The following is a 55,425-nucleotide window of genomic DNA, read 5'->3' as shown; positions in this document are numbered from 1 at the left end:
AAACGCCCGGTTACATTCCGAACCCGGAAGCTAAGCCTTTCAGCGCCGATGGTACTGCAGGGGGGACCCTGTGGGAGAGTAGGACGCCGCCGAACTCCCGCCCTTTTAGCTCAGTCGGTAGAGCGTCTCCATGGTAAGGAGAAGGTCAACGGTTCGATTCCGTTAAAGGGCTCCAGTGAAACAGAAGAAGGCCCCCGCCTCATGGCGGGGGCCTTCTTCGTTTCCGTCCCAGTGACGGAACATGGTCGGCTTCGGGATCCGAGAAGGGTAGCGTCACTTCTGCCCAGGTCCCGACATGCCCCGAACTACGCCACGTATGGGCAGAGTTGCGAAGGAGCCGACCATGGATGACGAGATCCAGCTGATCAGGGACGGCGACGGTCTGACGGTGATCGGAGATCAAGCGACGGTCGAGCGCTTCCTCGTCTCCGAAGGGCTGGTGTCGAAGGATCCCGGTTCGCGACGGCTCCGATCCGCCTTCGGTAACGCGGCCGGCGTCGCGCAGGCGGGTTCCGACCTCGCCGTCGGCTCAGGTCGCTGGGTGAAGCTGACCAGGGAGTCCGCTCGGCGCATCGACAAGTACGGGCTGAGGGAGAGCTCCACGACGGGTCTCAGCACAGGAGTGCTGAAGGGCGACAAAGGCCGGATCAAGGGGTTCGTCGAGTTCGCGAAGGGGGCGGGCCCGCTTCGGGGCAACCCGGCGGCTCTGGCCAATGTCGCGGCGGTCATGGCACAGCTGGCCATGCAACAGGCCATGGACGAGATCACCGACTATCTGGCCACGATCGACGCCAAGGTCGACGATGTGCTCCGTGCCCAGAAGGACGCCGCCCTGGCGAACATGATCGGGGTGGAGCTCGTCGTCGAGGAGGCCATGGCCATCCGGGAACAGGTGGGCCGGGTCTCCGAGATCACGTGGTCGAAGGTGCAGGACGCACCGGGGACGATCGCGGCGACCCAGGGGTACGCGTTGCGCCAACTCGACGCGTTTGCGGAGAAGATGGAGCGCAAGGCCAGGATCGGTGATCTCGCTGTGGCGGCCAAGGAGGCCGAGTCCAAGGCTCAGGAGTGGCTGGCCGTCCTGGCCCGTTGCTTCCAGTTGCAGGACGCGATCGCCGTGCTCGAACTCGACCGGGTGCTGGACACGGCTCCGGACGAGCTGGACCGGCACCGCCTCGGGATTCGGATCGCCCGGCAGAACCGCATGGACCTCATCTCGCGGAGCACCGAGCGTCTGGTGGACCGGATGAGCGCGGCTGCCGGAGAGGCCAACGCGAAGGTGCTGTTGCACCCGAGCAGGTCCCCGGCCGTGGTGGAGTCGAGCAACCATGTCGTGACCGGCGTCCATGACTTCCACGGGCGGCTCGGGATCGAGTCCGGTCGCCGGCCGTCGGAGACGAGGCGATGGGCGGCCGCGGCGGCCGAGGTGCGGGACAAGGCCCTGGAGACAGGGGCGAAGGGTGTCGGTGCCGCCAGGAGTCTTGGCACCGAGACCCTCGACCGGGCCAGTTCGGTGAAGGACAGGCTCGCCGGCGGGATCGCCGAACGGGCGCTCCGCAGGCGCGGGGACGCCGAGGAGGGCTGAGGGCACGGCGCGAGTCCGGCCGGAGCCGTCTTCGTCAGTCGGTGTTGATGGGCTCCGGGAGGCGCATCGCCAGGATCGCCATGTCGTCGGAGGCGGGCTCCTGAGCGAAGCGTTCGACCGCGCGCAGGATGCGGGCGGCGACCGCGCCGGCCGTCAGGCCCGTACAGGTCTTGAGGACCTCGATCAGGCCGTCGTCGCCGAGCATCCTCGTGCCCTCGCGGCGTTCGGTGACGCCGTCGGTGACACAGAGGAGGACGTCACCCGGTTCGAGGGTGATGGTCTGTTCGTACAGCTCCAGTTCGTCGAGGACGCCGAGGAGCGGCTGGGGGTCGGCGGCCGGGACGACCGTGCCGTCCTGGCGCAGGCGCAGCGGCAGCGGGTGGCCGGCGCAGACGACCTTCAGGATGGCGGAGCCGTCCTCCTGGGGCCACATCTCGCCGTACAGCAGCGTCAGGAAGCGGCTGCGGGCGCCCTCGTCGAGGATGGCCGCGTTCAGGCGTTCCAGGACGGCGGGGCCGCCGAAGCCCTCGCGGGCCAGCAGGCGCAGGGCGTGTCGGGCGAGACCCGTGACGGCCGCCGCTTCCGGGCCCGTACCGCAGACGTCGCCGATGGCGAAGCCGTACGCGTTGTCGCGGATGGGGAAGAGGTCGTAGAAGTCGCCGCCGACCTCGTTGCCCTCGCCGGCGGCCCGGTAGATGACCTCGACCTCGACGCCGGGGATCTGGGGAAGGCCGGGCGGCAGCAGGCTGCGCTGGAGGGACTGGCTGATCGCCATGCGCTCCGAGTAGAGGCGGGCGTTGTCCAGCGCGAGGGCGGCTCGGCGTGAGAGATCCTCGGCGAGCTCCAGGATCTCCTGGCGGAAGTGGTCGTCGGAGGGCTTTCCGAGCGTCAGCATGCCGATGACGCGGTTGCGGGCGACCAGCGGCAGGACCACCGTCTCGCCGCCGACCGCGGCGGCGGTGGCGAGCGTGGTGTCGATGCCGGAGGACAACGAGCCGCTGCCGTGGCCGAGTTCGCGCATGGAGGTGGAGAGCGCGGCCCGGTGGGCGGCCTCGGCCGGCGCGGACCAGACGCGGGCGCCGAGCGTGGGCACCGGGTCCGGCGGGGCGATCGAGGACAGCAGGGCCTTCAGGCCGTCGATGCGGTCCTCGTCCTCGTGCAGGACGTAGGAGAGGTACGGGTCCGAGGCCTGGTCGGCGATCGTGTAGACGGCGCACCAGGTGGCGAGTGTCGGCACGGTCATCTGGGCCATGAGGGCCAGGGTCTGGTCGCGGTCGAGGGTGCCGGCCAGCAGGTCGGAGGCCTCGACGAGGAAGCTGAGGGAGCCGCGGCGGAGTCGTTCGAGCTCGCCGAGGCGGGCCGACTCGACGGCGAGCGCGATGCGGTCGGCCGCGAACTGGAGGCGCAGGGCCTCCTCGTTTGAGTAGCGGTTGGGGCTTTCGGCGGCGACGCCGAGGGAGCCGGTGAGCCGGCCCTCCACCTTGAGCGGCACGGTGACGACGGAGCGCATGCCGGTGCCTTCCAGGAGGGGGACGGCGCCGGGGACGGCGGCCAGGTCCTCGTGGACGGCCGGCATCCGGGCGGAGCCGTAGCGGCTGGCGCCGGTCTCGACGGGGACGCGGGCGAACCGCTGGCGGGCCGAAGGGAGGCCGGTGGTCGCCCGTACCTCCAGTTCGGTCTCGTCATCGGTGGCGAGCAGGAGGAAGGCGGCGTCTCCGTCGAGCATGTCGCGGGCGCGCTCGACGGTCCGCTGGAGGAGGCCGTCGAGGTCGTCGGGGGCCGGGGAGCCGATGAAGACCTCGAAGGGGTCCGTGGACCGGTTCTCGGCGCCCGGGTCGGAGACCGCGGGGCGCTGGGGGGTCTGGAGGATGGCCCGCTCGTACTCCCGTACCAGCAGACAGACCGTGGAGGGCTCGCCCGCCGTGTCGCGGACGCGCAGGTGGGAGGCGTAGACGGGGATGACGCGGCCGTCGGCGCAGCGGATGCCGTAGCTGCCCTCCCAGCGGGAGAGACGCAGGGCCTCGGCGAGGCCGGTGCTGATGCCCGGGGTGTGGGGCCAGGCGGCGAGGTCGCCGAGCGGCTTGCCGGTGACCTGTTCGGCGGCGTAGCCGAAGAGCTCCTCGGCGTCCTCGTTCCAGGCGGTGATGGCGCCGCCGCGGTCGATCTGGGCGACGGCGACGCGGACGCGGCTGTCGGCGGTGGGGAGCAGGGCGTCGGGGAGGACCGGTCCGGCGGAGCGGGTACCGATCGTGCGTTCGGGGAGGTCGAGTTGGAACCAGACACGTTTGAGCGTGGGGGTGTACTCGACTCCCCAGCGGGTGGCGAGGGCGGCGCACAGGAGGAGGCCCCGGCCGTTCTCGCGGTCCGGGTGGGCGACGGTGCGGCCGCCCTGGAGGGGGATCTCGCGCTCGGGGTAGCGGTCGGCGACCTCGACACGGATCCCGTCCTCGCTCCGCAGACAGAGGACGTCGGCCGCCGTGCCGGCATGGATGACGGCGTTGGTGACGAGTTCGCTGGTGAGGACGACGGCGTCGTCGACGACCTCGGCGTATCCCCAGCCCTGGAGGGTGTCCCGGACGAAGGCTCGGGCGGTCGCTACGGACCGCCCGACGGGGTCGAAGGTGGCAGCCGCCCGCGCGGTGATCACAGAACTCCTCGTACGCGTCTCGACGCCCGGCTCCGCCATGGTCGGTCCTGCCCTCCCGCTGCCCGGTGGTCGTTTCGCGCCACCCGGCCCCTGCCGGGCGGACGGGGGCGGTTGGACAGCCGGATGCCAGGTTACTTACCTTCGCTGTCCGAGCGGATGCCGGTCGCCGCTGTTTCCGTCCCCCGAGGGTGGGGACGCTATGCGAAGCTGCCGAACTGTTATCGCCAGGTTCGCCAGCGGTGAAACACTGGGCAGGCTTGTGGTGACAGCCCGGGCGGAACGGTCAACCCCTTCGGGAGGGACACGGTGGAGTCTGGCACGGCGGCGCGGCGCGGCGGTGGCACTACGCGCGCGAAGGGCGGACGGCCACGGAGCGGTGGGACGGTTCAGGTGGACGCGGCGGCCATGGATCGGCTGCTCGCGGCCCTGGTCTCGATGCGGGACGGGAACTTCCGTAAGCGGTTGACCGTGTCCGGCGACGGGGTGATGGCGGAGATCTGTGCCGTCTTCAACGAGGTCGCCGACCGGCAGATGCATCTGACCGGTGAGTTGTCGCGGGTCCGGCGCATGGTGGGGCGCGAGGGCAAGCTGTCGGAGCGGCTGGAGGCGGGGCCGAGCGAGGGCGCCTGGCTGGCGGCCATCGAGCATGCGAACGCGCTGGTCGACGACATGACGCGGCCGGTTTCCGAGGTGGGGCGGGTCCTGTCGGCGGTGGCCGAGGGTGACCTCGGTCAGCGGATGGACCTGCGGTCGGACGGGCCTGACGGACGTCCGCTGCGCGGGGAGTTCCTGAAGGTCGCCCGTACGGTGAACAACCTGGTCGACCAGCTGTCCGCGTTCACGGACGAAGTGACGCGTGTCGCACTGGAGGTCGGTACGGAGGGCATCCTGGGCGGCCAGGCCCAGGTGCGCGGTATGTCCGGTTCGTGGAAGGATCTCACGGATTCGGTCAACACCATGGCGTACCGGCTGACGGCTCAGGTGCGTGACATTGCTCTCGTGACGACGGCCGTGGCCCGGGGTGACCTGTCCAACAAGGTCACGGTCCATGTGGCCGGGGAGATGCTGGAGCTGAAGAACACCGTCAACACGATGGTGGATCAGCTGTCCTCGTTCTCCTCCGAGGTGACCCGGGTCGCGCGCGAGGTGGGCACCGAGGGCGAGCTGGGAGGTCAGGCCGAGGTCGCCGGGGTCGGCGGTGTGTGGAAGGACCTCACCGACTCCGTCAACACGATGGCGGGAAACCTCACCAATCAGGTGAGGGGTATCGCCGAGGTGACCACCGCGGTCGCCAACGGCGACCTGTCGCAGAAGGTCACGGTCAGCGCGCGCGGCGAGGTCGCGCAGCTCGCGGACACGATCAACCAGATGACCGAGACGCTGCGGACGTTCGCCGACGAGGTGACCCGCGTGGCGAGCGAGGTCGGCGCGGAGGGTCTGCTCGGCGGGCAGGCGCAGGTGCCGGGCGCGGCCGGTACCTGGAAGGACCTGACCGACTCCGTCAACACCGTCTTCCGGAACATCACCACGCAGGTGCGGGACATCGCGCAGGTGACGACGGCGGTGGCCAACGGTGATCTCTCGCAGAAGGTCACCGTCGACGTGGCCGGCGAGATGCTGGAGCTGAAGAACACCGTCAACACGATGGTCGACCAGCTGTCCGCCTTCGGCTCCGAGGTGACCCGCGTCGCGCGGGAGGTCGGTGTCGAGGGCCTGCTCGGCGGGCAGGCGCACGTCCCGGGCGCGGCGGGCACGTGGAAGGACCTCACCGATTCGGTGAACACGGCGTTCCGGAACCTGACGGGTCAGGTGCGGGACATCGCGCAGGTGACGACGGCGGTGGCCAACGGTGACCTCTCGCAGAAGGTCACCGTCGATGTCGCGGGCGAGATGCTGGAGCTGAAGAACACCGTCAACACGATGGTGTCCCAGCTCTCGAACTTCGCCGACCAGGTGACGCGCATGGCGCGTGACGTGGGCACGGAGGGCCGCCTCGGCGGTCAGGCGCGGGTCGACGGCGTCTCCGGTACGTGGAAGGAGCTCACCGACTCCGTCAACTTCATGGCCGGCAACCTGACGTCCCAGGTGCGGCAGATCGCCCAGGTGACGACGGCGGTGGCGCGCGGTGACCTGTCGCAGAAGATCGACGTGGACGCGCGCGGCGAGATCCTTGAGCTGAAGAACACCATCAACACGATGGTCGACCAGCTCTCCGCCTTCGCGGAGCAGGTGACGCGGGTGGCCCGTGAGGTGGGTACGGACGGCCGACTCGGGGGGCAGGCGCAGGTGCCCGGCGTCGCCGGTGTGTGGCGCGATCTGACCGATTCGGTGAACGGCATGGCCGGGAACCTCACGGCCCAGGTCCGCAACATCGCGGGTGTCGCCACGGCGGTGGCGCGCGGTGACCTGTCGCAGAAGATCGACGTGGACGCGCGCGGCGAGATCCTGGAGCTGAAGAACACCCTCAACACGATGGTCGACCAGCTCTCCAGCTTCGCGGAGCAGGTGACGCGGGTGGCCCGTGAGGTGGGTACGGAGGGCATCCTGGGCGGCCAGGCCGAGGTGCAGGGGGTCTCGGGCACCTGGAAGGACCTCACCCAGTCGGTGAACTTCATGGCGAACAACCTGACCAGTCAGGTGCGCAACATCGCCGAGGTCACGACCGCGGTCGCCAAGGGCGACCTGTCGAAGAAGATCACCGTCGATGCCAAGGGCGAGATCCTGGAGCTGGTGACGACCGTCAACACGATGGTCGACCAGCTGTCCAACTTCGCCGACGAGGTGACGCGGGTCGCCCGCGAGGTCGGTACGGAGGGCATCCTCGGCGGTCAGGCGAGGGTGCGCGGCGTCACCGGAACCTGGAAGGACCTCAGCGACAACGTCAATCTGATGGCCAACAACCTGACGAGTCAGGTGCGGAACATCTCCCGGGTCTCGGCGGCCGTCGCCAACGGCGATCTGACGAAGAAGGTGACGGTCGAGGCGCGTGGCGAGGTCGCCGAGCTCGCCGACACCGTCAACACGATGGTGACGACCCTGTCGTCCTTCGCGGACGAGGTGACGCGAGTCGCCCGGGAGGTGGGCACGGAAGGTGAACTGGGCGGCCAGGCGCGGGTTCCGGGTGTCTCCGGCACCTGGAAGGACCTGACCGAGTCGGTGAACTCGATGGCGTCGAACCTGACGGGTCAGGTGCGCCAGATCGCCACGGTCACCACCGCCATCGCCAAGGGCGATCTCACCAAGAAGATCGACATCGACGCGCGCGGTGAGATCCAGGAGCTGAAGAACACCATCAACACGATGGTCGACCAGCTGTCCAACTTCGCCGAGGAGGTCACACGCGTGGCCCGCGAGGTGGGCACGGACGGACAGCTCGGCGGCCAGGCCCGTGTCCGAGACGTCGACGGCACCTGGCGCGACCTGACCGAGTCCGTGAACGAGATGGCCGGAAACCTGACCCGGCAGGTGCGCGCGATCGCGGCCGTGGCCACCGCGGTGACCCGCGGCGACCTGAACCTGAAGATCGACGGCGTGGACGCGGCGGGCGAGATCCAGGCCCTCCAGGACAACATCAACACCATGATCGCCAACCTGCGCGACACCACCCTCGCCAACGAGGAGCAGGACTGGCTCAAGGGCAACCTGGCCCGGATCTCCGGTCTGATGCAGGGCCGGCGCGACCTGGACGACGTCGCCTCGCTCATCATGAGCGAGCTGACCCCGGTGGTCTCCGCCCAGCACGGCGCCTTCTTCGTGGCCGTGCCGAGCGGCTCGTCGACGGTCAGCCCCGAGCTGGGCGGCCAGCGGGAGGGCTCGTACGAGCTGCGGATGCGCGGCAGTTACGGATACTCCGCCGGCTCCATGCCCACCTCGTTCCGCCCCGGCGAGACGCTCATCGGGACGGCGGCCGAGGAGAAGCGCACGATTCAGGTCAATGTTCCGCCGGGCTATCTGAAGATCTCCTCCGGGCTCGGCGAGGCCGCCCCGGCGCATGTGATCGTGCTCCCCGTCCTCTTCGAGGGGAAGGTGCTCGGCGTGATCGAGCTGGCCTCCTTCCAGCCGTTCACCCAGATCCAGCGGGACTTCCTCAACCAGCTCGCCGAGCTGATCGCGACCACCGTCAACACCATCAGCGTCAACACCAAGACCGAGGTGCTGCTGAAGCAGTCGCAGGAGCTGACCGAGCAGCTCCGCGAGCGCTCGGCGGAGCTGGAGCACCGGCAGAAGGAGCTTCAGGGCTCCAACGCCGAGCTGGAGGAGAAGGCCGAACTGCTCGCCCGGCAGAACCGGGACATCGAGGTGAAGAACACCGAGATCGAGGAGGCCCGGCAGGTCCTGGAGGAGCGGGCCGAACAGCTCGCCGTCTCCATGCGGTACAAGTCCGAGTTCCTGGCGAACATGTCGCACGAGCTGCGCACCCCGCTCAACTCGCTGCTGATTCTGGCCAAGTTGCTCGCCGACAACGCGGACCACAACCTCTCGCCCAAGCAGGTCGAGTTCGCCGAGACCATCCACGGCGCAGGCTCCGACCTGCTCCAGCTGATCAACGACATCCTCGACCTGTCCAAGGTCGAGGCGGGCAAGATGGACGTCTCGCCCACCCGTATCGCGCTCGTCCAGCTCGTCGACTACGTGGAGGCGACGTTCCGGCCGCTGACGGCGGAGAAGGGGCTCGACTTCTCGGTCCGCGTCTCGCCCGAGTTGCCCGCCACGCTCCACACCGACGAGCAGCGCCTGCTCCAGGTGCTGCGCAACCTGCTCTCCAACGCGGTGAAGTTCACCGACTCGGGCGCGGTGGAGCTGGTCATCCGGCCCGCAGGGACGGATGTGCCGCAGTCGATCCGGGAGCAGCTCCTGGAGTCCGGTGCGCTGCGCGACCCGGAGGCCGAACTGATCGCCTTCTCGGTGACGGACACCGGCATCGGGATCGCCGCGGGCAAGATGCGGGTGATCTTCGAGGCGTTCAAGCAGGCGGACGGGACGACCAGCCGCAAGTACGGCGGTACGGGCCTGGGTCTCTCGATCAGCCGGGAGATCGCGCGGCTGCTCGGCGGCGAGATCTACGCGGCGAGCGAGCCGGGCCGCGGCTCGACGTTCACGCTCTACCTGCCGCTGAGCCCCGTCGAGCCGACGTCGCACGGCTACGGGGCGGGGGAGCCGGACCCCATGGACCCGGGCCTTGACGACGGCTCGGTCGACGAGTCCGGGGCGGGCTTCGCTCCCATGCCCATGGCGGCCGACCGGCGCTCCGGTGCCGGAGCGCTGTTCCGGCACCGTCGCAAGGTGGCGCAGGCCGGGGTCGAGGAGCGGCCGGCGCTGCCTGGGCAGCCCGGACGGGGCGCACAGGGCGAGCAGGCGGCCGAGGACGACCATGTGGAGGTTGAGCCGCGCCGCACGTTCACCTTCGGCGGCGAGAAGGTGCTGATCGTGGACGACGACATCCGTAACGTCTTCGCGCTCACCAGCGTCCTGGAGCAGCACGGCCTCGCGGTGCTGTACGCCGAGAACGGCCGTGAGGGCATCGAGGTGCTGGAGCAGCACGACGATGTGACGGTCGTTCTGATGGACATCATGATGCCGGAGATGGACGGATACGCGACGACGACGGCGATCCGCCGGATGCCGCAGTTCGCCGGACTGCCGATCATCGCGCTCACCGCCAAGGCGATGAAGGGCGACCGGGAGAAGGCGATCGAGTCGGGTGCCTCCGACTACGTCACCAAGCCGGTCGACCCCGATCACCTGCTCTCCGTGATGGAGGAGTGGATGCGCGGAAACGGAACGGGGGGTTGTTGACGGACTGTCGCCGCGGGCGTGTGAGAAGGCCGGATCCGGGGAACCTTCTGGTCTCTCGCCACGTTTCTGCTATGTGCACAGTGACATCGTGGTGACAGGGTGTGGCGACAGGCGGGGTGCGGCTACCATGACCGGCACAAGGACGGACGGCGCATGGGAGTCGTCTTCTGGGGCGGCGCCCGGTGCTTCCCCCGGCTCGGCGAGTCGGGGAGAGCCGATGCCGGGGCGAGGAGGACGGGGCATGGTGCAGAAGGCCAAGATCCTCCTGGTCGATGACCGGCCGGAGAATCTGCTGGCGCTGGAGGCCATTCTCTCCGCGCTCGATCAGACGCTGGTACGGGCATCGTCCGGGGAGGAAGCGCTCAAGGCGCTGCTGACCGATGACTTCGCGGTCATTCTGCTGGATGTCCAGATGCCGGGAATGGACGGATTCGAGACCGCCGCGCACATCAAGCGGCGGGAGCGGACCCGTGACATCCCGATCATCTTCCTGACCGCGATCAACCACGGTCCGCACCACACCTTCCGGGGGTACGCGGCGGGAGCGGTCGACTACATCTCCAAGCCGTTCGACCCGTGGGTGCTCCGCGCCAAGGTCTCGGTCTTCGTCGAGCTGTACATGAAGAACTGCCAGCTCCGTGAGCAGGCAGCGCTCCTCCGGCTCCAGCTGGAGGGCGGCCACGGAGGCCATGCCAAGGAGTCCGCCGGACTGCTCGCCGAGCTCTCCGCCCGTCTCGCGGCGGTCGAGGAGCAGGCGGAGGCGCTGTCCAAGCAGCTCGACGACGACTCGGCCGACGCCGCCGCGGTCGCCACGGCCGCGCACCTGGAGCGCAAGCTCACCGGGCTGCGGCGGGCCCTGGACGCCTTGGAGCCCGGTGCGGGCGGCCCGTCCGTTCTCCCCTCGCAGAGCTGACGCGCCGTCAAGCCGCGACCGCCCGCAGTGAGCGGGCGTCAGTTTCGTGCCCCTGTACGTTCGACACGAACGGGTGAGCCCGGACGGGCACGTGTCCGACACGGCTCACACCGGTAACCTCAGCACCATGGCCTCACGTACGTCCGGCAAGGGTTCCCAGGGCACGGCGGGCACCGCGAAGCCGCGCGCCGGCCGTACGAGCGGTGCCGCGAAGAAGGCGGCCCCCGCGAAGTCGCCCGCCAAGCCCCCCGCGAAGAAGACCGCGGCGAAGAGAGCCGCGCCCGCGAAGCGCGCACCCGCGAAGAAGGCGGCGCCCAAGCCCGCGCCGTCTCCGACCGGAGGCGTGTACCGGCTGGCGCGCGGGCTCTGGCTCGGCCTCGCTCACGGCGTGGGCGCGATGTTCCGGGGCATAGGGCGCGGAGCCAAGGGCCTCGACCCCGCCCACCGCAAGGACGGCCTGGCGCTGCTGCTGCTCGGCGTCGCGCTGATCGTCGCCGCCGGGACCTGGTCCAATCTGCGCGGCCCCGTCGGCGACCTCGTCGAGATGCTGGTCACCGGAGCGTTCGGCCGGCTCGACCTGCTCGTACCGCTGCTGGTCGGTGCCATGGGCGTCCGGCTGATCCTCTACCCGGAGAAGCCGGAGGCCAACGGCCGCATCGTCATCGGTCTCTCCGCCCTGGTCATCGGAGTGCTCGGACAGGTCCACATCGCCTGCGGCTCCCCGGGGCGCGGTGAGGGGACCAAGGCCATGCAGGACGCCGGCGGCCTCATCGGCTGGGCCGCGTCCAAGCCGCTGATCTTCATGATGGGTGAGGTCCTCGCCGTACCGCTCCTGGTGCTGCTCACGATCTTCGGTCTGCTCGTCGTCACCGCCACACCCGTCAACGCCATCCCGCAGCGGCTGCGCCAGCTCGGTGCCAGGCTCGGTCTGGTCGAGCCGGCGTACGACCCCGAGGCCGAGGGGGAGGCGTACGACGAGGACTGGCGCGAGGCCGGGCCGCAGCCCGCGGCGCGCGCCCGGCGCACCACCCCGGGACCGGACCGGGTGTACGACGTCGACCAGGCGGAGGAGGAGGCGCTCACCCGGCGCAGGCGCCCGCGCCGCCCCTCGGCCCAGCCCGCCTTCGACCGGCCCATGGACGCCGTGGACGTCGCCGCGGCGGCCGCGGCCGCGCTCGACGGTGCTGTGCTCAACGGCATGCCCCCCTCCCCGCTGGTCGCGGGTCTGACCCGGGACGTCACCGCCGAGCGTGCCGCCGCCGTCGCCGCCACGGCGGCCGCGGCCCAGGCCGCCGAGGCCGCCGGTGCCTCGGACTCCGCGCCGGTGCCGTCCGCCCGCGGCGCGAAGGCCGGCCGCCTCCCCGGGGGCGTACCGGATCTCACCAAGCCCGCGCCCGAGCACAGCGAGCTGCCGCCCCGCGCGGAGCAGCTCCAGCTCTCTGGGGACATCACGTACGCGCTGCCCTCCATGGACCTGCTGGAGCGCGGCGGTCCGGGCAAGACCCGCAGCGCGGCGAACGACGCGGTCGTGGACGCGCTCTCCAACGTCTTCACCGAGTTCAAGGTCGACGCGGCCGTCACCGGCTTCACGCGGGGGCCGACGGTCACGCGGTACGAGGTCGAGCTCGGCCCGGCCGTGAAGGTCGAGAAGATCACGGCCCTGACGAAGAACATCGCGTACGCCGTGGCCTCCCCGGACGTGCGGATCATCTCGCCGATCCCGGGGAAGTCGGCGGTCGGTATCGAGATCCCGAACTCGGACCGGGAGATGGTCAACCTCGGTGACGTGCTGCGGCTCGCGGACGCGGCGGGCGACGATCATCCGATGCTGGTGGCGCTCGGCAAGGACGTCGAGGGCGGCTACGTGATGGCCAACCTGGCGAAGATGCCGCACATCCTGGTCGCCGGCGCCACGGGCTCCGGGAAGTCCTCGTGCATCAACTGCCTGATCACCTCCGTGATGATAAGGGCGACTCCCGAGGACGTCCGGATGGTGCTGGTCGACCCCAAGCGGGTCGAGCTCACCGCGTACGAGGGCATCCCGCACCTGATCACGCCGATCATCACCAACCCCAAGCGGGCCGCCGAGGCACTGCAGTGGGTGGTGCGCGAGATGGACCTGCGCTACGACGACCTGGCGGCCTTCGGCTTCCGGCACATCGACGACTTCAACGAGGCCATCCGCAACGGCAAGGTCAAGCTGCCCGAGGGCAGCGAGCGCGAGCTGAAGACCTACCCGTACCTGCTGGTGATCGTGGACGAGCTGGCCGACCTGATGATGGTCGCCCCGCGGGACGTCGAGGACGCCATCGTCCGTATCACCCAGTTGGCGCGCGCCGCCGGCATCCATCTGGTGCTCGCCACCCAGCGTCCGTCGGTGGACGTCGTCACCGGTCTGATCAAGGCGAACGTGCCCTCGCGGCTCGCCTTCGCGACCTCGTCGCTGGCCGACAGCCGGGTCATCCTCGACCAGCCGGGAGCCGAGAAGCTCATCGGAAAGGGTGACGGACTGTTCCTGCCGATGGGTGCGAACAAGCCCGTCCGTATGCAGGGCGCCTTCGTCACCGAGGCCGAGGTCGCGACCGTCGTCCAGCACTGCAAGGACCAGATGGCCCCGGTCTTCCGGGACGACGTCACCGTCGGCACCAAGCAGAAGAAGGAGATCGACGAGGAGATCGGTGACGACCTCGACCTGCTGTGCCAGGCCGCCGAGCTGGTCGTCTCCACCCAGTTCGGCTCCACCTCGATGCTCCAGCGCAAGCTGCGCGTCGGCTTCGCCAAGGCCGGCCGGCTGATGGACCTGATGGAGTCGCGGAACATCGTCGGGCCGAGCGAGGGGTCCAAGGCGAGGGACGTGCTCGTCAAGCCGGACGAGCTGGACGGGGTGCTGGCCGTGATCCGCGGGGAGTCCGACGCCTGACCGGGGGTACACGTGACGGGCGCGGGGAGTCCGCCGACCGGGGCCCTGGTCCGGCGTGCGCCGGAACGAGACCGGGTCGAGACTCACTCGTAAGGGAACTTGGGCAACCGTTTCCCTTGGTCGTACGTCAAGTTGGAGGGAGGGACAGAAGGATGTCCCAGCCTCATGGCGTACAAACTGCGTCCGCCCGGTTGCCCCACCCTTTCGTACCACCCATAGACTGAACGTCCAGCAGGTGGTTACACGCTCGAAAGGCGCTCTCGTGTCCATCGGCAACTCCCCCGAATCCCCCGAAGACGACCGGAACTTCCCGGCAGACGACCGGGATTCGATCGGTCGTGCACTCCAGCAGGCCCGAATCGCCGCCGGTCTCACCGTCGACGAGGTCAGTGCCTCCACGCGGGTCCGCATCCCGATCGTGCACGCGATCGAGGAGGACGACTTCTCACGCTGCGGTGGCGATGTCTACGCCCGCGGGCACATCCGCACGCTCGCCCGCGCCGTCGGGATCGAACCCGCGCCACTGATCGAGCAGTACGACTCCGAGCACGGCGGCCGGCCCGCGCCGACCCCCGCGGCGCCGCTCTTCGAGGCGGAACGCATCCGTCCCGAGCCGCGCCGCCCCAACTGGACCGCGGCGATGGTGGCCGCGATCGTCGCCGTCGTCGGTTTCGTCGGCTTCACCATGTTCAGCGGAAACGACACCCAGGGCGGCGCGGGCGCCGTCGCCGAGGGCCCGGCCCCCGAGAAGAAGACCACCAGCCCCACGGCGCAGCCCACCAAGACCATCGGGACCAAGCCGGCGCCCAGTGCCATCGCGGCCGTCCCGAAGGACAAGGTCACGGTCAAGCTGACCGCGATCGACGACAAGAGCTGGATCTCCGCCAAGGCCAGCGACGGCAAGCTCCTCTTCGACGGGCTCCTCCTCGAGGGCGAGTCCAAGACCTTCCAGGACGACGAGCGCGTCGACCTGATCCTCGGCAACGCCGGCCCGATCGAGCTCTTCGTGAACGGCAAGAAGATCGAGGAGAAGTTCGAGTCGGGTGCCGTCGAGCGGCTCTCCTACACCAAGGGTGCCCCCGAGTCCGGGTGACCTTCCGCGCAGCCGTCGCGCAGGTGAACCCTGCGCGGCGGGGGTACGGCCGGGACGAAGTAGTCTTGAGTCCATGCCCGAACGCCGTACCGTCGCCCTTGTCACTCTTGGCTGCGCCCGTAACGAGGTGGACTCGGAGGAGCTCGCAGGCCGCTTGGCAGCGGACGGCTGGGAGCTCGTCGAGAACGCCGAGGACGCCGATGTCGCCGTCGTCAACACCTGTGGATTCGTCGAGGCCGCCAAGAAGGACTCCGTCGACGCCCTCCTCGAAGCCAATGATCTGAAGGATCACGGCAAGACCCAGGCCGTCGTCGCCGTCGGCTGCATGGCCGAGCGGTACGGCAAGGAGCTCGCCGAGGCCCTGCCCGAGGCCGACGGAGTGCTCGGCTTCGACGACTACTCCGACATCTCCAACCGCCTCCAGACCATCCTCAGCGGTGGCAGTGTCGAGGCCCACACCCCGCGCGACCGCCGCAAGCTGCTCCCGCTCTCCCCGGTGGAGCGCCAGCAGGCCGCCGCCGAGGTTGCCCTCCCCGGCCACGGAGCCGTCGCCGTCGAGCCGCCGGAGAACGTACCGGCCGACCTCCCCGAGGGCCTCGCCCCGGCCTCCGGGCCGCGCGCCCCGCTCCGGCGACGCCTGGACACCAGCCCGGTCGCCTCGGTGAAGCTCGCCTCCGGCTGCGACCGCCGCTGCTCCTTCTGCGCCATCCCGTCCTTCCGCGGCTCCTTCGTCTCGCGTCGTCCTTCCGACGTCCTCAACGAGACGCGGTGGCTCGCCGAGCAGGGTGTGAAGGAGATCATGCTGGTCTCCGAGAACAACACCTCGTACGGCAAGGACCTCGGCGACATCCGACTCCTGGAGAGCCTGCTGCCCGACCTCGCGGCCGTCGACGGCATCGAGCGGGTCCGCGTCAGCTACCTCCAGCCCGCCGAGATGCGGCCCGGCCTGATCGACGTGCTCACCTCGACCGAGAAGGTCGTCCCGTACTTCGACCTGTCCTTCCAGCACAGCGCGCCGGCCGTCCTGCGCGCCATGCGCCGCTTCGGCGACACCGACCGCTTCCTGGAGCTCCTGGAGACGATCCGCGGCAAGGCCCCGCTGGCCGGTGCCCGGTCCAACTTCATCGTCGGCTTCCCCGGCGAGACCGAGGCGGACTTCGCGGAGCTGGAACGCTTCATCACGCACGCGCGGCTGGACGCCATCGGCGTCTTCGGCTACTCCGACGAGGACGGCACCGAAGCCGCCACGTACGAGCAGAAGCTGGACCAGGACGTCGTGGACGAGAGGCTCGCCCACCTCTCCCGGCTCGCCGAGGACCTCACCGCCCAGCGTGCGGAGGAGCGGATCGGAGAGACCCTGGAAGTACTGGTCGAATCGATCGACGAGGAGGACGGCGTCGTCGGCCGCGCGGCCCACCAGGCGCCCGAGACGGACGGCCAGGTCGTCCTCACCGCGGACTCCGCCGTGCGCCGGGACCTCGCTCCCGGCCGTATGGTCGTGGCGAAGGTCGTGGGAACGGAAGGCGTCGACCTGGTGGCCGAGTGTCTTTTCGAGGAGGCGGGCAGATGACGGGAGCCCCGGCATCCGCGACGGGCGGGACCGGTAGGCCCGCGCCCGGCGGCAAGCTGGGCTCGGCGGCCGTCAACCAGGCCAGCCTGTGGAACATCGCCAACATCCTCACCATGATCCGCCTGGTGCTGGTGCCGGGCTTCGTGCTGCTCCTCCTCCAGGACGGCGGGCACGACCCGGTCTGGCGTGCCTGGGCCTGGGCGGCGTTCGCCGTCGCCATGATCACGGACATCTTCGACGGCCATCTGGCGCGGACGTACAACCTGGTCACGGACTTCGGGAAGATCGCCGACCCGATCGCCGACAAGGCGATCATGGCGGCCGGACTGATCTGTCTGTCGTCGCTGGGCGACCTGCCCTGGTGGGTGACGGTCGTGATCCTCTCGCGAGAGCTCGGGATCACGCTGATGCGGTTCTGGGTGATCCGCCACGGGGTGATTCCGGCCAGCCGCGGCGGCAAGATGAAGACATTGGCGCAGGGCACGGCGGTCGGCATGTACGTGCTGGTGCTGACCGGTCCACTTGCCACGCTGCGCTTCTGGGTGATGGCGGTGGCCGTCGTGCTGACGGTCGTCACCGGTCTGGATTATGTGCGACAGGCCATCGTCCTCCGGCGCCGCGGACTGGCGGAGGAGCGTGCCGCGGGGGCTCCGGAGGTGGGTGCCCCCGGCTCGATGCCGGGGCCCGCGGGGGCGCCCGTGGACGAGGCGTCCGGTGTACCGGGCGAGGCGTCCGGTGTACCCGAGGCCTCTGACGCGTCCGCGAAGGGGCCGGCAGCGGGGCCGGCGCGATGAACACCGCCGCCCGGGTGCTGGAACTGCTTGCGGAGCGTGGTCAGACCCTCGCCGCCGCGGAGTCCCTCACGGGCGGTCTGGTGGCCGCGGAGCTCACTTCCGTGCCAGGAGCATCGGTATCGTTCCGCGGGTCCGTCACGGCGTACGCCACGGCCCTCAAGCGGGACCTCCTGCAGGTCGACGAGATCCTCCTGGCGGAGCGCGGGGCGGTCGATCCCGAGGTCGCGCTGCAGATGGCGGTGGGTGCCCGCCTCCGGCTCGGCGCCGACTGGGGCGTCGCGACGACCGGCGTGGCCGGGCCCGAGTCGCAGGACGGACAGCCCGTCGGCACCGTCTACGTGGCCGTGGCGGGGCCGGTCGGGGCCGGGAAAGTCGCCGCATTGCGGTTGAACGGCGATCGTGCGGAAATCCGTAGAGAGAGCGTACGGAGCGTGCTGGAGCTGCTCGGCGACGAACTCTCGGGAAATGGGCGGGCACAGGATACGGAACAGAACGGGGGGAATTGATGTTTGCAGCCCTGAGTGAACACGACATCGCTCCCCGCACGGCCGCAGCGCGAGGCGGTACGGTGGGGCGTGAAGGATGCGGCTACGCGGTCCGAGGAGGGAGCCACCGATGATTCTGCTCCGTCGCCTGTTGGGTGACGTGCTGCGTCGGCAGCGCCAGCGCCAGGGCCGTACTCTGCGCGAAGTCTCCTCGTCCGCCCGAGTTTCGCTCGGCTATCTCTCCGAGGTGGAGCGGGGGCAGAAGGAGGCTTCCTCCGAGCTGCTCTCCGCGATCTGCGACGCGCTGGACGTACGGATGTCCGAGCTCATGCGTGAAGTGAGCGACGAGCTGTCGTTGGCCGAACTGGCCGAGTCGGCAGCGGCGAGCGAACCGGTGCCTGCGCCGGTACGCCCGATGCTCAATTCGGTGTCGGTGACGTCGGTGGCAGGTGTGCCCACCGAGCGGGTGACCATCAAGGCGCCCGCGGAAGCGGTGGACGTCGTCGCTGCCTGACGCCAAGTGGGCTAAGGCCCCGGAGGGTGTCCCGTACGGGGCATCCACCGGGGCTTTAGTGCTGTCTGAGGGGTTTGGCGGAGTTCGTACGGGCGAGTTTGAGATGCCCGATTTCGGTCAGGCGTGCCATGGTGAGGAAACCGTACGACTGGTGGGAGAACGCGCATGTCCGTCGTGAAGAGTTCGCTGTCCGAGGCCGACCGGAAGACGGTCGGCGATGCCCTTCAGGGGGCGCTGGTCGATCTGGTCGATCTCAGTCTCGTCGCCAAGCAGGTTCACTGGAACGTGGTCGGACCGCGCTTCCGCTCGGTCCATCTGCAGCTCGACGAAGTCGTCGTCACCGCACGTCAGCACTCTGACGTGGTGGCCGAACGTGCGTCCGCGGTCGGTGTCAACCCGGACGGCAGGGCCGCCTCGGTGGCCTCCGGAAGCGCCATCGGCGACGTCCCGACCGGCTGGATCAAGGACACCGAGGCCGTGAAGATCCTGGTCGACGCCCTGGTCGCGGTGATCGCCCGCATGCGCGAGCGGATCGAAGCCACGGACGAGCCGGATCCGGTGACCCAGGACATCCTTATCGGGCTCACCGCCGACCTCGAGAAGCACGCGTGGATGTTCCAGGCCGAGAGCGCCTAGCGTGGCGCCCGGTTCAGTGCTGAGCGGGCCTGTGGCGCCTGGTTCAGTGCTGAGCGGGCCTGTGGCGCCCGTGTTGTGCGCTTCGTGCGCCGGGTCTGCCTCCGGTGCGCCCTCCCGCCGGGTGATACCGCCGGTCTAGCGTCGACCGCAGGAGGCGGCCATGGTACGGCGACGGGTTCCGCTGGTGATGCTCGCGTGGGTGGCGGGCGGGCTGGTGGCCGGCGGGCTGTGGTGGTGGGCGGTGCTGCGACTGGTGCTGGTTCCCGATCAGGCGGGGCTGGTGGAAGGGGCGGTCGCGGCCGGCGGCTGGGGGCTGAGTCTGCTGCCGGTGCACGTGACGGCGTCCGCCGCCGCGGGTGGACGGGTGAGCGCCGGACGGGCGGTGGTCAGCGGTCCGCACGGTGTTCGGGGGGACGCCGGACGGGCCGCGGAGGACACAGGGGGTGCACAGGTCACCACGGCATCGCGACGCCGCCGTTGGGGCGGAGGATCTGACCCGTTGTGAAGGAGGCGGCGTCGGACGCGAGGTGGAGGACCGCGTGCGCGATGTCCTCCGGTTCGCCCACCCTGCCCAAGGGGGAGTGGCGGGCCATGGCCGCCTCCGCCTGCTCCTGAGCGGCCGGCTCGTGCCGGTCGGTCATGGGGGTACGGACCCATCCGGGGGCGACCGCGTTGACGCGGATGCCGTGCCGTCCGACCTCGGTGGCCAGCGTCTTGGTCAGCTGGACGACGGCGGCCTTGGTGACGCTGTAGCAGAGCAGCCCCGGGCTCGCGGTGTCCATGGCGCCCGAGGCCATGGTGACGATGGAGCCGCGGGTCCCGGTCGCGATCATCGAACGCGCCGCCTCCTGGCAGGCGTGGAGCACACCCTTGAAGTTGACCGCGAAGAGGCGGTCCAGGTCCTCGTCGCGGGTCTCCAGGACCATGCTCGTATGCATCATCCCGGCGACGGCGGCCATGGTGTGGAGCGTGCCGGCGCTCGCGACGGCGGTGGCGAGGGCGGCGCGGTCGGTGACGTCGAGGACGTGGGTGTGCGCGGTGCCGCCCTGCTCGGTGACGAGTTTCGCGGTCTCACGGAGGCCGAGTTCGTCGCGGTCCGCGCAGTGGACGGTGGCGCCTGCCCGGGCGAGGAGGACGGCGGTCGCGCGACCGATTCCGCTCGCGGCGCCGGTGACGAAGGCGGTGCGGCCGGTGAGGTCGTACGCGGTGAGGGCCATGACGGGACCGTACGACCGAATCTGACGACCCGTCAATCAGCGGGTCGGGATTCCGTGGAGGGGCTGCGGGTCGGGCCCTTCTGGCAGCCGGGGCACCAGTACGTGACGCGGTCGCCGAGCTCGGCCCGGCGGACGGGGGCGCCGCAGCGCAGGCAGGGGCGGTGCTCTCGCCCGTACACATAGAGGTGGTGCGTGGGGTGGCGGGTCGTGGTCGTGCGCCGGTCCGGACGGTCCTTGTTCGCCTCCAGAAGGCGGTGGGCCGTGGCGACCAGCCGTTCGGGGACGTCGGGAGCGAGTTGGCCGACCGGCAGCCAGGGAGTGACGGCGGCGAGGAACGCCAGCTCCGACTTGTAGACGTTGCCGATGCCCGCGAGATTCCGCTGGTCGAGCAGGGCCTCGCCGAGGGAGCGGGTGGGGTCGGCGGTGAGCCGGCGGACGGCCTCCGCGGGATCCCAGTCCGGACCGAGAAGGTCGGGGCCCAGATGGCCGACGACGTGCTGCTCGTCGGCCGTGCGGATCAGCTCAAGCACGGGGAGGCGATAGCCGACCGCGGTGTGCTCGGAGTTGCCGAGGATCGCGCGGATCTGGTGTGCCGGGCCACCGCTCCAGCGCTCACCGGTGGCGAACACTCGCCAGGAGCCTTCCATCCGCAGATGCGAGTGGAGCGTCAACCCGTCCTCGAACCGCGTCAGGAGGTGCTTGCCGCGCGGCGTCACGTCCAGGACGGCCCGGCCGGTGAGATCGGCGGTGGCGAAGCGGGGCACACGCAGATCGCACCGGGTCAGGACACGGCCCGCCAGCGCGGTGTGCAGACGGTGGGCGGTCCGCCAGACGGTGTCTCCTTCGGGCATGGCTCCATGATGGATCTCCTACGGCCGCAGGCGCAGCCCTCGCGGGGTGGCATGGAACCCGGCCGCCTCCAGCGGGCGGGCGAGTGGGGAGGTGAGCGCGGAGGAACCGTTGACCCGCTCCACCGTGACCGTACCGAGCGACCCCGCCAGGGCTGCGGTGGCCAGGGACTCGGCCGCGGCTCTCAGCGTCGGGTCCTCGGGGTCGGAGGGCCAGCACAGCAGCGTCTTGCCCCCGCGCTCCATGTAGAGCGTGAGCTCCCCGTCGACCAGCACGACCATCGAGCCCGCCTTGCGGCCGGGCTTGTGCCCCGCTCCGCTGGGCGGCTCGGGCCAGGGCAGCGCCGCCCCGTACGCGTTCGCCGGGTCGGCGGCGGCCAGCACGACCGCGCGCGGGCCCGTCCCGGCCTCGGCCCCTCTGTCCCGGGCGGTCGCCGCGGCGCGGAGCCGGTCCACGGCCCCGTCCATCGCGAACTGCGCCGCGCCGAGACCCTCCACCACATAGCCGCGGCGCGCCTGCCCGCTGTCCTCGAAGGCGGACAGGATGCGGTACGTCGCCGAGAATCCGCCCTCGACGCCCTCGGCGGCCACGGCGCCCCGGGTGACCACGCCGTGTCGATCCAGGAGCGTGCGGGCGAGCGCGTGGGCGCGGTGCGTCGGCTCCGGCTCCACGGGCGGAAGGAGGGACCAGCGTCCGCTGACGGTCGGCGGGCCGGTGCGGGAGGCGGGCCGGGCGGCCGCGGTGAGCGTGCCGTACCGACCGCGTGGGATCGTGCGCTTGGCGCGATGGGCGGTGGATCCCGCCGTACGGCCCGAGCCCAGCAGGGAGCGCAGGGGAGCGAGGGTGTCGTTGGTGAGCCGGCCCGACCAGGCCAGGTCCCAGACCGCGTCGGCGAGTTGGGGATCGGTCGCGTCCGGGTGGGTGGTGGACCGCACCTGGTCGGCGATCTGGCGGAAGAACAGGCCGTAGCCGCCGGAGAGGGTGGTGAGCACCGATTCGTGGAGGGCTGTCAGCTCCAGCGGGTGCGGCGGCGGGATCAACAGCGGCGCCGCGTCGGCCAGATAGAGCGAGATCCAGCCGTCCTTGCCGGGGAGGGCTCCCGCCCCCGCCCAGACGACCTCGCCGGTGGTCGTCAGCTCGTCCAGAAGGGCGGGGGAGTAGTCCCGGACCCGGGACGGCAGGATGAGCTTCTCCAGGGCGGATGCCGGTACGGGCGCGCCCTGCAACTGCTCGATGGCACGGGCCAGTCCGTCGAGCCCGCGCAGGCTGTTGCTCCCCAGATGCTGCCACTGGGGGAGGAACGTGGCGAGCGCGGCCGGGGCCACGGGCTCCAGTTCGTGCCGGAGCGCCGCGAGCGAGCGGCGTCGCAGGCGGCGCAGCACGGCCGCGTCGCACCACTCCTGGCCGATCCCGGACGGGTGGAACTCGCCCTGGACGACGCGGCCGGCCGCGGCCAGCCGCTGGAGGGCCCCGTCGGTGACGGCGGCTCCGAGACCGAAGCGGGCGGCGGCCGCGGAGGAGGTGAACGGGCCGTGCGTGCGCGCGTGCCGGGCCAGGAGATCGCCCAGGGGGTCCTTCACCGGCTCCGTGAACGCCTCGGGCACCCCCACCGGCAGGGCTGTGCCGAGGGCGTCCCGCAGCCGGCCGGCATCCTCGACGGCAGCCCAGTGCTCCGTGCCCGCGATCCGGACCCGGATGGCCCGGCGGGCGGCTCCCAGCTCGTGGACCCAGGCCGGCTCTCCGCCGCGCTCGGCCAACTCGGCCTCCGTGAGCGGACCGAGGACCCGCAGAGCGTCGGCTACGCCCTCCCCGTCCTTGATCCGGCGATCGTCGCTGAGCCACTGGAGCTCCCGCTCCAGCTCCGTCAGCACCTCCGCGTCGAGCAGTTCGCGCAGCTCCGCCTGACCGAGCAGCTCGGCCAGCAGGCGCGAGTCCAGGGAGAGCGCGGCCGCCCTGCGCTCGGCGAGCGGGGAGTCTCCCTCGTACAGGAACTGGGCGACATAGCCGAAGAGCAGGGAGCGGGCGAACGGCGACGGCTCGGGGGTGGTCACCTCGACCAGGCGGACGCGGCGGGACTCGATGTCGCCCATCAGCTCTTCGAGCCCGGGAACGTCGAAGACGTCCTGGAGACATTCGCGGACCGCTTCCAGGACGATCGGGAAGGAGCCGAACTCACTCGCGACCTGGAGCAGTTGGGACGCGCGCTGACGCTGCTGCCAGAGCGGGGTGCGCTTGCCCGGATTGCGCTTCGGCAGCAGCAGCGCACGCGCCGCGCACTCGCGGAAGCGGGAGGCGAACAGGGCCGATCCGCCGACCTGGTCGGTGACGATCTGGCCGATCTCGCCCTTGTCGAAGAGCGCGTCCGCCGCGCCGATCGGGGCCTGGTCGGAGTCGAACGTCGTGTCCAGATGCCGCCCGGGGTCCACCGGCTCCTGATCCAGCAGGTCCAGGCCCATCAGATCGGCGTCCGGCAGGCGCAGCACGATCCCGTCGTCGGCGTGCATCACCTGGGCGTCCATGCCGTACCGCTCGGCGAGCCGGGCTCCCAGGGCCAGTGCCCACGGGGCGTGCACCTGGGCCCCGAACGGGGAGTGGACGACGACCCGCCAGTCGCCCAGCTCGTCCCGGAACCGCTCCACCAGGATCGTGCGGTCGTCCGGCACATGCCCACAGGCCTCGCGCTGCTCGGCCAGATAGGCGAGGACGTTGTCGGCGGCCCACGCGTCGAGGCCGGCGGCGACCAGCCGGAGCCGGGCGTCCTCCGGCTCCAGCGAGCCGACCTCGCGCAGGAACGCGCCCACCGCACGCCCCAGTTCCAGCGGGCGGCCGAGCTGGTCGCCCTTCCAGAACGGCAGTCGGCCCGGCACCCCCGGGGCCGGGGTGACCAGGACCCGGTCGCGGGTGATGTCCTCGATCCGCCAGGACGTGGTGCCCAGCGTGAAGACGTCGCCGACCCGGGACTCGTACACCATCTCCTCGTCCAGCTCCCCGACCCGGCCGCCGCCCTTCTTGGGGTCGGAACCGGCGAGGAAGACCCCGAAGAGGCCGCGGTCGGGGATCGTCCCGCCGGAGGTGACGGCGAGCCGCTGCGCTCCGGGGCGGCCCGTGACCGTGCCGGTCACCCGGTCCCAGACCACGCGGGGACGCAGCTCGGCGAACGCGTCGGAGGGATAGCGGCCGGCCAGCATGTCCAGAACGGCCGTGAACGCGGATTCGGGCAGCGAGGCGAAGGGCGCGGCGCGGCGGACCGTCGCCAGCAGGTCGTCCACCTGCCAGGAGTCCAGCGCCACCATCGCCACGAGCTGCTGGGCGAGGACGTCCAGCGGGTTGGCGGGGATACGCATCGACTCGATCGAGCCGCTGCGCATCCGTTCGGTGACCACGGCCGCCTGCACCAGGTCACCGCGGTACTTCGGGAACACCACGCCCGTGGAGACTGCGCCGACCTGGTGGCCGGCGCGCCCGACGCGCTGGAGACCCGAGGCGACCGACGGCGGCGACTCGACCTGCACGACCAGATCCACCGCGCCCATGTCGATACCCAGCTCCAGGCTGGACGTGGCCACCACGGCGGGCAGCCGGCCCGCCTTCAGGTCCTCCTCGACCTGGGCGCGCTGCTCCTTGGAGACCGAGCCGTGGTGGGCGCGGGCGAGGAGCGCGGGCGCGCCCTGGGCGGCGCCCGACTGCGCCATGATCTCGGCCGGCGGCGGCCCGTCCGGAAGGGCCTCGCCGGTGGCCCTCTCGTACGCGATCTCGTTGAGCCGGTTGCAGAGGCGCTCGGCGAGCCGACGCGAGTTCGCGAAGACGATCGTGGAGCGGTGGGCCTGGACGAGATCGGCGATGCGCTCCTCGACATGCGGCCAGATCGAGGGCTTGTCGCCGCCGTCCGTGCCCTCGGAGGCGGGGGAGCCTCCCAGCTCTCCCATGTCCTCGATCGGGACGACCACCGACAGGTCGAACTCCTTGCCGGACGGCGGCTGGACGATCTCCACCTTGCGCTGCGGCGAGAGATAGCGGGCCACCTCGTCCACCGGCCGGACCGTCGCCGACAGGCCGATCCGGCGCGCGGGGCGGGGCAGCAGCTCGTCGAGACGCTCCAGGGACACCGCGAGATGCGCGCCGCGCTTCGTCCCGGCCACGGCGTGGACCTCGTCCAGGATCACCGTCTCGATACCGGCGAGCGCGTCCCGCGTTGCGGACGTCAGCATCAGGAACAGCGACTCGGGGGTCGTGATCAGGATGTCCGGAGGCTTCGTGGCCAGCGCGCGCCGCTCGGCGGGCGGGGTGTCGCCCGAGCGGATCCCGACCCGGACGTCCGGCTCGGGCTGCCCGAGGCGGACCGACTCCTGACGGATACCGGTCAGCGGGGAGCGGAGATTGCGCTCGACGTCGACCGCCAGGGCCTTCAGCGGCGAGACGTACAGCACGCGGCAGCGCTTCTTGGGGTCGGCCGGCGGCGGGGTGGAGGCCAGCCGGTCCAGGGAGGCGAGGAAGGCGGCCAGGGTCTTACCGGACCCCGTCGGAGCCACCACGAGCACGTCCGAGCCCGCGCCGATGGCCTGCCAGGCGCCCTCCTGCGCGGCGGTGGGCGCGTGGAAGGCCCCGGTGAACCAACCACGGGTCGCGGGGGAGAACGATTCGAGCGCGGACCTGACCATGCCACCCATCGTGCACCCAGCCACTGACAACCGCCCGGACCTGGGGAAACTCGGTTGGTGGCGGCGCCGGCCCGTGGCGGAGAATGGAGGCATGGCGACTGGGGAACGGGCACGGTACTGGCGGTACTCCGAGCTGCCGGGGGTCGATCTGCTGCACGCCCACTACGTGCGCAAGGCCTTCGCCCGGCATACGCACGAGTCCTTCGTCTTCGCCGCCATCACCGACGGCGTCGAGGCGTTCCACTACCGCGACGACCTCGTGCACGCCGGGCCCGGCCAGATAGCCCTGGTCAACCCCGACACCCCGCACACAGGGCACGCGGGCGTGCCCGAGGGCTGGACGTACCGGACGATCTACCCCGACGCGGATCTGATCCGCTCCATCGCGGCCGACACCATCGCGCTGCGGGGCGACGTCGGGTTCACCGATCCCGTCGTGGACGACCCGTACGCCGCACAGCTCGTCATCGGCGTCCACCGCGCCGCCGAGGAGGGCAACGCGCTGGCCGCCGACAGCCTCCTGCGGCTGGTCACGGCCAGGATGCTGCGCAGTCACGGGGGCCGGATCGCACCGCTCGCCCCCCGCTCGGCCGGCGCCCGTGACGCGGCACGCGCGCGTGCGGTCCTGGAGGAGCGGATGATCGACCCGCCGACCCTGGAGCGGCTCGCCGCCGATCTCGGCACCAGTCCCTTCGCCCTGCTGCGGGCCTTCCGGGACGCGTACGGGATGCCGCCCCACACCTGGCTCACCGACGCGCGTGTGCGGCGCGCCCGCCACCTGCTCGACACCGGGACGGCACCGGCGGAGGCGGCCGTCGCCGTCGGCTTCACCGATCAGTCGCACCTCAACCGCCACTTCGTACGGAGCGTGGGCGTGCCGCCGGGGGCGTACCAGCGCTCGCGGGGTGGCGCGGGCTCGCACGGCGGCGGGGCGGGAACGCGGGGTGCAAGAACGTACAAGACCGCAGGCGGCAGCGGTACGTAACGTCGTCGGCGTGGCAGAACAGACAGCAACCCCAGTCATACGGGAGAGCGCCGGCAAGGCGGACTCGGCGGTGGTGCGCGACGCGCTCGGCGTCGGGATCGCCGTCGGCCTCTCCGGCTTCGCCTTCGGCGTGACCGCCGCGGGATCCGGACTCACCGCGCTCCAGACCTGCGCGCTCAGCCTGCTCGTCTTCACCGGCGCCTCGCAGTTCGCGCTGGTGGGAGCGCTCGCGGCGGGCGGGAACCCGTTCACCGCCGCGGCGGGCGCCTTCTTCCTGGGCACCCGTAACGCGTTCTACGGGCTGCGCCTGTCCCAGCTCCTCGCCCTGCCCCGCGCGATCAGGCCGTTCGCCGCGCAGTGGGTCATCGACGAGACGACCGCCGTGGCGCTCGCGCAGCCGACGCGGCGGGCCGCGCGGATCGGCTTCACCGTCACCGGACTCACGCTCTACGTGCTGTGGAACCTGACGACCCTCCTCGGCGCCCTCGGGGCCGAGGCCATCGGCGACACCGAGGCCTGGGGCCTGGACGCGGCCGGGCCCGCGGTCTTCCTCGCGCTGCTCGCGCCCATGCTGAAGACGGCGACGGAGCGGTACACGGCGGGGCTCGCCGTCGTGCTCGGCCTCGGCCTGCTGCCCGTGCTGCCGGCCGGTGTCCCCGTCCTGGCGGCGGCGCTCGCCGCACCCGCGGTGCTGTGGCTGCGGGGCCGGGGACCGGCCGGTGGGTCGGGTCTGGCGGGCGCGTCGCGCGCGTCGGGCGGGTCGGGGGGGTCGGGTCTGTCGGCGAGGGAGGAGGAGCGATGACCGTCTGGATCGCGATCGGCCTCACGGTCGTCGGCTGCTACCTGGTCAAGCTGCTCGGGCTCCTGGTGCCCGCGGGCACCCTCGAACGACCGCTCGTCCAGCGTCTGGCGGCCCTGGTGCCCGTGGCGCTGCTCGCGGCGCTCACCGCCCAGCAGACCTTCGGCGCGGGAACCGGCCTCGCCGTGGACGCCCGTGCGGCGGGCGTGGTGGCGGCGGCCGTGGCCCTGGTCCTGCGGGCGCCCTTCCTGGTCGTCGTGGCCGCGGCCGTCCTCGTCACGGCGGGGGTACGGGCGTTGGGCGGCTGACGACGCGCGCCTCGGCCCGACGGCGCGCCAGGCCCGCGGAGGGCTGACGACGCGCGGGCCTCGTCCCGACGGCGCGCCTCGCCCTGACGGTGCGCCAGGCCCGCGGCGCCTCGGCACCGGCCTTCAGGCGATCGGGCGGCCGTGGGCGCGCAGGGTGCGGAGGGCCTCGATCGTCACGATCGGGCGGGCCTCCAGGGCCGTGCCCGGCGCCCACTCGCGCCAGGTGATGGGCCAGCCGCCGTCCTCCTGCTGGCCGGCCGCCAGGTGGTCGAGGGAGCGTGCCATCTCCTCCTGCGTGAACCAGCGGCGGGCCAGCGAGTCCGGCACGCGCGCGTAGTCGTACGCGAAGTGGTGCTCGCCCGGTGCGTACCCCGGCGCGACGGGGAGGTCGTCGAGCCGTTCGGGATCCAGAGCCACGAGGCCCTGATCCCGCACCAGACGCCCCAGCCGGTCGGCCACCGCCTGCGCCCGTGACCGGTCGGGGACTCCGTCGAGGAAGGCGACGGCGGCCTCGATCTCGTACGGATGCGACGTCTCCAGCGACTCGACCACCGACCAGCAGAACTCGGTCGCGCGGAACAGCCAGGCGTGCCAGACCTGGTTCCGGTGGAGCAGCCCGACCACGGGGCCCGTGGACAGCAGCGCGCTCGGCGGGTTGTCGACGATCGGTACGAAGGGCGCGCTCGGATAACCGCGCTGCGACGGATGGACCGCGGGCAGAGCCCCGTCGAGCGTGGACACCTCGGTGAGGTAGCGGCAGATCCGCTCGACCCGAAGGCCGCCGCAGCGGCCGATGGAGTCCAGGACCCGCAGGGCGTGCCCGGTGTGCAGCGGCTGGCTGACCGGGCCGCGCAGATCCGGTTCGAGCGCGTGACCGTAACCGCCGTCCTCGTTGAGGTACGCCGTGAGCGCGACCTCGACGGGCTCCGCCCCGCCGCGGAGGAAGTGGTAGGCGAACCGGCGCTGTTCGAGCACTCGGGCCGTCAGCCAGACGAACTGTTCTGCGCGCGCGAGCGGCATGGGGTGCGGAGCCGCGAGAGGAGTTCCAGCCATGGTCCGACCGTAGGCCGCCGAGGACGTGTGACAAGGCATACCGGCCGGGCTGCACTCTTGGGGGCGGGATACTGGGGTCATGCGGTTGACGATTTTCTGGGAGCGGATGGCGGACCACTTCGGTGGGTCCTACGCCGAATCCTTCGCACGAGACCATGTGATGTCCGAACTCGGCGGACGTACGGTGCACGAGGCACTGGACGCCGGCTGGGAGGCGAAGGACGTGTGGCGGGCGGTCTGCGCGGCCATGGACGTGCCGGCGGAGAAGCGCTGAACCCGCCCGGGCGGGGGGGAATGTCCGCGCGGTGCGCGAGACTGGCCGGGTGGCTCCGACTGACGAAACCGACGAGACCGGCAAGACGACCGCCCACGGGACCCTCGGCCAGGCCGTGACCGGCCGTCCCCCCAAGGCGCGGTCGGCCGCGGACAGCGACCCTGCGGCGACGGCCGGCGCGGCGTGCCCGGACACCGAGCCGACGCCCGCGGCGGAGAGAGCGACCGGCGCGGGGACTGCCGGAGTCGAGACGAGGTCCGTGCCCGTACCTGAGAATCACGAGCCCGTGGCCGCCCCCGTACCCGAGACGCACGAGCCCGTGCCAGCCCCCGTGCCCGCGACCACGGCCGGTGGCGGGTCCGGCTCCGGTCAGGAGGGCTCCGCCAGGCCCGCGCCCTCCGCCCGGATGCCCCGCTGGCTGCCCCGCGCCCTGGTGCTCGCCCTCGCGCTCTACGCCTGCTTCCAGCTCGGCAGCTGGGCCTTCTACCAGCTCGTCGGGCTCCTCATCAACGTCCTGGTCGCCTTCTTCCTGGCCCTCGCCATCGAACCCGCCGTCGGGCGGATGGCCGCCCGGGGCATGCGGCGAGGACTCGCCACGTTCCTGGTGTTCCTCGCCGTCCTGGTCTTCGGTGTCGGTTTCGTCGTCCTGCTGGGCTCCATGCTCGCGGGCCAGATCGTCGACATGGTCGAGAACTTCCCGAAGTACCTCGACTCGCTGATCAACTGGGCGAATCAGCACTTCCACACCGAGCTGTCCCGGGTCGAGGTGCAGGACAGCCTGCTGCGCTCCGACTGGCTGCAGAAGTACGTCCAGAACAGCGCCGCCGGTGTCCTGGACGTCTCCGCCACCCTCCTCGGGGGTCTGTTCAAGCTCCTGACGATCTTCCTCTTCGCGTTCTACTTCGCGGCCGACGGGCCCCGGCTCCGCCGGGCACTGTGCTCGGTCCTGCCGCCGGCCAAGCAGACCGAGGTGCTGCGAGCCTGGGAGATCGCGGTCGACAAGACCGGTGGCTACCTGTACTCGCGCGGCCTGATGGCATTGATCTCCGGCGTGGCGCACTTCGTGCTCTTCGAGATCCTCGACGTGCCGTACGCGCCCGCACTCGCCGTGTGGGTCGGCCTTGTGTCGCAGTTCATCCCGACCATCGGCACCTACCTCGCGGGCGCGTTGCCGATGCTGATCGCCTTCACCGTCGACCCCTGGTACGCGCTGTGGGTGCTGGGCTTCGTCGTGATCTACCAGCAGTTCGAGAACTACGTCCTCCAGCCCAAGCTGACGTCCAAGACCGTCGACATCCACCCGGCGGTCGCGTTCGGCTCGGTGATCGCCGGTACGGCGTTGCTCGGCGCGGTCGGCGCGCTGATCGCGATCCCGGCCGTCGCCACGCTGCAGGCCTTCCTCGGCGCCTATGTGAAGCGCTACGACGTGACCGACGATCCGCGCGTCCACGGCCACCGACGCTACGGCGAGGCTGTCGTGGCCCGGTTGCAGAAGGCGCTGCACCACAAGAAGAAGCAGGGCCAGGCGGCGTCCGGGGAGGACGGCACCTGACCCTCCAGGTCGGGCGGCGTCCGGGGGCCGCACCTGCCCCTTCCGGTCGGGCGGCGTCCGGGTGCGGCACCCGACCCTGCCGGCCAGGCGGCGTCCGTGAGGACGGCACCCGACCCTTCCGGTCCGCCCGTCAGGGGCGCTCCAGCCGCACCTTCGGCAGGATCCGCGCCAGCCGGGCCGGGAGCCACCACGCTCGCCGCCCGAGCAGTTGCATGACCGCCGGCACGATCAGACAGCGGATGACCACCGCGTCCAGCAGGATCGCCACCGCGAGGCCGAGGCCGAACTGCTGCAGCATCCGGTCGGGGCTGAGGACGAAGGCCGAGAACACCACGATCATGATCGCCGCGGCGGCCGTGATGACCTTCCCCGTCGCCGCGAGGCCCTCCCGTACCGCGCCCTGGGGGTCCTTGGTGCGCTCCCACTCCTCATGGATCCGGGAGAGCAGGAAGACCTCGTAGTCCATCGAGAGTCCGAAGACGATCGCGAAGATCATCACGGGGATGAACGCCTCGATCGGCCCGGGCTGCACGCCGAACCAGCCGTGCTGGAAGACCAGGGTGATCACCCCGAGAGCCGCTCCGATGCTCACCAGGTTGAGCAGCGCCGCCTTGACCGGGATGAGGACGGACCGGAAGACGAGGAGCAGCAGGAGCGCGGAGAGGCCGACGACGATCGCGACGAAGAGCGGCATCCGGTCCGCGACGGTGGCGGCGAAGTCCTCGGTCGCCGCCGTCGGCCCACCGACCAGCAGATCGGCGCCCGTCGCCCGCTCCACCGGCGGCAGGACGTCGGACCGCAGCCGGTCGACGAGCTCCGAGGTCGCCTCGGCCTGGGGAGCCGACTCGGGGAAGGCGATGACGGTGGAGACCGCGGCGTCCTCCGTCGGGATGGGCACGGTCGCCGCCGCGATGCCCTCCGTGTTCTCCAGGGCCTGCCGCAGGGCGCCCGCGGCCCGCTCGCCTCCGCCGTCCGCGACCACGATCAGCGGTCCGTTGAAGCCCGGACCGAAGCCCTCGGCCAGCAGGTCGTACGCCTGCCTGCTGGACTTCGCCGGGGCGTCGTTGCCCGCGTCGGCGAAGCCGAGCCGCATGCCGAGCGCGGGCGCGGCGAGCGCGCCGAGGGCTGCCACCGAGACCAGCAGCGCCGCCCAGGGCCGCTTCTGCACCGCCGTCGCCCAGCCGCGCCAGCGAGCGCCCTCCTCGCGGGCCGCCTTCGCGGCGCGCCCGGCGACCTGTCGCTTTATGCGTCGGCCGAAGATCCCGAGCAGAGCCGGGAGCAGGGTGAGCGAGGCGGCCATCGTGACGAGGACGGTCAGGGCGACGGCGAGTGCCACGCCCTGCAGCGAGCCGAGTCCGAGCGCGACCAGACCCGTCAGCGCGATGATCACCGTGCAGCCCGCGAAGAAGACCGTGCGCCCCGCCGCGTCCAGCGCGGTACGGGCCGCCCGCTCGGGCTCCGCGCCGTGCAGCAGCTCGCCGCGGTAGCGGGAGAAGATCAGCAGTGCGTAGTCGATGCCGACGCCGAGGCCGACCAGCATCATGATCGGCGGGGTGAAGTCGGCGACGTCCGCGAGATGCGAGGCGAGGGCGATCAGCCCGATGGAGCTGCCGACCGCGAAGATCGCTGTGACCACGGGCAGGGTCGCCGCGACCAGGGAGCCGAACAGGAAGACCAGGATCACCAGCGCTCCCAGCATGCCCGCGCCCTCGGCCGCTCCGCCCCCGCCCTCCTCGGCGCCGCGCGCCGCGTCCCCGCCGACGGCGGCGGTCAGCCCGTCGCCCTGTGCCGCCCGCACGGTGTCGATGATCTTCAGGACCTCGGTGCGGTCGGTGTTCTCCGCCGCTCCGTCCAGGATGACGGTCGCGTAGCCGACGGTTCCGTCCTCGGAGACCGTCGCCCTCTCCTCGTAGGGACCGCGCACGTCCGTCACGCCCGGGAGACCCTCGACCCTGTCGAGCAGACCCTCCACGCGCGCGTGGACCGTCCGCTCGCGGACGCCTCGCTCGTCCTTGACGACGATCTGCAGGGTGGCGTCCGTGGCCTGGGCGGAGCCGTGGTGTTCCAGGACGGTCCGTGCGGCCTGGGAATCGGTGCCGGGCAGCGAGAAGTCGTTGTGGTACGCGCTGCCGACGGCCGTCGAGGCACCGGTCGCCGCGACCACGACCACGATCCACAGCAGTACGGCGGACCAGCGGTGGCGGTACGAGAGGGTGGCCAGGCGCTCGAAGACGCTTCCCCGCCGGGCCGGCGGCTTCGGCGGACTCGCCGGGTTCGTCGTGGGACCGGTGTCCCGCGTGGTGGTCATGATGGTCTCTCCTTCTGGGAGTCACAGGTACGAGGGACGGGTCACCCGGTGCCGGAAGGTGCGCCAGGTCCACACCTGGGCGGCGACGACGAGCGGGGTGACGACGAGCAGCGCGGGGACGAGCAGCGTGAGCGTGGCGCCGTCGGCGGCCCGCTCGGTCAGCGGGAGGGCCGTACCGGCGAGGAGCGGCAGGACCCCGAGGAGGACCGCGGTGAGGGCGAACGACTGCCAGGGCCCGGCCCGCCCCACCAGCAGCCGGGCGCGTTCGTACGGCTCCCCGGTGAGCCGGAGGGTGGCGAAGCCGAGCCCGTGCGCGGCGAACAGCGCGACCACGGTGAGGGCGATGAGGACCGCGGTGGGCCCGGCGGCCCGCTCGTAGGGCACGCCGGTCAGCGGTGCGGCCAGCAGCCACCCCCAGGCCGGCGCGACCGTCCAGCTGCCGCAGACCACCGCCCCGTCGCAGACCGCCCGCCAGCGCGGTCCCGGCCCGCGTCCGCGCGACCACAGCCCGACGTCACGGACGATCCAGCCGGTCAGGAGGGGCACGACCACCGCGAACTGGGTGGACAGCAGCTCCCCTTCGAGGTCGGGGAAGCAGCCGACGAGGACGCCCGCGGTGGCGATCAGCCACACCTCGTTGCCCAGGAAGAAGGGCGTGAAGGAGGTGATGACCAGGCGCCGCTCGTGATCGGTGCGGCCGAGGTACGGGGTGAGCATCCCGGTTCCGATGTCCGCGCCCGCGAGTACGAAGTAACCGGCGGCGAAGAGGGCGAGCAGGGCGACGGCGAGGGTTTCCACGGCCGGGCTCCTCAGTAACGGGCGACGGGCAGGGGATCGGCGGGATCCTCGGGGCCGTACCGGTCGTCGTGCCCGAGCCCGGAGTCGACCGGGCCCCGGCGGGCGTGCCTGACGAGCAGCCAGGTGTTGAGGACGACGAGCAGGCCGAAGAGGGCGGTGAAGACGATCAGGGAGGCGCGCATGGCGCCGGGGGAGAGGTCGGAGACCGCGTCCTCGGTCTTCAGCAGCCCGTACACGACCCAGGGCTGGCGGCCCGCCTCGCGGAAGACCCAGCCGCTGATCATCGCGAGATGGGGCAGCGGGACGGCGGCCATGAGGACCAGGTGCCAGAGCCGGAAGCGGAACACGACCTTCTTGAAGCAGGCGAGGATCACGCCGGCGAAGGTGAGGTACATCATCAGGGCGAAGCCGAGAAGCATGACCAGGCCGCTGCCGCGGGTCCACGCCTCGGAGGGGACGTAGTCGCCGGGACCGAAGCGGGCGACCATGTCCGCCTGTATCTGAGCGATTTCGTTCGTCTTCTGGCTGAACACCGCCGACTTCATGGGCTGGAGGGTGCGGAGCGCCGCGAGTTGGACGCCGCCGAACGCGGCCGTGACCATCAGCGCGGGAAAGGAGAGGAAGACCCCGGTCCGCAGGCTCCGGCCGAAGAACTCCCACTCGGGCGACCGCCGGAACAGGTGGTACGCGCTGACACCGGCCACGAAGAAGCCCGCCGTGAGCAGCGCCCCGGCGACGATGTGGCCGAAGGCGAGGAGCGCCGACGGGTTGGTCAGCACGGCGACCGGATCGTCCAGGACGAGCTTGCCGCCCTCGGTCCGGTACCCGACCGGGTTGTTGAGGAAGCCGTTGGAGACGAGGATCCAGTACGCCGAGAGGTACGCGGTCAGCGTGACGATCCAGATCGTCGCCAGATGGGCCCAGCGGTTGAAGCGATGCCAGCCGAAGATCCACAGGCCGAGGAAGGTCGACTCGACGAAGAACGCCACGATCGTCTCGACCGCGAGCGAGGCGCCGAAGACGTTGCCCGCGTAGTGCGTCAGGCCGTTCCAGCTCAGCCCGAACTGGAACTCCATCACGATGCCCGTGACGATCCCGACCGCGTAGTTGATCACGTACAGCTGGCCCCAGTAGCGGACCATCCGCGCGTGCAGCGGCTTCCGTCCGACCGTCGCCAGCGTCTGGAGGACGGCTACCACGGTCGCGAGCCCCAGCGTCAGCGCGACGAAGAGGAAGTGGCCGCCCGCCGTGAGGGCGAACTGCAGCCGGGCGAGATCGAGGACGTCTGGATTCACGCCGCCAGCGTCGGCGTACGGCTCCGGGGTCCGCGTCGCCCGGTGGTGGTCAGTGCGCGTACCTCCGCGGTTGCGCCGCCCCACGCGTGCGTACCCCAGGAGTTGCGCCCACGCGCGCGTGACCCTTAGGGGACCGCGCGCGCGTGTCTCTCAGGGGACGCCGCCGTGGTCACCCCAGCCAGCCGGGCGTGATCATCCCCGACTCGTACGCCAGGATCACCAGCTGCGCCCGGTCGCGCACGTCCAGCTTGGTCATGATCCGGCTGACATGCGTCTTGGCCGTGGCCGGGGAGAGTACGAGGCGCCGGGCGATCTCGTCGTTGGAGAGGCCCGCCCCGACCAGACCCATCACCTCGCGCTCCCGCTCCGTGAGGGCGTTCAGGCGCGGGCTGGGATCCGGCTGCTTCGAGCGGCCGGCGAACTCCGCGATGAGCCTACGGGTGACCGCCGGGGCGATCAGCGCGTCGCCGCGCGCCACCACCCGTACGCCGTGAAGCAGTTCCATCGGCTCGGTGTCCTTCACGAGGAAACCGCTCGCCCCGGCGCGCAGCGCGCCGTAGACGTGGTCGTCGACGTCGAAGGTGGTCAGGATGACCACCCGGACGCCTTCGAGCCGGGCGTCGGCGGTGATCCGGCGGGTGGCTTCGAGACCGTCGAGTTCCGGCATTCTGATGTCCATCAGGACCACGTCCGGGCGCAGTTCGCGGGCGAGGGCGATCGCCTGCTCGCCGTCCGCGGCCTCCCCGACCACCTCGATGTCGTCCTCGTCGGTCAGGATCGAGCGGAACCCGGCCCTGACCAGTGTCTGGTCGTCGGCGAGTACGACGCGGATCATCGGGAGTCCCCCTCGGACGTGGTGGTCGTCGACGCGGATGCGTCGATCGGCAGCCGGGCGTCGACCCGGAAACCCTCGGTGGTGCTGCGGGCGGTCAGTTCGCCGCCGAACGCCCGGGCGCGCTCGGCCATGCCCCGGATGCCGCTGCCCAGCGGCCGCTCCTCCGGAGCCCCCTCCCCGTCGTCCTCGATCCGCAGGCGCAGCTCGTCCGCACGCCAGTCGAGCGCGAGCGTGACCGTACGGGCACCGGAGTGCCGGGTCACGTTGGTCAGGGACTCCTGCACGATCCGGTACGCGGCGAGATCGACCGGCGGAGCCAGCGGTACGGGGTCGCCCGTCAGCGCGGTGCGGACGTCGAGCCCCGTGCTCCTGGCCCGCTCCACCAGCTCCCCGAGCAGGGCGAGGCCGGAGGTCGGTCCGGTCGGCGCGGCCTCGTCCGCCTGGCGCAGCACCCCGAGCGTGGCGCGGAGCTCGCGCAGCGCGTCCTTGCTGGTGGCCTTCACCGCTTCGAGAGCCTCCTCGGCCGCGGCCAGCGCGACCTCCGGCTCGGGCTTCTTGCTCAGCCGGTGCAGCACGGCGCCCGACTGCACGTTGATCAGCGAGATGCTGTGGCCCAGCACGTCGTGCAGCTCCCTGGCGATCCGCAGCCGTTCCTCCGTGGCGCTCTGCAGAGCCCGCGCCTCCTGCTCCCGCTCGGCGGCGAGCGCCCGCTGCTCCACTTCGTGGAGATAGGCGAGCCGGGTCCGCTGGGCGCGGCCCACGGCGACCAGGCTGATCAGCCAGCCGGCCAGCATCGCAAGCGAGGTGTCGTCGATCTGGCGGTGGCCGTCCTCCTGCCTGATCTCGCCGAGCCCGACGGCTAGCAGCGTGACCGAGGCGAGCGCGACGGCCGCGACGAACCGGCCCTCCGCCGCCGTGGTGTACAGCGCGAGGGCGAAGGCGATCATCAGCGGACCGTCCTGCGCGGACGCCGGGTAGTAGACCGCGCAGGCGAGCAGGGTGACGACGGCGACGGTGACCGGGGCCCGCCGCCGGAAGGCGAGGGCTCCGCAGCCGACCGCGATCAGCGTCCAGCCGATGACCGTACGGCTCACGGGCTCGCTCGAGTACCGCGCGGACACCAGCGTCCAGACGACCACGACGAGGGTCACGACGAGCGCCACGGCGGCATCGGCGACCCGCGGGGACATGCGGCCGCCACGGTCGTGGGAGGGGAGGGCCATGCCAGGAAGGATAGGCGGGCGCGGGGCGGCGGGGCCGCGCCGAACGGTGGCCGCGGGCCCGCGTGGTGCGCTTGACACCAAAATCGAACATCCATTCTTATGGGGTTCCGGCCCTTGGAATCGCGGGGTTGTGGGCGAGTTATCCACAGGTCGGAGGGACGTCGGGGCCCATTGTCAGTGGCAGGGGTTAGCGTCTTTCACATGAAGCGATCGACTCAAGCAAACCGGGTGGAACCCATGGCAGGTACCGACCGCGAGAAGGCACTCGAAGCCGCACTCGCGCAGATTGAACGGCAATTCGGCAAGGGTGCCGTGATGCGCATGGGCGACCGCACCCAGGAGCCGATCGAGGTGATCTCCACCGGCTCGACCGCCCTCGACGTCGCGCTCGGCGTCGGCGGACTGCCCCGCGGCCGTGTCGTGGAGATCTACGGACCGGAGTCCTCCGGTAAGACGACCCTGACCCTGCACGCCGTGGCGAACGCCCAGAAGGCCGGCGGCCAGGTCGCCTTCGTCGACGCCGAGCACGCCCTCGACCCCGAGTACGCGAAGAAGCTCGGTGTCGACATCGACAACCTCATCCTGTCCCAGCCTGACAACGGTGAGCAGGCCCTCGAGATCGTCGACATGCTGGTCCGCTCCGGCGCCCTCGACCTCATCGTCATCGACTCCGTCGCCGCGCTCGTCCCGCGCGCGGAGATCGAGGGCGAGATGGGCGACTCGCACGTGGGTCTCCAGGCCCGTCTGATGAGCCAGGCGCTCCGGAAGATCACCAGCGCGCTCAACCAGTCCAAGACCACCGCGATCTTCATCAACCAGCTCCGCGAGAAGATCGGCGTGATGTTCGGCTCGCCGGAGACCACGACCGGTGGCCGCGCCCTGAAGTTCTACGCCTCGGTGCGCCTCGACATCCGCCGCATCGAGACCCTCAAGGACGGCACGGACGCGGTCGGCAACCGCACCCGCGTCAAGGTCGTCAAGAACAAGGTCGCGCCGCCCTTCAAGCAGGCTGAGTTCGACATCCTCTACGGCCAGGGCATCAGCCGCGAGGGCGGCCTGATCGACATGGGTGTGGAGCACGGCTTCGTCCGAAAGGCCGGTGCCTGGTACACGTACGAGGGCGACCAGCTCGGCCAGGGCAAGGAGAACGCCCGCAACTTCCTGAAGGACAACCCCGATCTCGCCAACGAGATCGAGAGGAAGATCAAGGAGAAGCTGGGCGTCGGCGTCCGGCCGGGTGAGGAGACGGCCGAGGCGGGCGCGGACGCCGCGGGCGCCACGGAGCCGGCCGCCGCGGACGACACGGCCAAGTCGGCCCCGGCGGTGAAGGCGACCAGGGCGACCAAGGCCCCGGCGGCCAAGAGCTGAGCCAGTGACCGGTCGCACCGAATGGCCGGGCGACAGCGCCGACTCGTCGAGGGCCGAGAAGGAGCTGTCGCCCCAGGATCCGGCTGAGCGGGCGCGGGCGATCTGCCTGCGCCTGCTCACCGGGACCCCTCGTACCCGCAAGCAGCTCGCCGACGCCCTGCACAAGCGCGAGATCCCCGACGACGTCGCGGAAGAGGTCCTCTCGCGATTCGAGGACGTCGGGCTGATCGACGACGCCGCGTTCGCCGATGCCTGGGTCGAGTCCCGGCACCACGGGCGCGGACTCGCCCGCCGCGCCCTCGCCCGCGAGCTGCGCACGAAGGGCGTCGACGCCTCGCTCATCCAGGAGGCGGTGGGACAACTGGACTCCGAGCAGGAGGAGATCACCGCGCGCGAGCTCGTCGACCGGAAGCTGCGCGCCACCCGCGGCCTCGACCGGGACCGCCGGCTGAGACGGCTCGCGGGCATGCTCGCCCGCAAGGGCTACCCGGAGGGCATGGCTCTACGGGTCGTCCGCCAAGCCCTGGAGGCCGAGGGAGAGGACACCGAGGGCCTGGACGAACCCTTCTAGCCGGAGCGGCGCCCGGAGTACTCTCGTACCGACCACACCGTGCTGTCCGGCCGTACGACCGGGAAGCCCCGCCGCCTTCCACGCCTGGAAGCCGCCGATCACGCCTGTCGCCCGGTGCAGCCCCAGCCGGCTCAGAGAGGCAGCCGCGAGCGAGGAGGCGTACCCCTCGTCGCAGAACACGACCACCCGCAGGTCGTGGCTGCCCGCCTCCGGCGCGCGGTGGCTGCCCAGCGGGTCGAGCCGCCACCCCAGTTCGTTGCGCTCCACGATCAGCACGCCCGGGATCACCCCGTCCCGCTCACGCAGCGCCCCGTACCGGGTGTCGACCAGAAGCGCGTCACCCGCCGCGTACGCCTCGGCCGCGCCCGGCTCGATCCGGTCGAGAAGCTCGTCGATTCCCACCCGTTCGGCCGTCTCGTGCTCGCTCACTGCCAGCCCTCCGAGCGCTCGACCCGCTCAGGACGGAGCACCGCGCCCGACCGGCTGAAGCGGCGGACCAGCAGGAGCGGCGGATAGTACGCGTGGACCGACACCGCGTGCGTGCGCAGGACTCGTTGAGTACCTCGTGCACAACGAGTCGATCAGTTGAGGGTCAATCGATCCCCACGGTACGGTCGCTCTTCGCCGCCCCCGAAGCGACCCGGCTCTCCGTGGTCTCCGCCTTGCCGCCCCGGGTCGCGTCCGCCGCCGCGTACAGCTCGTCGGGCCGGACCCCGGGGAAGGAGGCGACCAGATGCCCATCCGGACGTACGAGCAGGACCGTGTGGGCCACGGCTCCCGGATACGCCTCCGTGACCAGCAGCTCCGCCTTCACCGGCAGGGCGCGCACCGCCTCCACGAGCCGCGGCATCACGCCCGCGCTCATCCAGTGCCGCCGGTCCCAGACACCCGTACCGGGCGCGACGAGCACCACGAGCAGGCGGCCACGGCCGAGCCGGTCCCGCAGCCGTACCGTCGTGCCGTCCGGCGCCGTCACACGGACGTCCTCGACCGGCGCGCCGGTCCCCGTGCCCACCGCGCTCCGGGACGCCCCGGCGTCCTGGGGCGCGAGGGGGGAGTGCGGGTACGCGGGGGGCGCGCCCAGCGGGCCGCGCCCCAGGTGACCGTCCGTCAACAAGGCGTCGTGGCCGCGCGAGCCGCCGGGCAGATACGTCCGCAGCCCCCCACCGCCGCGCAGCACCGGCAGCGACTGGTCGGCGGCCCGCAGACGGGAGGCGACGGCGGCCCGCCGCTCGCTCTGGTAGCTGTCGAGGAGCGTGTCCGAGGCCCCGTGGTGCCAGGCGTACGCGAGCTTCCAGGCCAGGTTGTCGGCGTCCCGCAGCCCCTCGTCGAGGCCCTGCGTCCCCACCGCTCCGAGGAGATGGGCCGCGTCGCCCGCCAGGAACACCCGGTCCACGCGCCACCGACGCGCGAGCCGGTGGTGCAGCGTGTGGACACCGGTGTCGATCAACTCGTACGGAGGTGTCTCCCCACCGCACCAGCCTGCCAGCGTCTCCCGGATCCTGGAGACGAGCGCGTCCGGGGTGACGAGATCGCCCCGCGGGGGCAGCAGCCAGTCGATCCGCCAGACCCCGTCCGGCAGCGGACGGGCCGTGACCTCCTCGCCGCCTCCCCGCCACGGCGGCTGACGGTGCAACAGGGCCTCGCCAGGCCATGGCAGCTCCACGCGCAGCGCGGCCACCGCGTGCCGCTCCACCGCCGTACGGCCGGGAAAGCGGATCGAGAGCAGCTTGCGCACCGTGGAGCGGGCGCCGTCGCAGCCGACCAGGTGGCTGCCGCGCCACCACGTGCCGTTGCTGCCGGAGTCGGGGCCACGGGTGTGTGCCGTGACGCCGCGCTCGTCCTGCTCGATCGTGTCGAGGCGGGCGTCGCCGACGAGCTTGATCAGCTCCTGCCCGGCGATCGCGTCACGCAGCCCCCGGGTGAGGGCGTGCTGGGGGATGTGCAGGGGAGCCGCCGGTCCCTCGTCGTCACTCTCCGTACCGCCGAGACCGAGGCTCAGCTCGATGTGCCTCATCTGTTGCTTGCGGCGCAGAGAGCGCCAACCGACCCAGCGGACCCCCTCGTCACGCAGGGTGGCGCAGCCCAGCCGCTCCACCATCGCGGCCATGTCGGCACGCAGTACGACGGTCCGGGCCGGGCGCGGCTCCTCCTTGCCGGGGGCCTCGTCGAGCACGACGGAGGGCACACCCTGCGAGGCCAGGGCAAGGGAGAGCGCGAGGCCCACGGGCCCCGCGCCGACGATGATCACCGGGTCCACGGCGCGGCTCCTGAAGGCCGTTCGGTCATGCGGGAAGCACAGCGAAGTGTGGCGCGAGCCCGGTGCGTGATCACAGAACGTATGCAACCCATTGCGGGTGCTTGCGTCAAGCGACGGGGGCAGCGGCGCGACCGCCACTGCCCCCGGATGATGTCACATACTGTCAGTTCTTCGTGATACCAGGGTGGTCGGGCCCGGCGTCCGTGCCACCGCCGCCCGCGGCGGGATCGCTGGTCAGCACGATCGCCTTCGCCGTGGCGTCAGGGATGACGATCCCCGTCCTGGCCCGTCGGCCCCGCTTCTCGATCCAGGTGGCGAGCGCGGAGAGGGCCAGACACAGCGCGATGTAGATGGCGCCGAAGACCACGATCGTGGAGACGTACGGGTACTGGCCGTTGACCTGCGTGTTGGAGGCGATCAGCCGGGCCGAGTAGAGCAGCTCGGGGTAGAGGATGACGAAGCCGAGCGAGGTGTCCTTCAGGGTGACCACCAGCTGGCTGATGATCGTCGGCAGCATCGCCCGGACGGCCTGCGGCATCAGGACGGTCGTCATGACCTGCGTCTTGCTCATGCCCAGTGCGTACGCGGCCTCCCGCTGCCCCTTCGGCACGGCGTTCACGCCGGCGCGCAGGACCTCGGCCTGGACACAGCCGTTGTAGATCGACAGGCCGATGGCCAGCGCCCACATCGAGTAGTCGGTGAGGAAGGCGACCCAGACGGCGTAGATCGTGATCAGCAGCGGGATCGAGCGGAAGAGCTCGATGAAACCGGTGGCCACCAGGCGGACCGGGGCGTGGTCGGAGAGCCGGGCGACGGCGAGCAGGACACCGAGCACGAGCGAGCCGACCGCCGCGAGGCCGAAGGCCTTGAGGGTGGCGACGAGGGCGTCGGCGATGTTCTGCCGGATGCCCGCGTAGTTGAAGATGTCCCACATCGCGGGGTCGAGGTGCCCCTTGTCGGCCAGCCGGAGCACGCTCACGGCGAGCAGCGCGACGATGGCGACGGTGCCCACGACGGCGAAGATCCGGTTGCGGACGCGCGCCTTGGGGCCGGGGGAGTCGTAGAGAACGCTGGCACTCATCGGGCGACCTCCATGCGGCGCTCAAGGAGACGGAAGATCCCGCTGATGGTGAAGGTGACGACCAGGTACGCGGCGGCCACCCAGGCGAAGATGGGGCCGATGGCGTAACCCTGCTCGCTCATCAGCGTCTGCCAGCCGAAGAGTTCGGTGACGCTGAAGGCGCCCGCGATGGCTGAGTTCTTGGTGAGCGCGATGAAGATCGAGCTCAGTGGCGGCAGCACGGTCCGGGTGGCCTGCGGGAGCACGATCATCCGCAGGGTCTGCGAGAACGTCATGCCCAGCGAGCGGGCGGCCTCCGCCTGGCCGAGCGGCACCGTGCTGATGCCGGAGCGGACGGCCTCGCAGACGAACGCGGAGGTGTAGAAGCCGAGCGCGAGCGAGCCGAGCACGAAGGGGCTCATACCCGGGAACAGGATCTCGGGGACGACGAAGAACGAGACGAGGAAGAGCAGCGTCAGCGGGGTGTTGCGCAGGAGCGTGACCCAGGCGGTCCCGAAGAAGCGCAGCGGCGGGACGGGCGACACCCGGAACCCGGCGACGACGACGCCGAGGACCAGCGCGATGACCGAGCTGACGGCGGTGATCGACACGGTTCCTATGAAGCCGTCGCGGAACTCCGGGAAATGGTCGAGCAGTACGTTCATGAGGTCTCCGCGTCGGCTGTCAGCGGCTTACGGGCAGGAGGAGGGGCGCCCCGTACTCCCGTACGGGGCGCTCGACGTCAGGCGAGGTATCAGTAGCGGACGAGCGCCGGCGGCTCGACGTACGCGGAACCCGAGAGACCCAGGGTCGCCTCGTAGATCTTCTTGTACGTGCCGTCCTTGATGTGCGCGTCGAGGATGTCGCTGATCTTGTCGCGCAGGACCTTGTCGTCCTTGTTCATGCCGACGCCGTAGGGCTCCTCGGTGAAGGCCTTGCCCACGACCTTGAGCTTGCCGGCGTTGGCGGCGGCGTAGCCCTTGAGGATCGCGTCGTCGGTGGTGACCGCGTCGACCTGCTTGGTGAGCAGCTGCTGCACGCAGTCGGAGTACTTCGCCAGCTCGGTGGTCTCGGCGCCGTACTGGGGCTTCTTGATCTCCTGCAGCGGGGTCGAGCCCGTGATGGAGCAGACCTTCTTGCCCTTGAGGGTCTCCGGACCGGTGATCGCGGTCTCGTCCTTGCGGACCAGGAGGTCGGCGCCGGCCTTGTAGTACGGACCCGCGAAGCCGACCTGCGCCTTGCGCTTGTCGTTGATCGTGTACGTGCCGACGTAGTAGTCGACCTGGCCCGTCGAGATCGCCGTCTCACGGAGCTTCGAGTCGACGGTCTTCCACTCGATCTTGTCCTCGGTGAAGCCGAGGTCGGCCGCGATCATCTTCGCGATCTCGATGTCGAAGCCGGACCGCTCCTTGGTGGCCTGGTCCTCGAAGCCGAGGTACGGCTGGTCGGCCTTGGAACCGATGATCAGCTTGCCGCGCTTCTGCGCCTCCTTGAAGGTGGGCGACTCCAGCTTCACGTCGGTGGCGACGATGTACTTGGGGAGCTGCGGGGCACTCGAGTCGCCGGGCTTCACGGCGGGCTTGTCGCCGGCGGAGCCCTCCTTGCCACCACAGGCGGTCGCGGTGAGCGCGAGCACGGCGACGGCCACGGCCGCGGACTTGCGGAGCTTCATGGTGAACATCCCTTGGTTCGTGGGTTGTTGGTCAGCAGGGTGAATGATGAAGGCTGACCGTCGTCAGTGGTGGAGGATTTTCGAGAGGAAGTCCTTCGCCCGGTCGCTGCGCGGGTTGCTGAAGAACTGGTCCGGCGTGGCCTGTTCGACGATCTTGCCGTCCGCCATGAAGACCACGCGGTTGGCGGCCGAACGCGCGAAACCCATCTCATGGGTGACGACGACCATCGTCATGCCGTCGCGCGCCAGCTGCTGCATGACCTCGAGGACCTCGTTGATCATCTCGGGGTCGAGGGCCGACGTCGGCTCGTCGAACAGCATGACCTTCGGGTCCATCGCCAACGCCCTCGCGATCGCGACACGTTGCTGCTGACCCCCGGAGAGCTGCGCCGGGTACTTGTCCGCCTGGGTGCCGACACCCACGCGGTCCAGCAGGGCGCGGGCCTTGGCCTCGGCGGCACCCTTCGTGCTCTTGCGGACCTTGACCTGACCCAGCATCACGTTCTCGAGCACGGTCTTGTGCGCGAAGAGATTGAAGGACTGGAACACCATGCCGACGTCGGCGCGCAGCCTGGCCAGCTCCTTGCCCTCCTGGGGCAGCGGCCGGTTGTCGATCGTGATGGTGCCGGAGTCGATCGTCTCCAGGCGGTTGATGGTGCGACACAGTGTGGACTTGCCGGACCCCGAAGGCCCGATGACGACCACGACTTCGCCACGGGCGATCGTCAGGTCGATGTCCTGGAGCACATGCAGCGCGCCGAAGTGCTTGTTCACGTTGGACAGCACGACCAGGTCGCCCGCCGCCACACCGGCGTCTTCCGAGCCCTTGGTCACTGACACTCCGCTCATCGGCTTTTGCTCCGTCCTCCTCGGTTGGGGAGGACACTAGGCATGCAGTGCGACGAGCGTCATTACATCTGAGCGGAAATTGAGGATAACGATAAGGCCTCGGCCGGACACACTGCGTGAACGGGGCGCGCGACGGCGTACCGGGTACATAACGGAAACCCCGTCGTCACAGGGGGGCACTTGACTGTGACACCGACCATCGGCGTTCATGCCCTGGTACACCGATAGCCATGACACGATCACGAAGCCACCGGAGGGGGGCCATGAGACTCCTGCTCGTCGAAGACGACGATCATGTCGCCGCGGCCCTGTCCGCCGTCCTGGCGAAGCACGGCTTCGCGGTCACGCACGCCCGGAACGGCGAGGAGGCGCTCCAGGCGGTGCTGCCCGCCGCGCACGGCGAGCGCCCTTCGTACGGTGTGATCCTGCTCGACCTCGGACTGCCCGACCAGGACGGCTACCAGGTCTGCGGCCGGATCCGTAAGCTCACCTCGACGCCCGTGATCATGGTGACGGCGCGTGCCGACGTACGGTCCCGCATACACGGGCTCAACCTCGGGGCCGACGACTACGTGGTCAAGCCGTACGACACCGGAGAACTGCTCGCCCGGATCCACGCCGTCAGCCGGCGCAACGCGGGCGGCGACGAGGGGGGTGCGGCCGGCGACGACGCCGCGCTGCGGCTCGGCTCCGTCGTCATCGAGCTGCCCACCCGCCGCGTCAGCGTCGACGGCGCGCCCGTCCAGCTCACCCGCAAGGAGTTCGACCTGCTGGCCCTGCTCGCCGGGCGACCCGGTGTGGTCTTCCGGCGCGAGCAGATCATCAGCGAGGTCTGGCGCACCAACTGGGAGGGGACCGGCCGCACGCTTGAGGTGCATGTCGCCTCGCTGCGCTCCAAGCTGGCCATGCCCGCCCTGATCGAGACCGTACGCGGCGTCGGCTACCGCCTGGTCGCCCCGGCCGCGTAGCCGCCCGGGCCCCACGTGCGCACGCGTCTTCTTCCGCTCCTCCTCGTCCTGATGGCCGGGGTGCTGCTCGCCCTCGGTTTCCCGCTCGCCGCGAGCATCGCCGCGGCCGAGCAGCAGCGCGTCGTCGTCGACCGGCTCGACGACGCGGCGCGGTTCGCCGCGCTCGCCCAGTTCGTCAGCGAGTCCGAGCCCACGGTCGACGAGCGCCGCACCACCCTCAGGGGTGAACTCGCCAGCTACCACGACGTGTACGGCATCAGGACGGGCATCTTCTACCGGGACAACCGGGCCATGGCCGCCGCGCCCCAGGACTGGGTCGTCCCGTACGAGGGTGAGGGCCGTCGCGCCTTCAAAGAGGCGCTGCTCGGGCGCCGCAGCCACGACCCGCCGCAGGTGTGGCCGTGGCAGCCGGATGCCCGCCTGACGATCGCCTCTCCGGTCGTACGGGACGGGGACGTGGTCGCCGTCGTGGTGACCGACTCGCCCACGGGACAGCTGCGTTCGCGCATCCTCAACGGCTGGCTGATCATCGTGGCAGGGGAGTCGGCCGCGATGCTGCTCGCCGTCGGCGCCGCCTTCCGGCTCACCGGCTGGGTGCTGCGGCCCGTCCGCGTCCTGGACGCGGCCACCCACGGCATCGCCACGGGCCGGATGAAGTCCCGGGTCGCCGAGGCCGGGGGACCCCCGGAACTGCGCCGGCTGGCCCGCGCGTTCAACGAGATGGCCGACAACGTCGAAGACGTCCTGGAGCAGCAGCGGGCCTTTGTCGCCGACGCCTCGCACCAGCTGCGCAACCCGCTCTCGGCGCTGCTCCTCCGCATCGAGCTGCTCGCCCTTGAACTACCCGAGGGCAACGAGGAGATCGCCTCCGTCCGTACCGAGGGCAAGCGGCTCGCCCAGGTCCTCGACGATCTGCTGGGCCTCGCGCTCGCCGAGCACGCCGCCGCCGACCTGCGGCTCACCGACATCGGCGAGCTCGCGGCCGAGCGGGTCGCCGCATGGCGCCCGCTCGCCGAGGAGAAGGGCGTACGGCTCGGGGGAGAGCGGCGCGCGGTGACGGCCTGGGCGGACCCGGTGGCGCTCTCCAGCGCGCTCGACGCGGTGATCGACAACGCGCTGAAGTTCACCCCGGAAGGGGAGGAGGTCACGGTCGCCGTGGCGTCCGAGGGCGACACCTGCACGGTCGTGGTGGCGGACGCGGGCCCGGGGCTCGCGCCGGAGGAACTCGACCGCGTCGGCGACCGCTTCTGGCGCAGCAACCGCCACCAGAACATCAAGGGCTCGGGGCTCGGTCTCTCGATCGCCCAGGTTCTGCTCGGGGCGGGCGGCGGCTCGATCGCCTACGCGCCGAACGAACCGCACGGGCTGCGCGTGACGGTCACGGTGCCGAGGACGGGGTCGCAGGGGCGCTGAGGGGTCGGCGAAGGCGCTGACGGGGTCGGCGGGGCGACTGTGGCCGCGGGCTCATGGAGCGGGGCGGGGGCTTCGCGGAGCGGGCCGGGACGTTGCGGGCCAGGGCTTCGGGGGGCGGGGCGGGGCTTCGCGGAGAGGGGGGCTTGCGGGCCGGGGCCTTGCGGGGCGGGGCTTCGAGGAGCGGACCGGGGCCTTGCGGGGCGGCGGTACGCGGTGGTTACGGCTTCACGGAGCGGTAGTAGCGGCGCGCACCCTCGTGGAGGGGCAGCGGTTCGGTGTAGATCGCGGTACGCAGGTCCACCAGCTGGGCGGGGTGGACCTGGCCGCCGATCCGGTCCCGGCTTCTGATCACCGTACGGGTCAAACCCTCCACCAGCGCCGAATCCGCCGTGTCCGTCGTCACGAGCAGGTTCGCCACGGCCACCGTCTCCACCCGCTGTCCGTCCTGCGCCCGCTTGTAGGCGTCCGCCGGAATGGTCGCGGAGCGGTAGTGACGGGTCGACTCGCCCGCGTCGTGCAGCTTGTCCACGAGGGCCGCGTCCAGCGAGACCAGCCGTACCGGCATGCGCTCGGACAGTGCCTGGACGGCCTGTGTGGGCAGACCGCCCGACCAGAAGAACGCGTCCAGTCTCCCGCTCTCCATCAGGGCCGGCATGGTGTCGATGCCGGCCGGGACCGGCTTGATGTCGACATCGGGGGCGAGTCCGCCCGCCGCGAGGACCCGATCCGCGATGAGCCGGACACCGGACCCCTCCTGGCCGACGCCGACGCGGAGCCCGCGCAGATCGGCGACGGACCGGACGGGCGACTGCTTGGGGACGACGATCTGGACGTAGTCGTCGTAGAGGCGGGCCGAGCCCCGGAGCCTGTCGAAGCCGGGCTTCCGGTCGCGCTGGTACTGGGCCACGGCGTCGGCCGTCGCGATGGTGAAGTCCGTCTCGCCCGCGGCCAGACGCGCGAGGTTCTGCTGCGAGCCCTCGCTGTTCCTGAGCGTTATCGAGACATCCGGCAGATCGGTGGCGAGGGCCTGCCGCAGCAGCTCGCCGTACCGCTGGTAGACGCCGGTGGGAACGCCCGTACTGAAGGTGACCCGGCCGCTCGGATCCGGCGGACCGAAAGGAACCAGCCACCACACCAGCAGCCCGCACACCACCAGAAGCGCCGCCGACACCTGGAGCAGGCGGCGGCGGACGGCACGGGAGAGCGAGGCGAGCATGGCGCGATCCTGCCAGTTCCCTGCCCGCTCTGGCCAGGCCGGCCATGCGAGCCGCCGGCCGTCACGTCTCCTTGCCCGTGCTCGTCCGCCCGGGGGCTTCGTCGTCAGAGACCGGTCGCCTGGGTGCGCAGCCACGCAAGCAGCGCGGCGATGCGGTCGTCCCGCTCGGGCGGCTGCGGGCTGAGCAGGTGGTATCCCGTGCCGTCCTCGACCAGACCGAAGGGCGCCACGAGCTGGCCGCGCACGAGGTCGTCGTGGACGAGCGCGTACGGGCCGATGGCGATGCCGACGCCGGCGACGGCCGCCTGGAGCGCCAGATAGAAATGCTCGAAGGTCTGCTCACCGGCGGGGTCGACGCGGCGACGCGTGAGGCGTTGCCAGTCGGCCCACGCTCCTGGCCGCGTGCTGGAGTGCAGAATCGTCACCCCGGCGACCCCGCTCGCGCCGTTGCCTGCGCCGGTGCCCGCGACCCCGCTCGCGCCCGGGCCGGTGCCCGCGACCCCGCTCGCGCCCCTGCGCCCGGCGCGGAGTCGCTCGGCCAGGTCCGGGCTGCAGACCGGACCGATCCGTTCCAGAAAGAGGGGGGAGCGGCACACGTCCGCCGGTACGGGAAAGTCGTCGCGCCGCAGAGCGACGTCGATGGGGTCCCGGTCGAAGGAGACGGGTCCGCCGCCCGCCGACAGATGCACCGTGAGGCCCGGCACCTGCTGCGAGAGGTCCGGCAGCCGGGGGATGAGCCAGCGCATCAGGAGGGTCGGCTCGCAGGACAGCGCGAGCGGACCCCCGCGCTCCCGTCGTGCCACCTCCCGGGCCGCCGTGTCGACCTGGTCGAGCGCGTCACGGACGGCGGCCGCGAGGCGGCGGGCCTGAGGGGTCGGCCGCAGGGAGCGGGTCCCACGCTCGAAGAGCCTGACACCCAGGGACTTCTCCAGGTTCTGGATCTGTCGGCTGACCGCGCCGTGGGTCACGTGAAGCTCCTCGGCGGCCCGGGTCATGCTCGCGTGCCGCACTGTCGCCTCGAAGGGGAGCAGCGAGTTCAACGGGGGAAGGTCCGGCCAGCGCATGTGTGAAATCTACTCACAGGTGGAGTGAGAAGGAATCGCTTGTCCAGCCGCTTTCCGGGCGCCAGGGTTGACGTCAGTGGCGATCACGTCACGCGGGCGACGGGCCGTCCGGGCGTGGTCGGCGAACCGGGTCCGGCGGTACGACCGAGAGGAGGACGAGGCATGAGGCAGGAACCCCCGGCAGATCCCGTGACGAGCATCGCGGTCCTCGCCGACGACCTCACGAGCGCGGGCGACGGCGCGGCGCCGTTCCGCGGGGCCGGGCATCGGGCTCAGGTCCTGTTGCAGCGGGACGGCGTACTCGGCGCGGCCCGTGAGGGAGTCGTCGCCGTCGACCTCGGCAGCCGCCCACTCGACGAGGCGACGGCCGCGGCCCTGACCTGGCGGGCCGCGGCCGCGTTCGCGGGCGCCGACCTGCTGATCAAGACCGTCGACTCCACACTTCGGGGCCATCTGGCGGCCGAGACCCGAGCCGCCCACTCCGGATCGGGCCGTCAGGCCCTCGTCGTCGCACCGGCGTTCCCCGCCGAGGGCCGGACGACGGTCAGGGGGATCCAGCACGTCCAGGGCGTTCCGGTGCACGAGACGGCCTTCGCCCACGACCCGACGCACCCGGTCCGCACCTCGGACCTCGCCCGCCTGCTGCCCGAGGCGGAACTGCTCGAGCCGGAGCAGTTCGGGAAGCTGCCGGAGCTGATCGACACGGGAGGGGTGTTCGTCTGCTCGGCGGCCACCGATGCCGACCTCGACCTTCTGGTCTCCTCCGTGCCCCGACCGCACGACGTCCTCTGGGCCGGCTCACCGGGCCTCGCCGCGGCGCTGGCCGCCCACCACTCCCGCGTCCCCGCGGCCTCCGCGGTCGAACTCCCCGGGTCACGGCGCCCGTTGGTGGTGGTCGGCAGCGCACACCCGGCCTCCCGCCGCCAGCTGGAGCGGTTGCGCACGCGCCGGGACGTAGCCGCGGCCGATGCCGGCGACGACCCGGCCGCGGCCGTCGAGGCCCTGCGTCGGTCCGCCGCGCCCGTGCTCGCCGTCCACACCCCCGACGCCCGCCGTGCGGCCTCCGACGTATTGACGTGCCGTCTCGCCGGCGTCGTAGGCGCCTCGGTGGCGGAGCGGCTGGTCGACGGACTGGTGCTGACCGGAGGAGAGACCGCGGCGACGGTGCTGGAAGCCCTCGGGGCCGCCGGTATCGACCTGGTCGACGAGCCTGAACCGGGCGTGGCACGGGGCGTACTACTCGGCCGGCCCCGCATCCCCGTCCTGATCAAGGCGGGCGGCTTCGGCGACGACGGCACGCTCGACCGCCTCCGCCGCCTCCTCGTGGAAGGAGGACAGCTCTCATGACGCGACCCATCGCCCTCACCATGGGCGATCCGTGCGGCATCGGTCCCGAGATCACCGTCAAGGCGTACGCCGACCCCCGACGCCGTCCTCCGGTCGTCGTCTTCGGCGACCCGGACACCCTCGCCCGGGCCTGCCGCGTCACCGGCACCGCGCTGACCACGCGACCGATCTCCTCCGTCGCGGAAGCGGCCCACAGGCCAGGGGTGATGGACGTCCTCCCCGTAGGGGCGCTCCCCGCGGACCTGCCGCTCGGCACGGTGGACGCACGCGCCGGCGCAGCGTCGTTCCACTACGTACGCCGAGGCGTAGAGCTCGCCCTCCAGGGCGAGATCCGGGCGCTGACCACCGCACCGATCAACAAGGAGGCGCTCGGACTGGCGGGGCTGCCCTACCCGGGCCACACCGAGATCCTCGCCGAACTCTCGGGCACCGACGAATACGCCATGATGATGGCCAACGACGAGCTGCGGGTCGTCCTGGTCACCGTCCACCAGTCACTGCGCACGGCACTCGACTCCCTCACCACCGCCCGTGAGCTGGAGATCATCCGGCTCACCCACCGCACGCTCCTGACCGGGCGCGGGAAGAACGCGCATCCCCGTATCGCCGTCGCCGCCCTCAACCCCCACGCCGGTGAGAACGGGCTCTTCGGCCGCGAGGACCTCGACATCATCGAACCGGCCGTGCGCGCCGCCCGCCGAGAGGGCATCGACGCCAGCGGCCCCTGGCCCGCCGACACGGTCTTCATGCGCGCCCGAGCGGGCGAGTTCGACGTCGTCGTGGCCCAGTACCACGACCAGGGGCTCATACCGGTCAAGTACCTGGGCCTGGAGCACGGCGTCAACATCACCATCGGCCTGCCCTTCGTGCGGACCAGCGTCGACCACGGCACGGCCTTCGACCTCGCCGGTCGGGGCACCGCCGACCACACCAGCCTGCTCACCGCCCTGCACCACGCGGACGAGCTGACCCGACCACCCGCATCCGAGCCGGAGGACCTCCGTGGACTTCATCTTCATGCTCACCCGTGAGGACAGGACCGTCACGGACTGCCTCGACGTCCTCGACACCGTCCGGGACCTCGGCATCGGCCACCTCGGCTTCAAGGACGTCGGGGTCGACGCGGCCACCCTCGACCGGCTCCACCGGCAGATCAAGGACATGGGGGCCACCAGCTACCTCGAAGTGGTCAGCACCACCCGCGACGAAGCCCTCGCCTCCGTCCGGCACGCCATCGACCTCGGCGTCGACCGGCTCATGGGCGGCACCTGGGTCGACGAGACGCTGACCCTCCTCGCCGGCACCACCATCGAGTACCTCCCCTTCGCGGGTGAACCCGCGGGCCACCCCACCCGCCTCGCGGGCGGCCCCGAGCGGGTCGCCCAGGACTGCCGCCGGGCCGAGGCCGCCGGCTGCGCGGGCGTCGACCTCCTCGCCTACCGGGCGACCGACGCGGAGCCCCTCGACCTCGTCCGCGCCGCCCGGGCGGCCACCACCGGGTGCCTGGTCGTGGCCGGCGGCATCAGCGGCAGGGATCGGATACGGGACCTGGCAGCCGCCGGAGCCGACGCCTTCACCATCGGTTCGGCCGCCTTCGACGGCTCCCTGCGCCCCGACGCGGGCACCCTCGCTGCCCAGCTCACGGAGGCCCTCGACGCTGCCGGGAGCGTCCCGGTGCCGTCGTAGCGGCAGCTCGGGCCGGGGCAATCCCCGGCACCGCATACCCTTGTGTCATGACCAGCAGCGACCGGAGCCAGGCAGTGGACGTCCAGCGAACCTACGAAGTGCGCACCTACGGGTGCCAGATGAACGTCCACGACTCCGAGCGGCTCTCCGGTCTGCTGGAGGACGCCGGCTACGTCCGTGCCCCCGAGGGCTCGGACGGCGACGCCGACGTCGTCGTCTTCAACACCTGCGCGGTCCGTGAGAACGCCGACAACAAGCTCTACGGCAACCTCGGCAGGCTCGCCCCCAGGAAGACCTCGCGTCCGGGCATGCAGATCGCCGTCGGCGGCTGCCTCGCCCAGAAGGACCGCGACACCATCGTCAAGAAGGCCCCCTGGGTCGACGTCGTCTTCGGCACGCACAACATCGGCAAGCTGCCGGTCCTCCTGGAGCGCGCCCGTGTCCAGGAAGAGGCCCAGATCGAGATCGCGGAGTCGCTGGAGGCGTTCCCCTCCACGCTGCCGACCCGCCGCGAGTCCGCCTATGCCGCTTGGGTCTCGATCTCCGTCGGCTGCAACAACACCTGCACTTTCTGCATCGTCCCGGCGCTGCGCGGCAAGGAGGAGGACCGCCGCCCCGGCGACATCCTCGCCGAGATCGAGGCTTTGGTGGCCGAGGGCGTCTCGGAGATCACCCTCCTCGGCCAGAACGTCAACGCGTACGGCTCCGACCTGGGTGACCGCGAAGCCTTCTCCAAGCTGCTGCGCGCCTGCGGCGAGATCGAGGGCCTGGAGCGGGTCCGCTTCACCTCGCCGCACCCCCGCGACTTCACGGACGACGTCATCGCCGCGATGGCCGAGACCCCGAACGTGATGCCGCAGCTCCACATGCCGCTGCAGTCCGGCTCGGACACGGTCCTCAGGGCCATGCGCCGCTCCTATCGGCAGGAGCGCTTCCTCGGCATCATCGAGAAGGTGCGCGCCGCCATCCCGCACGCCGCCATCTCCACCGACATCATCGTGGGCTTCCCCGGCGAGACCGAGGAGGACTTCGAGCAGACGATGCACACGGTCCGCGAGGCCCGCTTCGCCAACGCCTTCACCTTCCAGTACTCCAAGCGGCCCGGGACCCCCGCGGCGGAGATGGACGGGCAGATCCCGAAGGAGGTCGTGCAGGCGCGCTACGAGCGCCTGGTCGCGCTCCAGGAGGAGATCTCCTGGGAGGAGAACAAGAAGCAGGTGGGCCGGACGCTGGAGGTCATGGTGGCCGAGGGTGAGGGCCGCAAGGACGGCACCACACACCGCCTCTCCGGTCGCGCCCCCGACAACCGGCTCGTCCACTTCACGCAGCCGGACGAGGAGGTCCGCCCGGGTGACGTGGTGACCGTCGAGATCACCTATGCCGCCCCGCACCACCTCCTCGCCGAGGGCCCGACGACCGCCGTCCGCCGTACCCGCGCGGGCGACGCCTGGGAGAAGCGCACCGCCCAGGCCGCCGCGAAGCCCGCGGGGGTCCTGCTCGGACTTCCGAAGATCGGTGTGCCGGACCCGCTTCCGGCGGCTGCGGCACCCGCCTGCGGAAGCCACTGACACCGAGATCCGACCTCTGACATCTGACATATCCACAACGGGGGGCCGTGATGGGGAAGTGGGTCGTCGTCGCGCAGCGCGGCAGCAACGGGGACACGTACCGCTGTGAGGTGGTGCGGAGAGTCACCGGGTCGCGTGAGGACGCGCGGGAGGCGATGCGTGCCGCCTCGCTCACCTTCCACGAGCCGTGGCGGGAGAAGTCGCGTGAGGTGTACCGGTACCCCAGTGGTGACGGCTGTCTGGTGATCGTCAGGGGGCTGATGTCGGAGACGCTGATCACGCTGAGTATCGCCGAACTCGTCCACGATTCGGCCGATCCCGATCCCGATCCCGATCCCGATCGCGACCCCGATCCCGGTCCCGGTCCCGACGCCGACCCCGATCCCGCCCCTGACGCCGCCCACGTCCCCGAGCCGCCGACGCCGGAACCGCAGGACAGCGTCCCGCCCGTGTGACGGAGGCGGCCGCAGTAGGCTGCGGATCATGCTTGTCGCCGCAGCCGTCTGTCCCTGTCCTCCCCTGCTCGTGCCCGAGGTCGCCGCCGGGGCCGCCGGTGAGCTCGATGGAGCCCGGACGGCCTGCGCCGACGTGCTCGGGCTGCTCGCCGCGTCCCGGCCGGATCGGCTCTATGTCGTCGGTCCCGCCGAGGAGGGGGCCCGCGGAGCGTTCCCCGCCGGTTCGACCGGCTGCTTCGCGGGATTCGGCGTCGACTTCTCCGTACAGCTCGGGGCCGGGCCCGCGGCTGAGCGTCCGCTGCCCACCTCCCTCGCCATCGCCGCGTGGCTCCTGCAGCGCGCCGACTGGGCCGACGCGCCCGTCGAAGGCATGGGCGTCTGGGAGCGCCTTGAGGCCGACCGCTGTGTCTCGACCGGCCGTCAGCTGGCCGCCGCGGCCGACCGCGTGGCCCTGCTCGTGATGGGAGACGGCAGCGCCTGCCGGACCCTCAAGGCACCCGGCTACCTGGACGAGCGTGCCGCCGCCTTCGACGAGGCGGCCGCGAGTGCGCTGGGCACGGCGGACGTGGGCGCCCTCCTCGGCCTGGACGAGAACCTTGCCTACGAGCTGAAGGCTGCCGGCCGGGCACCCTGGCAGGTCCTCGCGGGCGCCGCCGAGGGCGCCGGCCTCGACGGCAGGCTGCTGTACGAGGACGCACCCTACGGCGTCGGCTACTTCGTCGCGGCCTGGTCGTAGTACCGCCCTGCCGGGCACCTCGTCACCCCTCGTCCCGTCCAGCGGCGGCGGGGGGCAGAACGGCGGACGGCCGCGGAGCATCGTC

Annotated in this window: 43 protein-coding genes, 1 tRNA gene, 1 rRNA gene and 2 pseudogenes; 28 read left to right on the top strand and 19 right to left on the bottom strand. The window is 71.3% G+C overall.

The window, feature by feature from the left end; translation table 11 throughout:
• The 3 genes from rrf to ACFUJR_RS23080 form a co-directional block, all read left to right on the top strand.
• A 5S ribosomal RNA gene (gene rrf, locus ACFUJR_RS23090) occupies nucleotides 1-95 on the top strand; the annotation flags it as partial.
• A gap of 4 nt (nucleotides 96-99) precedes the next feature.
• Nucleotides 100-175: transfer RNA gene (locus ACFUJR_RS23085), tRNA-Thr, on the top strand.
• Between the two features lie 168 nt (nucleotides 176-343).
• On the top strand, nucleotides 344-1,585 hold the full coding sequence (locus ACFUJR_RS23080; RefSeq protein ID WP_383167311.1) for a hypothetical protein: 1,242 nt from the start codon (nucleotides 344-346) through the stop codon (nucleotides 1,583-1,585).
• A 34-nt stretch (nucleotides 1,586-1,619) separates the two neighbouring features.
• On the opposite strand, the gene ACFUJR_RS23075 is transcribed toward ACFUJR_RS23080, so the two are convergent.
• Nucleotides 1,620-4,271: a SpoIIE family protein phosphatase gene (locus tag ACFUJR_RS23075; RefSeq protein ID WP_383167308.1), complete on the bottom strand. Its 2,652-nt coding sequence runs from the start codon at nucleotides 4,269-4,271 to the stop codon at nucleotides 1,620-1,622.
• A 267-nt stretch (nucleotides 4,272-4,538) separates the two neighbouring features.
• Between ACFUJR_RS23075 and ACFUJR_RS23070 the strand changes: the two genes are divergently transcribed.
• The 10 genes from ACFUJR_RS23070 (at nucleotide 4,539) to ACFUJR_RS23025 (ending at nucleotide 19,458) form a co-directional block, all read left to right on the top strand.
• A complete protein-coding gene (locus ACFUJR_RS23070) occupies nucleotides 4,539-10,028 on the top strand; it encodes a HAMP domain-containing protein (RefSeq protein ID WP_383167305.1) in 5,490 nt (1,829 codons plus the stop codon).
• Between the two features lie 241 nt (nucleotides 10,029-10,269).
• Nucleotides 10,270-10,941, top strand: a complete 672-nt coding sequence (locus tag ACFUJR_RS23065; RefSeq protein WP_383167303.1) for a two-component system response regulator — start codon at nucleotides 10,270-10,272, stop codon at nucleotides 10,939-10,941.
• 127 nt (nucleotides 10,942-11,068) lie between these two features.
• Complete coding sequence (locus ACFUJR_RS23060; protein ID WP_383167301.1) at nucleotides 11,069-13,861, top strand: DNA translocase FtsK; 2,793 nt, start codon at nucleotides 11,069-11,071, stop codon at nucleotides 13,859-13,861.
• Between the two features lie 262 nt (nucleotides 13,862-14,123).
• Nucleotides 14,124-14,954 carry a helix-turn-helix domain-containing protein gene (locus tag ACFUJR_RS23055; RefSeq protein ID WP_383167298.1) on the top strand — a complete coding sequence of 277 codons (831 nt, stop codon included), beginning with the start codon at nucleotides 14,124-14,126 and terminating at the stop codon, nucleotides 14,952-14,954.
• A 73-nt stretch (nucleotides 14,955-15,027) separates the two neighbouring features.
• Complete coding sequence (rimO, locus tag ACFUJR_RS23050; RefSeq protein ID WP_383167296.1) at nucleotides 15,028-16,524, top strand: 30S ribosomal protein S12 methylthiotransferase RimO; 1,497 nt, start codon at nucleotides 15,028-15,030, stop codon at nucleotides 16,522-16,524.
• Nucleotides 16,521-17,318 (top strand): CDP-diacylglycerol--glycerol-3-phosphate 3-phosphatidyltransferase, encoded by a 798-nt coding sequence (gene pgsA / locus ACFUJR_RS23045; protein ID WP_383167292.1) that lies wholly within the window; start codon nucleotides 16,521-16,523, stop codon nucleotides 17,316-17,318. Before rimO ends, pgsA begins: the two co-directional genes overlap by 4 nt.
• Nucleotides 17,315-17,824 carry a CinA family protein gene (locus ACFUJR_RS23040; RefSeq protein ID WP_383167289.1) on the top strand — a complete coding sequence of 170 codons (510 nt, stop codon included), beginning with the start codon at nucleotides 17,315-17,317 and terminating at the stop codon, nucleotides 17,822-17,824. Before pgsA ends, ACFUJR_RS23040 begins: the two co-directional genes overlap by 4 nt.
• A gap of 109 nt (nucleotides 17,825-17,933) precedes the next feature.
• Complete coding sequence (locus ACFUJR_RS23035; protein ID WP_019889909.1) at nucleotides 17,934-18,317, top strand: helix-turn-helix domain-containing protein; 384 nt, start codon at nucleotides 17,934-17,936, stop codon at nucleotides 18,315-18,317.
• 165 nt (nucleotides 18,318-18,482) lie between these two features.
• Nucleotides 18,483-18,953, top strand: coding sequence for a Dps family protein (locus tag ACFUJR_RS23030; RefSeq protein WP_383167285.1), 471 nt, complete (start codon nucleotides 18,483-18,485; stop codon nucleotides 18,951-18,953).
• Between the two features lie 160 nt (nucleotides 18,954-19,113).
• Nucleotides 19,114-19,458 carry a hypothetical protein gene (locus tag ACFUJR_RS23025; protein ID WP_383167282.1) on the top strand — a complete coding sequence of 115 codons (345 nt, stop codon included), beginning with the start codon at nucleotides 19,114-19,116 and terminating at the stop codon, nucleotides 19,456-19,458.
• Here the strand turns inward: ACFUJR_RS23025 and ACFUJR_RS23020 are convergent.
• Genes ACFUJR_RS23020 through ACFUJR_RS23010 form a run of 3 tightly spaced genes read right to left on the bottom strand, consistent with a single transcriptional unit; the run spans nucleotide 19,406 to nucleotide 25,677 of the window.
• Nucleotides 19,406-20,170: an SDR family NAD(P)-dependent oxidoreductase gene (locus ACFUJR_RS23020; protein ID WP_383167279.1), complete on the bottom strand. Its 765-nt coding sequence runs from the start codon at nucleotides 20,168-20,170 to the stop codon at nucleotides 19,406-19,408. The genes ACFUJR_RS23025 and ACFUJR_RS23020 overlap by 53 nt on opposite strands.
• A gap of 32 nt (nucleotides 20,171-20,202) precedes the next feature.
• Nucleotides 20,203-21,021, bottom strand: coding sequence for an Fpg/Nei family DNA glycosylase (locus tag ACFUJR_RS23015; protein ID WP_383167276.1), 819 nt, complete (start codon nucleotides 21,019-21,021; stop codon nucleotides 20,203-20,205).
• Between the two features lie 18 nt (nucleotides 21,022-21,039).
• Nucleotides 21,040-25,677, bottom strand: a complete 4,638-nt coding sequence (locus tag ACFUJR_RS23010; RefSeq protein WP_383167273.1) for a DEAD/DEAH box helicase — start codon at nucleotides 25,675-25,677, stop codon at nucleotides 21,040-21,042.
• A 91-nt stretch (nucleotides 25,678-25,768) separates the two neighbouring features.
• On the opposite strand from ACFUJR_RS23010, the gene ACFUJR_RS23005 reads away from it, so the two are divergent.
• The 3 genes from ACFUJR_RS23005 to ACFUJR_RS22995 are packed head-to-tail and all read left to right on the top strand — an operon-like array spanning nucleotide 25,769 to nucleotide 27,769.
• Nucleotides 25,769-26,662: an AraC family transcriptional regulator gene (locus tag ACFUJR_RS23005; protein WP_383167270.1), complete on the top strand. Its 894-nt coding sequence runs from the start codon at nucleotides 25,769-25,771 to the stop codon at nucleotides 26,660-26,662.
• Nucleotides 26,663-26,672: 10 nt separating this feature from the next.
• The gene (locus ACFUJR_RS23000) at nucleotides 26,673-27,464 is read left to right on the top strand and encodes an AzlC family ABC transporter permease (protein WP_383167268.1); all 792 of its coding nucleotides are present in this window, start codon (nucleotides 26,673-26,675) and stop codon (nucleotides 27,462-27,464) included.
• Nucleotides 27,461-27,769 carry an AzlD domain-containing protein gene (locus tag ACFUJR_RS22995; RefSeq protein WP_383167265.1) on the top strand — a complete coding sequence of 103 codons (309 nt, stop codon included), beginning with the start codon at nucleotides 27,461-27,463 and terminating at the stop codon, nucleotides 27,767-27,769. Before ACFUJR_RS23000 ends, ACFUJR_RS22995 begins: the two co-directional genes overlap by 4 nt.
• 123 nt (nucleotides 27,770-27,892) lie before the next feature.
• Here ACFUJR_RS22995 and ACFUJR_RS22990 read toward each other — a convergent pair whose 3' ends face one another.
• On the bottom strand, nucleotides 27,893-28,822 hold the full coding sequence (locus ACFUJR_RS22990) for a hypothetical protein (RefSeq protein ID WP_383167262.1): 930 nt from the start codon (nucleotides 28,820-28,822) through the stop codon (nucleotides 27,893-27,895).
• Between the two features lie 79 nt (nucleotides 28,823-28,901).
• On the opposite strand from ACFUJR_RS22990, the gene ACFUJR_RS22985 reads away from it, so the two are divergent.
• Both ACFUJR_RS22985 and ACFUJR_RS22980 read left to right on the top strand, forming a co-directional pair.
• A complete protein-coding gene (locus ACFUJR_RS22985) occupies nucleotides 28,902-29,096 on the top strand; it encodes a DUF3046 domain-containing protein (protein ID WP_352192006.1) in 195 nt (64 codons plus the stop codon).
• Nucleotides 29,097-29,502: 406 nt separating this feature from the next.
• On the top strand, nucleotides 29,503-30,648 hold the full coding sequence (locus ACFUJR_RS22980; protein ID WP_383167316.1) for an AI-2E family transporter: 1,146 nt from the start codon (nucleotides 29,503-29,505) through the stop codon (nucleotides 30,646-30,648).
• Nucleotides 30,649-30,778: 130 nt separating this feature from the next.
• Here ACFUJR_RS22980 and ACFUJR_RS22975 read toward each other — a convergent pair whose 3' ends face one another.
• The 5 genes from ACFUJR_RS22975 to ACFUJR_RS22955 form a co-directional block, all read right to left on the bottom strand.
• Nucleotides 30,779-32,956 carry an MMPL family transporter gene (locus ACFUJR_RS22975; RefSeq protein ID WP_383167258.1) on the bottom strand — a complete coding sequence of 726 codons (2,178 nt, stop codon included), beginning with the start codon at nucleotides 32,954-32,956 and terminating at the stop codon, nucleotides 30,779-30,781.
• A gap of 21 nt (nucleotides 32,957-32,977) precedes the next feature.
• Nucleotides 32,978-33,754, bottom strand: coding sequence for a cytochrome d ubiquinol oxidase subunit II (locus tag ACFUJR_RS22970; protein ID WP_383167255.1), 777 nt, complete (start codon nucleotides 33,752-33,754; stop codon nucleotides 32,978-32,980).
• Nucleotides 33,755-33,765: 11 nt separating this feature from the next.
• Nucleotides 33,766-35,049, bottom strand: coding sequence for a cytochrome ubiquinol oxidase subunit I (locus tag ACFUJR_RS22965; RefSeq protein ID WP_383167252.1), 1,284 nt, complete (start codon nucleotides 35,047-35,049; stop codon nucleotides 33,766-33,768).
• Nucleotides 35,050-35,218: 169 nt separating this feature from the next.
• On the bottom strand, nucleotides 35,219-35,884 hold the full coding sequence (locus tag ACFUJR_RS22960; protein ID WP_383167249.1) for a response regulator: 666 nt from the start codon (nucleotides 35,882-35,884) through the stop codon (nucleotides 35,219-35,221).
• Nucleotides 35,881-37,107, bottom strand: a complete 1,227-nt coding sequence (locus ACFUJR_RS22955; RefSeq protein WP_383167246.1) for a sensor histidine kinase — start codon at nucleotides 37,105-37,107, stop codon at nucleotides 35,881-35,883. The genes ACFUJR_RS22960 and ACFUJR_RS22955 overlap by 4 nt, the downstream gene beginning before the upstream one ends.
• A gap of 228 nt (nucleotides 37,108-37,335) precedes the next feature.
• Between ACFUJR_RS22955 and recA the strand changes: the two genes are divergently transcribed.
• Nucleotides 37,336-38,475, top strand: a complete 1,140-nt coding sequence (recA, locus tag ACFUJR_RS22950) for a recombinase RecA (RefSeq protein ID WP_383167314.1) — start codon at nucleotides 37,336-37,338, stop codon at nucleotides 38,473-38,475.
• Between the two features lie 4 nt (nucleotides 38,476-38,479).
• Complete coding sequence (gene recX / locus ACFUJR_RS22945; RefSeq protein WP_383167243.1) at nucleotides 38,480-39,046, top strand: recombination regulator RecX; 567 nt, start codon at nucleotides 38,480-38,482, stop codon at nucleotides 39,044-39,046.
• A 60-nt stretch (nucleotides 39,047-39,106) separates the two neighbouring features.
• On the opposite strand, the pseudogene ACFUJR_RS22940 reads toward recX, so the two are convergent.
• From ACFUJR_RS22940 to ACFUJR_RS22910, 7 genes and pseudogenes are all read right to left on the bottom strand, one after another.
• Nucleotides 39,107-39,481 (bottom strand): annotated as a pseudogene (locus ACFUJR_RS22940) (rhodanese-like domain-containing protein); the annotation flags it as partial.
• Nucleotides 39,472-39,617, bottom strand: a pseudogene (locus ACFUJR_RS22935) (cysteine dioxygenase); the annotation flags it as partial. The pseudogenes ACFUJR_RS22940 and ACFUJR_RS22935, both read right to left, overlap by 10 nt.
• 21 nt (nucleotides 39,618-39,638) lie before the next feature.
• On the bottom strand, nucleotides 39,639-41,306 hold the full coding sequence (locus tag ACFUJR_RS22930; protein ID WP_383167240.1) for an FAD-dependent monooxygenase: 1,668 nt from the start codon (nucleotides 41,304-41,306) through the stop codon (nucleotides 39,639-39,641).
• Nucleotides 41,307-41,469: 163 nt separating this feature from the next.
• A complete protein-coding gene (locus ACFUJR_RS22925; protein ID WP_383167237.1) occupies nucleotides 41,470-42,387 on the bottom strand; it encodes an amino acid ABC transporter permease in 918 nt (305 codons plus the stop codon).
• The gene (locus ACFUJR_RS22920; protein WP_352192457.1) at nucleotides 42,384-43,031 is read right to left on the bottom strand and encodes an amino acid ABC transporter permease; all 648 of its coding nucleotides are present in this window, start codon (nucleotides 43,029-43,031) and stop codon (nucleotides 42,384-42,386) included. The genes ACFUJR_RS22925 and ACFUJR_RS22920 overlap by 4 nt, the downstream gene beginning before the upstream one ends.
• 89 nt (nucleotides 43,032-43,120) lie before the next feature.
• Entirely contained in the window at nucleotides 43,121-44,038 is a 918-nt protein-coding gene (locus ACFUJR_RS22915) for a glutamate ABC transporter substrate-binding protein (protein ID WP_383167234.1), read from the bottom strand.
• Between the two features lie 63 nt (nucleotides 44,039-44,101).
• Nucleotides 44,102-44,887 carry an amino acid ABC transporter ATP-binding protein gene (locus ACFUJR_RS22910; RefSeq protein WP_383167232.1) on the bottom strand — a complete coding sequence of 262 codons (786 nt, stop codon included), beginning with the start codon at nucleotides 44,885-44,887 and terminating at the stop codon, nucleotides 44,102-44,104.
• A gap of 263 nt (nucleotides 44,888-45,150) precedes the next feature.
• On the opposite strand from ACFUJR_RS22910, the gene ACFUJR_RS22905 reads away from it, so the two are divergent.
• Nucleotides 45,151-45,855, top strand: a complete 705-nt coding sequence (locus ACFUJR_RS22905) for a response regulator transcription factor (protein WP_383167229.1) — start codon at nucleotides 45,151-45,153, stop codon at nucleotides 45,853-45,855.
• A gap of 15 nt (nucleotides 45,856-45,870) precedes the next feature.
• A complete protein-coding gene (locus ACFUJR_RS22900) occupies nucleotides 45,871-47,268 on the top strand; it encodes a sensor histidine kinase (RefSeq protein ID WP_383167226.1) in 1,398 nt (465 codons plus the stop codon).
• 217 nt (nucleotides 47,269-47,485) lie between these two features.
• Here ACFUJR_RS22900 and ACFUJR_RS22895 read toward each other — a convergent pair whose 3' ends face one another.
• A complete protein-coding gene (locus tag ACFUJR_RS22895; RefSeq protein ID WP_383167224.1) occupies nucleotides 47,486-48,484 on the bottom strand; it encodes a TAXI family TRAP transporter solute-binding subunit in 999 nt (332 codons plus the stop codon).
• A 104-nt stretch (nucleotides 48,485-48,588) separates the two neighbouring features.
• Nucleotides 48,589-49,548: a LysR family transcriptional regulator gene (locus tag ACFUJR_RS22890; protein ID WP_383167221.1), complete on the bottom strand. Its 960-nt coding sequence runs from the start codon at nucleotides 49,546-49,548 to the stop codon at nucleotides 48,589-48,591.
• A 162-nt stretch (nucleotides 49,549-49,710) separates the two neighbouring features.
• Here ACFUJR_RS22890 and ACFUJR_RS22885 point away from each other — a divergent pair, with 162 nt between their 5' ends.
• The 6 genes from ACFUJR_RS22885 to ACFUJR_RS22860 are packed head-to-tail and all read left to right on the top strand — an operon-like array spanning nucleotide 49,711 to nucleotide 55,340.
• A complete protein-coding gene (locus ACFUJR_RS22885) occupies nucleotides 49,711-50,895 on the top strand; it encodes a four-carbon acid sugar kinase family protein (RefSeq protein ID WP_383167218.1) in 1,185 nt (394 codons plus the stop codon).
• Nucleotides 50,892-51,926, top strand: coding sequence for a 4-hydroxythreonine-4-phosphate dehydrogenase PdxA (gene pdxA / locus ACFUJR_RS22880; RefSeq protein WP_383167215.1), 1,035 nt, complete (start codon nucleotides 50,892-50,894; stop codon nucleotides 51,924-51,926). Before ACFUJR_RS22885 ends, pdxA begins: the two co-directional genes overlap by 4 nt.
• A complete protein-coding gene (locus ACFUJR_RS22875; protein WP_383167212.1) occupies nucleotides 51,898-52,581 on the top strand; it encodes a HisA/HisF-related TIM barrel protein in 684 nt (227 codons plus the stop codon). The genes pdxA and ACFUJR_RS22875 overlap by 29 nt, the downstream gene beginning before the upstream one ends.
• Before the next feature lie 47 nt (nucleotides 52,582-52,628).
• Nucleotides 52,629-54,149, top strand: a complete 1,521-nt coding sequence (gene miaB, locus ACFUJR_RS22870) for a tRNA (N6-isopentenyl adenosine(37)-C2)-methylthiotransferase MiaB (protein WP_383167209.1) — start codon at nucleotides 52,629-52,631, stop codon at nucleotides 54,147-54,149.
• Between the two features lie 50 nt (nucleotides 54,150-54,199).
• Nucleotides 54,200-54,604 (top strand): hypothetical protein, encoded by a 405-nt coding sequence (locus tag ACFUJR_RS22865; RefSeq protein ID WP_383167207.1) that lies wholly within the window; start codon nucleotides 54,200-54,202, stop codon nucleotides 54,602-54,604.
• Nucleotides 54,605-54,632: 28 nt separating this feature from the next.
• On the top strand, nucleotides 54,633-55,340 hold the full coding sequence (locus ACFUJR_RS22860; RefSeq protein ID WP_383167204.1) for a class III extradiol dioxygenase subunit B-like domain-containing protein: 708 nt from the start codon (nucleotides 54,633-54,635) through the stop codon (nucleotides 55,338-55,340).
• Nucleotides 55,341-55,425 lie beyond the last annotated feature (85 nt).

Source organism: Streptomyces sp. NPDC057271 (genome assembly GCF_042668715.1).
In the GTDB taxonomy this organism is placed as follows: domain Bacteria; phylum Actinomycetota; class Actinomycetes; order Streptomycetales; family Streptomycetaceae; genus Streptomyces.
The sequence above is the reverse complement of the archived record's forward strand: the minus strand, read 5'-3'. Positions and strand labels throughout refer to the sequence as shown.

Coding starts and splice junctions, on each gene's coding strand:
- ACFUJR_RS23080 (WP_383167311.1), top strand. CDS start 344: ATGGATGACGAGATCCAGCTGATCAGGGACGGCGACGGTCTGACGGTG.
- ACFUJR_RS23075 (WP_383167308.1), bottom strand. CDS start 4,271: ATGGCGGAGCCGGGCGTCGAGACGCGTACGAGGAGTTCTGTGATCACC.
- ACFUJR_RS23065 (WP_383167303.1), top strand. CDS start 10,270: ATGGTGCAGAAGGCCAAGATCCTCCTGGTCGATGACCGGCCGGAGAAT.
- ACFUJR_RS23060 (WP_383167301.1), top strand. CDS start 11,069: ATGGCCTCACGTACGTCCGGCAAGGGTTCCCAGGGCACGGCGGGCACC.
- rimO (WP_383167296.1), top strand. CDS start 15,028: ATGCCCGAACGCCGTACCGTCGCCCTTGTCACTCTTGGCTGCGCCCGT.
- pgsA (WP_383167292.1), top strand. CDS start 16,521: ATGACGGGAGCCCCGGCATCCGCGACGGGCGGGACCGGTAGGCCCGCG.
- ACFUJR_RS23040 (WP_383167289.1), top strand. CDS start 17,315: ATGAACACCGCCGCCCGGGTGCTGGAACTGCTTGCGGAGCGTGGTCAG.
- ACFUJR_RS23035 (WP_019889909.1), top strand. CDS start 17,934: ATGATTCTGCTCCGTCGCCTGTTGGGTGACGTGCTGCGTCGGCAGCGC.
- ACFUJR_RS23030 (WP_383167285.1), top strand. CDS start 18,483: ATGTCCGTCGTGAAGAGTTCGCTGTCCGAGGCCGACCGGAAGACGGTC.
- ACFUJR_RS23025 (WP_383167282.1), top strand. CDS start 19,114: ATGGTACGGCGACGGGTTCCGCTGGTGATGCTCGCGTGGGTGGCGGGC.
- ACFUJR_RS23020 (WP_383167279.1), bottom strand. CDS start 20,170: ATGGCCCTCACCGCGTACGACCTCACCGGCCGCACCGCCTTCGTCACC.
- ACFUJR_RS23015 (WP_383167276.1), bottom strand. CDS start 21,021: ATGCCCGAAGGAGACACCGTCTGGCGGACCGCCCACCGTCTGCACACC.
- ACFUJR_RS23010 (WP_383167273.1), bottom strand. CDS start 25,677: ATGGTCAGGTCCGCGCTCGAATCGTTCTCCCCCGCGACCCGTGGTTGG.
- ACFUJR_RS23005 (WP_383167270.1), top strand. CDS start 25,769: ATGGCGACTGGGGAACGGGCACGGTACTGGCGGTACTCCGAGCTGCCG.
- ACFUJR_RS22995 (WP_383167265.1), top strand. CDS start 27,461: ATGACCGTCTGGATCGCGATCGGCCTCACGGTCGTCGGCTGCTACCTG.
- ACFUJR_RS22990 (WP_383167262.1), bottom strand. CDS start 28,822: ATGGCTGGAACTCCTCTCGCGGCTCCGCACCCCATGCCGCTCGCGCGC.
- ACFUJR_RS22985 (WP_352192006.1), top strand. CDS start 28,902: ATGCGGTTGACGATTTTCTGGGAGCGGATGGCGGACCACTTCGGTGGG.
- ACFUJR_RS22980 (WP_383167316.1), top strand. CDS start 29,503: ATGCCCCGCTGGCTGCCCCGCGCCCTGGTGCTCGCCCTCGCGCTCTAC.
- ACFUJR_RS22975 (WP_383167258.1), bottom strand. CDS start 32,956: ATGACCACCACGCGGGACACCGGTCCCACGACGAACCCGGCGAGTCCG.
- ACFUJR_RS22960 (WP_383167249.1), bottom strand. CDS start 35,884: ATGATCCGCGTCGTACTCGCCGACGACCAGACACTGGTCAGGGCCGGG.
- ACFUJR_RS22955 (WP_383167246.1), bottom strand. CDS start 37,107: ATGGCCCTCCCCTCCCACGACCGTGGCGGCCGCATGTCCCCGCGGGTC.
- ACFUJR_RS22925 (WP_383167237.1), bottom strand. CDS start 42,387: ATGAGTGCCAGCGTTCTCTACGACTCCCCCGGCCCCAAGGCGCGCGTC.
- ACFUJR_RS22920 (WP_352192457.1), bottom strand. CDS start 43,031: ATGAACGTACTGCTCGACCATTTCCCGGAGTTCCGCGACGGCTTCATA.
- ACFUJR_RS22915 (WP_383167234.1), bottom strand. CDS start 44,038: ATGAAGCTCCGCAAGTCCGCGGCCGTGGCCGTCGCCGTGCTCGCGCTC.
- ACFUJR_RS22910 (WP_383167232.1), bottom strand. CDS start 44,887: ATGAGCGGAGTGTCAGTGACCAAGGGCTCGGAAGACGCCGGTGTGGCG.
- ACFUJR_RS22905 (WP_383167229.1), top strand. CDS start 45,151: ATGAGACTCCTGCTCGTCGAAGACGACGATCATGTCGCCGCGGCCCTG.
- ACFUJR_RS22895 (WP_383167224.1), bottom strand. CDS start 48,484: ATGCTCGCCTCGCTCTCCCGTGCCGTCCGCCGCCGCCTGCTCCAGGTG.
- ACFUJR_RS22890 (WP_383167221.1), bottom strand. CDS start 49,548: ATGCGCTGGCCGGACCTTCCCCCGTTGAACTCGCTGCTCCCCTTCGAG.
- ACFUJR_RS22885 (WP_383167218.1), top strand. CDS start 49,711: ATGAGGCAGGAACCCCCGGCAGATCCCGTGACGAGCATCGCGGTCCTC.
- pdxA (WP_383167215.1), top strand. CDS start 50,892: ATGACGCGACCCATCGCCCTCACCATGGGCGATCCGTGCGGCATCGGT.
- miaB (WP_383167209.1), top strand. CDS start 52,629: ATGACCAGCAGCGACCGGAGCCAGGCAGTGGACGTCCAGCGAACCTAC.
- ACFUJR_RS22865 (WP_383167207.1), top strand. CDS start 54,200: ATGGGGAAGTGGGTCGTCGTCGCGCAGCGCGGCAGCAACGGGGACACG.
- ACFUJR_RS22860 (WP_383167204.1), top strand. CDS start 54,633: ATGCTTGTCGCCGCAGCCGTCTGTCCCTGTCCTCCCCTGCTCGTGCCC.